This window comes from Micromonospora sp. CA-248212 (assembly GCF_050948405.1).
GTDB lineage: Bacteria > Actinomycetota > Actinomycetes > Mycobacteriales > Micromonosporaceae > Micromonospora.
Genome location: NZ_CP192023.1, coordinates 6524199 through 6580115 on the forward strand (window position 1 = coordinate 6524199; position 55917 = coordinate 6580115).

The 55917-nt window shown below is 72.7% G+C and carries 50 protein-coding genes, 1 tRNA gene and 3 pseudogenes (2 of these 54 running past the window's edge); 21 read left to right on the forward strand and 33 right to left on the reverse strand.

Translation table 11 applies throughout. The features are described 5' to 3' along the window. A protein-coding gene (locus ACQP03_RS30705) for a DUF2637 domain-containing protein (RefSeq protein WP_433459328.1) crosses the window boundary here: on the reverse strand, positions 1–267 show its 5' portion. It extends 243 nt beyond the left edge of the window; only the first 267 of its 510 coding nucleotides appear in the window; its start codon is at positions 265–267; its stop codon lies beyond the left edge, outside the window. A 284-nt stretch (positions 268–551) separates the two neighbouring features. On the opposite strand from ACQP03_RS30705, the gene ACQP03_RS30710 reads away from it, so the two are divergent. Beyond that, positions 552–1106, forward strand: coding sequence for a hypothetical protein (locus tag ACQP03_RS30710; protein WP_433459330.1), 555 nt, complete (start codon positions 552–554; stop codon positions 1104–1106). A gap of 636 nt (positions 1107–1742) precedes the next feature. On the opposite strand, the gene ACQP03_RS30715 is transcribed toward ACQP03_RS30710, so the two are convergent. Then, a tRNA-Tyr gene (locus ACQP03_RS30715) sits at positions 1743–1826 on the reverse strand. A 148-nt stretch (positions 1827–1974) separates the two neighbouring features. Here ACQP03_RS30715 and ACQP03_RS30720 point away from each other — a divergent pair. Next, entirely contained in the window at positions 1975–2469 is a 495-nt protein-coding gene (locus ACQP03_RS30720) for a YajQ family cyclic di-GMP-binding protein (protein WP_357134078.1), read from the forward strand. Positions 2470–2510: 41 nt separating this feature from the next. Continuing rightward, on the forward strand, positions 2511–2807 hold the full coding sequence (locus tag ACQP03_RS30725) for a hypothetical protein (protein ID WP_357134081.1): 297 nt from the start codon (positions 2511–2513) through the stop codon (positions 2805–2807). A 70-nt stretch (positions 2808–2877) separates the two neighbouring features. On the opposite strand, the gene ACQP03_RS30730 is transcribed toward ACQP03_RS30725, so the two are convergent. Together ACQP03_RS30730 and ACQP03_RS30735 are read right to left on the reverse strand one after the other, a co-directional pair. Then, positions 2878–3405 (reverse strand): dihydrofolate reductase family protein, encoded by a 528-nt coding sequence (locus ACQP03_RS30730; protein ID WP_357134084.1) that lies wholly within the window; start codon positions 3403–3405, stop codon positions 2878–2880. 67 nt (positions 3406–3472) lie between these two features. Further along, positions 3473–4732, reverse strand: a complete 1260-nt coding sequence (locus ACQP03_RS30735) for an MFS transporter (RefSeq protein ID WP_357134086.1) — start codon at positions 4730–4732, stop codon at positions 3473–3475. A 191-nt stretch (positions 4733–4923) separates the two neighbouring features. On the opposite strand from ACQP03_RS30735, the gene ACQP03_RS30740 reads away from it, so the two are divergent. Further along, the gene (locus ACQP03_RS30740) at positions 4924–5766 is read left to right on the forward strand and encodes a DUF6065 family protein (RefSeq protein WP_433459333.1); all 843 of its coding nucleotides are present in this window, start codon (positions 4924–4926) and stop codon (positions 5764–5766) included. Continuing rightward, entirely contained in the window at positions 5766–6959 is a 1194-nt protein-coding gene (locus tag ACQP03_RS30745; RefSeq protein WP_357174332.1) for an MFS transporter, read from the forward strand. Before ACQP03_RS30740 ends, ACQP03_RS30745 begins: the two co-directional genes overlap by 1 nt. Positions 6960–7020: 61 nt before the next feature. Here the strand turns inward: ACQP03_RS30745 and htpX are convergent, their stop codons facing one another. The 7 genes from htpX to ACQP03_RS30780 all read right to left on the reverse strand — a co-directional run bounded on the left by htpX (position 7021) and on the right by ACQP03_RS30780 (position 14537). Continuing rightward, a complete protein-coding gene (gene htpX / locus ACQP03_RS30750) occupies positions 7021–7896 on the reverse strand; it encodes a zinc metalloprotease HtpX (protein WP_357134095.1) in 876 nt (291 codons plus the stop codon). Between the two features lie 103 nt (positions 7897–7999). After that, entirely contained in the window at positions 8000–9481 is a 1482-nt protein-coding gene (locus ACQP03_RS30755) for an NADH-quinone oxidoreductase subunit N (protein WP_357174330.1), read from the reverse strand. A 34-nt stretch (positions 9482–9515) separates the two neighbouring features. Then, positions 9516–11024 carry a complex I subunit 4 family protein gene (locus ACQP03_RS30760; RefSeq protein ID WP_433459336.1) on the reverse strand — a complete coding sequence of 503 codons (1509 nt, stop codon included), beginning with the start codon at positions 11022–11024 and terminating at the stop codon, positions 9516–9518. A 55-nt stretch (positions 11025–11079) separates the two neighbouring features. Continuing rightward, positions 11080–13014 (reverse strand): NADH-quinone oxidoreductase subunit 5 family protein, encoded by a 1935-nt coding sequence (locus tag ACQP03_RS30765; RefSeq protein ID WP_433459338.1) that lies wholly within the window; start codon positions 13012–13014, stop codon positions 11080–11082. Continuing rightward, positions 13011–13355, reverse strand: a complete 345-nt coding sequence (nuoK, locus tag ACQP03_RS30770; protein WP_357134107.1) for an NADH-quinone oxidoreductase subunit NuoK — start codon at positions 13353–13355, stop codon at positions 13011–13013. The genes ACQP03_RS30765 and nuoK overlap by 4 nt, the downstream gene beginning before the upstream one ends. Further along, positions 13352–13903, reverse strand: coding sequence for an NADH-quinone oxidoreductase subunit J family protein (locus ACQP03_RS30775; RefSeq protein WP_433459341.1), 552 nt, complete (start codon positions 13901–13903; stop codon positions 13352–13354). The genes nuoK and ACQP03_RS30775 overlap by 4 nt, the downstream gene beginning before the upstream one ends. Positions 13904–13928: 25 nt before the next feature. After that, entirely contained in the window at positions 13929–14537 is a 609-nt protein-coding gene (locus tag ACQP03_RS30780; RefSeq protein WP_357134112.1) for a NuoI/complex I 23 kDa subunit family protein, read from the reverse strand. Positions 14538–14632: 95 nt separating this feature from the next. Here ACQP03_RS30780 and ACQP03_RS30785 point away from each other — a divergent pair, with 95 nt between their 5' ends. Beyond that, on the forward strand, positions 14633–15208 hold the full coding sequence (locus ACQP03_RS30785) for a Uma2 family endonuclease (protein ID WP_357174324.1): 576 nt from the start codon (positions 14633–14635) through the stop codon (positions 15206–15208). Here ACQP03_RS30785 and ACQP03_RS30790 read toward each other — a convergent pair. After that, a complete protein-coding gene (locus ACQP03_RS30790; RefSeq protein ID WP_357134114.1) occupies positions 15189–15620 on the reverse strand; it encodes an ester cyclase in 432 nt (143 codons plus the stop codon). The genes ACQP03_RS30785 and ACQP03_RS30790 overlap by 20 nt on opposite strands. Before the next feature lie 129 nt (positions 15621–15749). On the opposite strand from ACQP03_RS30790, the gene ACQP03_RS30795 reads away from it, so the two are divergent. Then, the gene (locus ACQP03_RS30795; protein WP_433459344.1) at positions 15750–16766 is read left to right on the forward strand and encodes a glutathione S-transferase family protein; all 1017 of its coding nucleotides are present in this window, start codon (positions 15750–15752) and stop codon (positions 16764–16766) included. A 339-nt stretch (positions 16767–17105) separates the two neighbouring features. Here the strand turns inward: ACQP03_RS30795 and ACQP03_RS30800 are convergent, their stop codons facing one another. Together ACQP03_RS30800 and ACQP03_RS30805 are read right to left on the reverse strand one after the other, a co-directional pair. Beyond that, positions 17106–18068, reverse strand: a complete 963-nt coding sequence (locus ACQP03_RS30800; protein ID WP_355053351.1) for a complex I subunit 1/NuoH family protein — start codon at positions 18066–18068, stop codon at positions 17106–17108. Positions 18069–18263: 195 nt separating this feature from the next. Continuing rightward, positions 18264–18860, reverse strand: a pseudogene (locus ACQP03_RS30805) (NADH-quinone oxidoreductase subunit C); the annotation flags it as partial. A 125-nt stretch (positions 18861–18985) separates the two neighbouring features. Here ACQP03_RS30805 and ACQP03_RS30810 point away from each other — a divergent pair. Further along, positions 18986–20032: a glucose 1-dehydrogenase gene (locus ACQP03_RS30810; protein WP_357174318.1), complete on the forward strand. Its 1047-nt coding sequence runs from the start codon at positions 18986–18988 to the stop codon at positions 20030–20032. Positions 20033–20037: 5 nt separating this feature from the next. On the opposite strand, the gene ACQP03_RS30815 is transcribed toward ACQP03_RS30810, so the two are convergent. Beyond that, a complete protein-coding gene (locus ACQP03_RS30815) occupies positions 20038–21354 on the reverse strand; it encodes a DUF2252 domain-containing protein (RefSeq protein WP_357134122.1) in 1317 nt (438 codons plus the stop codon). 188 nt (positions 21355–21542) lie between these two features. Between ACQP03_RS30815 and ACQP03_RS30820 the strand changes: the two genes are divergently transcribed. After that, positions 21543–22475, forward strand: coding sequence for a hypothetical protein (locus ACQP03_RS30820; RefSeq protein WP_357174315.1), 933 nt, complete (start codon positions 21543–21545; stop codon positions 22473–22475). A 56-nt stretch (positions 22476–22531) separates the two neighbouring features. Here the strand turns inward: ACQP03_RS30820 and ACQP03_RS30825 are convergent, their stop codons facing one another. Further along, positions 22532–23098 (reverse strand): NADH-quinone oxidoreductase subunit B, encoded by a 567-nt coding sequence (locus tag ACQP03_RS30825; RefSeq protein ID WP_355053355.1) that lies wholly within the window; start codon positions 23096–23098, stop codon positions 22532–22534. 178 nt (positions 23099–23276) lie between these two features. Here ACQP03_RS30825 and ACQP03_RS30830 point away from each other — a divergent pair, with 178 nt between their 5' ends. The 4 genes and pseudogenes from ACQP03_RS30830 to ACQP03_RS30845 all read left to right on the forward strand — a co-directional run bounded on the left by ACQP03_RS30830 (position 23277) and on the right by ACQP03_RS30845 (position 26987). Beyond that, a complete protein-coding gene (locus ACQP03_RS30830) occupies positions 23277–23813 on the forward strand; it encodes a SigE family RNA polymerase sigma factor (RefSeq protein WP_357134126.1) in 537 nt (178 codons plus the stop codon). Further along, entirely contained in the window at positions 23806–25023 is a 1218-nt protein-coding gene (locus ACQP03_RS30835) for a hypothetical protein (protein WP_433459348.1), read from the forward strand. The genes ACQP03_RS30830 and ACQP03_RS30835 overlap by 8 nt, the downstream gene beginning before the upstream one ends. Before the next feature lie 212 nt (positions 25024–25235). Beyond that, positions 25236–25786 (forward strand): annotated as a pseudogene (locus tag ACQP03_RS30840) (SigE family RNA polymerase sigma factor). Continuing rightward, positions 25779–26987: a hypothetical protein gene (locus tag ACQP03_RS30845; RefSeq protein WP_433459350.1), complete on the forward strand. Its 1209-nt coding sequence runs from the start codon at positions 25779–25781 to the stop codon at positions 26985–26987. The pseudogene ACQP03_RS30840 and the gene ACQP03_RS30845 overlap by 8 nt, the downstream one beginning before the upstream one ends. 48 nt (positions 26988–27035) lie before the next feature. On the opposite strand, the gene ACQP03_RS30850 is transcribed toward ACQP03_RS30845, so the two are convergent. The 3 genes from ACQP03_RS30850 to ACQP03_RS30860 are packed head-to-tail and all read right to left on the reverse strand — an operon-like array spanning position 27036 to position 30310. Further along, entirely contained in the window at positions 27036–28541 is a 1506-nt protein-coding gene (locus tag ACQP03_RS30850) for a pyridoxal phosphate-dependent decarboxylase family protein (protein ID WP_357134132.1), read from the reverse strand. Positions 28542–28568: 27 nt separating this feature from the next. After that, entirely contained in the window at positions 28569–29963 is a 1395-nt protein-coding gene (locus ACQP03_RS30855; RefSeq protein ID WP_357134134.1) for an MFS transporter, read from the reverse strand. Between the two features lie 32 nt (positions 29964–29995). Beyond that, positions 29996–30310 (reverse strand): MGMT family protein, encoded by a 315-nt coding sequence (locus tag ACQP03_RS30860; protein WP_357134136.1) that lies wholly within the window; start codon positions 30308–30310, stop codon positions 29996–29998. Between the two features lie 13 nt (positions 30311–30323). Here ACQP03_RS30860 and proB point away from each other — a divergent pair, with 13 nt between their 5' ends. Beyond that, complete coding sequence (proB, locus tag ACQP03_RS30865) at positions 30324–31481, forward strand: glutamate 5-kinase (RefSeq protein WP_357134138.1); 1158 nt, start codon at positions 30324–30326, stop codon at positions 31479–31481. A gap of 64 nt (positions 31482–31545) precedes the next feature. Next, positions 31546–32787, forward strand: coding sequence for a glutamate-5-semialdehyde dehydrogenase (locus tag ACQP03_RS30870; RefSeq protein ID WP_357134140.1), 1242 nt, complete (start codon positions 31546–31548; stop codon positions 32785–32787). Here ACQP03_RS30870 and ACQP03_RS30875 read toward each other — a convergent pair. The 7 genes and pseudogenes from ACQP03_RS30875 to ACQP03_RS30905 all read right to left on the reverse strand — a co-directional run bounded on the left by ACQP03_RS30875 (position 32775) and on the right by ACQP03_RS30905 (position 41260). Next, positions 32775–33665 (reverse strand): prenyltransferase/squalene oxidase repeat-containing protein, encoded by an 891-nt coding sequence (locus ACQP03_RS30875; RefSeq protein WP_357134165.1) that lies wholly within the window; start codon positions 33663–33665, stop codon positions 32775–32777. The two genes, ACQP03_RS30870 and ACQP03_RS30875, sit on opposite strands and share 13 nt — an antisense overlap. Before the next feature lie 106 nt (positions 33666–33771). After that, a complete protein-coding gene (gene moeZ, locus ACQP03_RS30880; RefSeq protein WP_396832410.1) occupies positions 33772–34953 on the reverse strand; it encodes an adenylyltransferase/sulfurtransferase MoeZ in 1182 nt (393 codons plus the stop codon). 108 nt (positions 34954–35061) lie between these two features. Beyond that, entirely contained in the window at positions 35062–35895 is an 834-nt protein-coding gene (locus ACQP03_RS30885; protein WP_433459354.1) for a DUF3152 domain-containing protein, read from the reverse strand. A gap of 65 nt (positions 35896–35960) precedes the next feature. Further along, entirely contained in the window at positions 35961–36800 is an 840-nt protein-coding gene (locus ACQP03_RS30890) for a DUF3152 domain-containing protein (RefSeq protein WP_357174301.1), read from the reverse strand. A 5-nt stretch (positions 36801–36805) separates the two neighbouring features. Further along, positions 36806–37780, reverse strand: coding sequence for an alpha/beta fold hydrolase (locus ACQP03_RS30895; RefSeq protein ID WP_433459356.1), 975 nt, complete (start codon positions 37778–37780; stop codon positions 36806–36808). A 23-nt stretch (positions 37781–37803) separates the two neighbouring features. Next, positions 37804–39471, reverse strand: a pseudogene (locus ACQP03_RS30900) (hypothetical protein); the annotation flags it as partial. A 1258-nt stretch (positions 39472–40729) separates the two neighbouring features. Continuing rightward, the gene (locus tag ACQP03_RS30905) at positions 40730–41260 is read right to left on the reverse strand and encodes a hypothetical protein (RefSeq protein ID WP_433459358.1); all 531 of its coding nucleotides are present in this window, start codon (positions 41258–41260) and stop codon (positions 40730–40732) included. Between the two features lie 147 nt (positions 41261–41407). Between ACQP03_RS30905 and ACQP03_RS30910 the strand changes: the two genes are divergently transcribed. Then, complete coding sequence (locus tag ACQP03_RS30910) at positions 41408–42046, forward strand: TetR/AcrR family transcriptional regulator (RefSeq protein WP_355053367.1); 639 nt, start codon at positions 41408–41410, stop codon at positions 42044–42046. A gap of 64 nt (positions 42047–42110) precedes the next feature. After that, a complete protein-coding gene (locus ACQP03_RS30915; RefSeq protein WP_179781071.1) occupies positions 42111–42338 on the forward strand; it encodes a DUF3107 domain-containing protein in 228 nt (75 codons plus the stop codon). 81 nt (positions 42339–42419) lie between these two features. On the opposite strand, the gene ACQP03_RS30920 is transcribed toward ACQP03_RS30915, so the two are convergent. Beyond that, positions 42420–43061 (reverse strand): ferritin-like fold-containing protein, encoded by a 642-nt coding sequence (locus tag ACQP03_RS30920; RefSeq protein ID WP_357174292.1) that lies wholly within the window; start codon positions 43059–43061, stop codon positions 42420–42422. 265 nt (positions 43062–43326) lie between these two features. Between ACQP03_RS30920 and ACQP03_RS30925 the strand changes: the two genes are divergently transcribed. Together ACQP03_RS30925 and ACQP03_RS30930 are read left to right on the forward strand one after the other, a co-directional pair. Beyond that, positions 43327–45012, forward strand: a complete 1686-nt coding sequence (locus tag ACQP03_RS30925) for a DEAD/DEAH box helicase (RefSeq protein WP_433459361.1) — start codon at positions 43327–43329, stop codon at positions 45010–45012. A 91-nt stretch (positions 45013–45103) separates the two neighbouring features. Beyond that, positions 45104–46258, forward strand: a complete 1155-nt coding sequence (locus ACQP03_RS30930) for a class I SAM-dependent methyltransferase (RefSeq protein WP_357174289.1) — start codon at positions 45104–45106, stop codon at positions 46256–46258. Between the two features lie 45 nt (positions 46259–46303). On the opposite strand, the gene ACQP03_RS30935 is transcribed toward ACQP03_RS30930, so the two are convergent. Next, positions 46304–46744 (reverse strand): hypothetical protein, encoded by a 441-nt coding sequence (locus tag ACQP03_RS30935; protein ID WP_357174286.1) that lies wholly within the window; start codon positions 46742–46744, stop codon positions 46304–46306. A gap of 238 nt (positions 46745–46982) precedes the next feature. On the opposite strand from ACQP03_RS30935, the gene ACQP03_RS30940 reads away from it, so the two are divergent. Beyond that, positions 46983–47399 carry a helix-turn-helix domain-containing protein gene (locus ACQP03_RS30940; protein ID WP_355053372.1) on the forward strand — a complete coding sequence of 139 codons (417 nt, stop codon included), beginning with the start codon at positions 46983–46985 and terminating at the stop codon, positions 47397–47399. A gap of 120 nt (positions 47400–47519) precedes the next feature. Here ACQP03_RS30940 and ACQP03_RS30945 read toward each other — a convergent pair whose 3' ends face one another. The 3 genes from ACQP03_RS30945 to ACQP03_RS30955 form a co-directional block, all read right to left on the reverse strand. After that, positions 47520–48629 (reverse strand): hypothetical protein, encoded by a 1110-nt coding sequence (locus ACQP03_RS30945; protein ID WP_357134156.1) that lies wholly within the window; start codon positions 48627–48629, stop codon positions 47520–47522. A gap of 123 nt (positions 48630–48752) precedes the next feature. Continuing rightward, on the reverse strand, positions 48753–50891 hold the full coding sequence (locus ACQP03_RS30950) for a RecQ family ATP-dependent DNA helicase (protein WP_396832413.1): 2139 nt from the start codon (positions 50889–50891) through the stop codon (positions 48753–48755). Positions 50892–50946: 55 nt separating this feature from the next. Then, complete coding sequence (locus ACQP03_RS30955; protein WP_357174277.1) at positions 50947–52779, reverse strand: BTAD domain-containing putative transcriptional regulator; 1833 nt, start codon at positions 52777–52779, stop codon at positions 50947–50949. 142 nt (positions 52780–52921) lie between these two features. On the opposite strand from ACQP03_RS30955, the gene ACQP03_RS30960 reads away from it, so the two are divergent. Beyond that, the gene (locus ACQP03_RS30960) at positions 52922–53740 is read left to right on the forward strand and encodes a hypothetical protein (RefSeq protein WP_357134162.1); all 819 of its coding nucleotides are present in this window, start codon (positions 52922–52924) and stop codon (positions 53738–53740) included. Positions 53741–53918: 178 nt separating this feature from the next. Here the strand turns inward: ACQP03_RS30960 and ACQP03_RS30965 are convergent, their stop codons facing one another. Both ACQP03_RS30965 and ACQP03_RS30970 read right to left on the reverse strand, forming a co-directional pair. After that, positions 53919–54665, reverse strand: coding sequence for an SDR family NAD(P)-dependent oxidoreductase (locus ACQP03_RS30965; RefSeq protein WP_357397267.1), 747 nt, complete (start codon positions 54663–54665; stop codon positions 53919–53921). 188 nt (positions 54666–54853) lie between these two features. Further along, positions 54854–55917, reverse strand: partial view of a branched-chain amino acid ABC transporter permease gene (locus ACQP03_RS30970; protein WP_357172280.1) — the 3' portion only. 34 nt of this gene lie beyond the right edge of the window; the window shows 1064 of its 1098 coding nt (coding positions 35–1098); its start codon lies beyond the right edge, outside the window — the gene reads right to left on this strand; the stop codon is at positions 54854–54856.

The following is a 55917-nucleotide window of genomic DNA, read 5'->3' on the forward strand; positions in this document are numbered from 1 at the left end:
GCCCCAGATGGGCGGTTCGGCTTCGGCGACCTGGGCGGCGAGGGAGAGCAGTGCGAACGCGATCAGGAGGACGCCGACCAGGCCGACGGGTCGGCCATCTTGGCGGCGGGCGCGGATCTCCAGGCCGAGGTAGATGGCCATCAGCTCGACGGCTACGGCGTTGGCCCAGCCGATCCAGTCAGGTTGGCCGTGAGCGACGGTCAGGCCATGGACATGGGTGAAGGCCGCAGCGCCGGCCATGGTGCCGATGGCGAGCAGGATCAGCACCCAACAGGTTCATGCGTCGGTCCGACTCGAACCCGGGTCCGCGAGGGGCGCCGGTAACGGCCGCGCGACGCTAAGTTGTGTGATCTGTCGTGTGTGGAGTGAGGTTGAACGTGAGCGATCGTGAGAAGCCGTCCCAGGACCGCCTTCGTCAGCATCTCGGCAGAGGGGAATGGGCCGGGATCGGAGCTGTCGTTGGGCTTCTTAGCGCTCTTGTCGCCCTGCTTGCATGGCTGTTCCCCGTAAAGGATGACCCGAGAGCCTCATCGCTTCCCAATCTATCCGCCATGCCAACCAACAGCCTGATCCCCTCCTCCACTCACAGCACGAATACGGGAACACCCACGCCTCCTGCGACTCTGGGCAGCGGTGATGCATCGCCCACTTCAACGGGGGAGCCGAAACGAGAGGTGGTGCATAGCAGCGGCAGCCCCCGCCTCCAGACCCTTAACGAGTACGGAGATGATGATTTCCAGAATGCCGACTACTGGGATATGGACGATAACGAGATTCGCTACAACGCAGCCGGCACCACGGATCTCGCGCTTAACGAAGGCTCCCTTGGTGGAGTCAACGGAACCATCTTCGCATCACCGCCGAGTGGGCAACCGACATTGCAAGAATGCGCTCAAATCGACAACAACGCATGGTCATCTCTAGCTACGGCATCGCAGCTACGAGCAGGCTCCTCATTCTGCGTACGCAGCAGCGAGGGCCGCCACGGCAAGCTAGTGGTAACGAAGTTGAGCATGTGCGAGAAATTCCTCGAGTCGGAGAAGGACCGCGAGCGCTTCGCGGGAGATATATGCGTTTTAGAGGTCAGTTTCTTGGTTTGGGAGTGATACTGGGCGAGCGTGGGGCGCTCTGGTCGGCACCTTGATCGGCCTGCTCTGGCCTGGCGCATCGATGCGCCGACCGGCTGACACTTGACTAAGCGAGATGTCTCGTCCCGCGTGTGATCCGCCCCCCAACGCTGCTGCCGATTCCTTCTGTATTGGATCAAGGCTCCGCACGGCGCGGGGGCGGTAACCCGGCCGGCGGCAAGCCGCCCCGGCCGCCTCCGGCGCCGGGGCGGCAAGCCACCGACTGCCGCCGGACCGCCGCCCCGAGTCTGTCGATCCGCCCGACGACACGATCACGGCCAGGCGGTACGGAAGCCGAGCGGGTCGGCCTCGTCGAAGATCAGGGCTTCCGACTGCCGCGCCAGCCCAACCCCGGGACTGGCTTGCCCCCGGTCCCTCTCCCGCCGCCGGCGACACCTCACCGCAGACCCCTCAGCCGATCGCCACATGCACGGACTCCGCCAGGCGAGGACCAGACGCCAGCCGCAGCGTTTAGAGCCCCAGGAGGACCCTCAGCAGGCAAGATCGACCTGCGCACCATCTGCCCACAACCAGTCGTCATCGGCTGGACTCGGCTAGATCAACGACAACGGCCCCTGATCAGCATCTCTGCTGGTCAGGGGCCGTGTCTGCACCTGGTGGCGGGTAGAGGATTCGAACCTCTGTAGCTTTCGCGACGGATTTACAGTCCGCTCCCATTGGCCGCTCGGGCAACCCGCCAGGGCACCCCACCGCGTCGCAACGCGGCGGCGGAAGCAAGGATAGCGGCTCACCCCGGGACCGGTGCAACCGGGTACGGTCAGGGGGTCGTGCCGCTGGTGGGCGGCCGACTGCACGTCCCAGACCGCCGGACAGCAGGAGCAGAAGCATGCCAGCGAACCCGTCTTTCGACATCGTGAGCAAGGTCGACCGCCAGGAGGTCGACAACGCCCTCCGGCAGGCGGAGAAGGAGCTCGCGACGCGGTTCGACTTCCGCGGTACGGGCGCGGAGATCTCCTGGTCGGGTGAGGAGGCGATCGGCCTTCAGGCGGAGACCGAGGAGCGGGTCCGCGCCGCTCTGGACGTCTTCAAGGAGAAGTTGGTCAAGCGGAACATCTCGTTGAAGTCGTTGGACGCGGGTGAGGCGCGCGCATCCGGCAAGGTGTTCAAGATCGACTGCAAGGTGATCCAGGGCATCGAGACGGACAAGGCCAAGGCGATCAGCAAGAAGATCCGCGACGAGGGCCCGAAGGGCGTTCAGGCGCAGATCCAGGGCGACCAGCTGCGCGTCACCGGCAAGAAGCGGGACGACCTCCAGGCGGTCATCTCGCTGCTCAAGGGTGAGGACTTCGGCGTCGCCCTTCAGTTCACGAACTACCGGTAAGACCCGATCACGTCTGCCGGTGCCATCGTGGATCACTTGTTGTGACCTCGGTGGACGTCGTCGCCAACGGTCGTCCTTGGTCGCTGCTGTTCAGCGCCCGACGGGCGGGCGGCGGCCTGGCCCGCATCCGCTACGGTCGCATCGTGGATCCTCGATCTCGGCGCGCGGACACCGGACGAATACTGGGCACGCTGTCGCTCGTCGTTGGCTTTCTGACCTCGCTACTCACCCTGTCAGCGGGCTACGACGGCCGGGCGCCGCACTTCGTCGCGTTCCTCCTCGTGCTGACCGGCATCGGCCTACGGATCGAGGCGGCGATCACCGACCGAAGGCCGTAGCCCTCGACGTCGGCCGTGACCGACCGAAGGTCGGTGGCGAGGCCGCAACGCCCGTACCCGCGCCGATCCGTCAGCGGTCGACGCGGTACCAGTGGGCGGTCTCACCGGGAATCGGCGTCAACCGGACCCGCGCGCCACCCGGGTCGTCGAACATGGGTACGCCGTCGCCGAGCAGCACCGGCGCGAAGAAGATCAGGATCTCGTCGAGCAGACCGGCCCGCAGGCACTGCTTGGCGACGTCCGCGCCGAGCACGTTGACGTACTTGTCGCCGGCGGCCTCCTTGGCCTGCGCGACGGCAACGTGTAGGTCGTCGGCGAAGGTGACGCCTTCGGACGGCTCGGTGGGTGGACGGTGGGTCAGGACGATCACCGGCCCGTGGTACCGGCCGCCGAAGGCGCCTTCGCTGTCGGTGCCACGGTTCGGGTCGTCGCCGCCGAAGGTGCGGTTGCCGGCGAGGATCGCGCCGATGTTGGCCAGCAGACGGTCGGCGGTCGGGTTTTCACCGCTGAGGTGTTCGGTGAGCCAGGACATGTCACCGCCGGGGCCGGCGATGTAGCCGTCGAGTGACGCGGTTGCCGAGTAGAGCAGCTTGGCCATGGTTCCCCTCTCGTCGACGCTCAGTCTGGCGCACCCCACCGACATCGCCGGAAAACGTCGGAGAAGGTCAGATCGGGACGGGCGCGTCGGCGCGTACCGCCTGGTTTTCCGCTCGGGCGATGGGCCCGGCGGGCAGCGCGGCGACCGCGGCCGCGACGGCCACCGCCGCGCCCGCGAAGACGAAGGCCCACGGCACGCCGCCGGCGTGGTCCACGATCAGGCCGGCCACCGCGCCGCCGGCGGCGCTCGCCGCCACGGCCACCGTGACCACCCAGGTGTACGCCTCGTTCAACATGCCCGCCGGGGCGATCCGGCCGACCAGGGTGTTCTCCAGGGTCAGCGCCGGAGCGATGACGGCCCCACCGACGACCAGCGCGACGCCCAACGCCAGCGGCGTGGGCATGAGCGCGAACACCACGAACGTGCCGGCCAGCGCGGCGAGCAGCAGGGCGAACTGGCGGGTCATGTTCGGCGGGGGGCGGCGGACGCCGAACCAGAAGCCGCCGATGGCGCTGCCGACCCCCCAGACCGCCAGCAGCAGCCCGGCGAGGCTCTCCGGGTCGTCGGTGGTGGCGTTGCCGGCGTACGCGGGGACGATGACACCGGCGGCGCCGAACGCGATGCCCAGTCCGGCGACGCAGAGCAGCAGTGCCGGGAAGCCGGCGACCCGTAGCGGACCGAGTCCCCGGGCGTGGTGTTCGCGCGGGTGGGGCCGCCAGTCGCGCATCACCCGGCCGAGGGCGACGGCGGTGGTGCCGACCAGGGTGACGACCGCCGCCCCGATCAGCGCGGCCGCCGCGTCGGCGACCAGCACGAACCCTGCCACGAGCAGCGGGCCCAGCACGAACACGATCTCGAACAGCGAGGTCTCCGCCGCGAGGGCGGTGTTGCGCAGGGCGTACCGGCCGGAGGCGGGGCTGGTCAGTTCGTTCCAGGCGCCGCGGATGGCGGCGGTCAGCGGCGGGTACGTCGCGCCGGCGACGCCGGCCGTCAGGTAGATGGCGGCGAGGGCGTCGTCGCCGGAGCGGCTGGCCAGCAGCAGCCCGGTGAGCGCCAACGGGTGGGCCACGGCGGTGACCAGCAGCACCGGGCTCGGACCGACCCGGTCGGCGATGCGTCCGGCCACCGGGCTGAGCGCGGCGCCGGCGACGGCGTAGATGCCGCCCGCGATGGCGGCCAGGGAGTAGCGCCCGGTCACCTGCTCGACCACGAGCAGCAGCGCCAGCGGCGTCATGCCGATGCCGAGCCGGCCGATGATGCCGGTGACCAGCAGGATCGGCGCACCGGGGATCCGCCAGACACCCAGGTACTGGCGCAGTGCGGCCACGAGGTGTACCTCCGCTGGGACAGGTAACGGGTAGAAGCCCTGTCGACCCTAACGTCCGAGGTCAGGCCATGGATGGTCGATCCGCTCACAGCAGCGCGGAGGCCGGGACTGACCGAGCGGTCACAAAGGGGGTAGGTTGCTGATCGAATTGGGTCCATACGCCGGCACCGCACGATGAGGCAGGAGGTCCGATGTCCGGGACTACCACCGCACCTCTGCGAGTCGAGATCTATTCGCTGTACGGCGACGCGAAGCCCAGTGAGGCCGCCTCGCCCAGCCTGCGCGGCTCCCTGCCCGCCCGGGCTGTCCAACAGTGCCCGCCGGTCGCCATCGCCTCGGGGTTCGGCTGGTACGTCTACCCGCCAACCGACTTCGCGCTGCGCTGGGACGGGCAGGACACCGAGTGGGCGCTGCTGGCGGAGAACGAGCCGGCCCAGTGGCGTTCGCTCGCCGGCGGTTACGACGGAAAGCTGCCGGACGCGGCCGGCCAGTTGCAGGCGGCGCCCGAGCAGTTCCACGGTGACCTGGACATCTTCGACAGGTACGGCGCGAGCATCCCGTTCCTCGACGCCGACCCGCGCGCCGCCAACACGGTCGAGCTGGTCGCCGGCGTGGTGGCGCGTACGTCCCCGGGCTGGTGCCTGATGGCCCGGGGCGTGCCGAACTGGCCCGCTCAGCGCGGCGTGCAGCTCTACGAGGGCGTGGTCGAGACCGACTGGTACACCTCGTTGCTGCCCACCATCCTGCGGCTCACCGAGGTGGGGCAGGTGGTGCGCTTCTACCGGAACATCCCTCTCATGTGCCTGCAACCGGTGCACCGGTCGACACTGGAGGCCTTCCGGCAGGCCGAACTGGTCACCGGGGAAGGGCTGCCGGCGTGGCCGGAGGACGTCTGGTCGGACTTCGTGGCGCTGCGCCGCCGCCGCCAGGATCCGGAGATCCGCAGCAGCTACCGCCGGGAACAGGCCCGCCGGGTCCGGGAGAACGCCGCCTACCAGCCGATCGGGGTAGCGGAAGCGGACCAGCCGACCTGATGCCCGACACCGACGCACAGCTCACGCCGTCGCCCGGTTACCGAGCGCTGTTCCGGCATCCGGTCGCTTCCCGTCTGGTCATCGCCCGGGGCATCTCGGAGCTGGGTGACTTCGTGGGCCTGGCCGCTCTGCTGCTGCTCGCGTACGACCAGACGAACTCCGTCCTCGGCCCGGCCGCGGTCTACGCCGCGCGTACCCTGCCGGCCCTGCTGGTCGCCACGGTGTTCAGCGGCTGGCTGGACGTGCCGGCCCGCCGCACCCTGCTGGTCTGGCTGTCGGTGGCCGGCGCCGCGCTGATCGCCGTCCCCGCGGCGGTCCCCGAGCCGCTGCCGGCGATCGTGGCGGCGGGCCTGCTGGGCGCGGTACGGGCCGCCTACGCGAGCGTCAACGTGGCCGTCGCCGCCGAGGCGGTGGACGCTCCGCTGCGGCTGCCGCTGTTCGGCCTCAGCGCCTTCGCCAACCAGGCGGGCCAGGTGGTCGGCCTGCTCGCGGGGGCCAGTCTGACGGTGGCTCTCGGCTCCCGGGTGGCGCTCCTGATCGACCTCGGGTCGTTCCTGATCGCCGCGGTCGTCCTGGCCGGACTGCCGAAGCGCCCCCACCAGGTACGCGGGCCGCGTCCACCGGCGACCGCAGGCGTGCGCATCATCGCCCGCCATCCGGTGCTGCGGGGCGTCGCCCTGCTCACCCTGGCCACGGTGCTGTCCGGCGCGCTCCCGGAGACCCTCGCCCCGGATCTGGCCGGCGGGGCCTGGCGTCCCGCCGTGCTGGCGGCGTCGGCGTTGGGAGGTGCCGTCTTCGTGCTGGTGGTGGGCCGGTCGCGGTGGTTGGGCCGGTTGGCCGGACAGGTGGCCGTCGCCGCGGCGCTGGCCGGCGCGCTGTTGCTGACCGGTGTCCTGGTCGCCGTCGACGCGCCGCTGGGGGCGCTGACGGTCGGCAACGCGTTGATCGGCGCGGGCGGCGGTTGGTTGATCGGGGCGCAGGCCACGTTCGCCCGGTTGGCCCCACCGGAACGGATGGGGCAGGTCGAGGCGACGATCGTCGCGGCGAACATCGTCACCTCGGGGATCGGCATCTTCCTGCTGGGTGGCGTGGCCGCCGTGCTCTCGCCCGGCGCGTCGTACCTGACGGCGGGCGTCGTCCTGCTCGCCGTCGTGCTGCTGACCCGTCTGGATCGGCCGCCCGCGCCGGAGTGACCTGGAAACGACTCCGCCCGCGTCCGTGAGCGGACGCGGGCGGAGTACGGGGTTCGGCGGGTCAGCGCTGGAACTGCACCGGCCCCGAGTTGGCGGCCATCCGCTCCAGGCGGGCGACCCGGTCCTCCATCTTCGGGTGGGTGGAGAAGAGGGCAGCCACCGCGCCACCGGCGAACGGGTTGGCGATCATCAGGTGGGCGCTGCTGGTGAGCGTGCCCTGAGCCGGCAGCGGACGTCGCCGGGCCACGGCATCGATCTTGCGCAGGGCGCTGGCCAGGGCCAGCGGGTCGCGGCTCAGCTCGGCGCCGGACTGGTCTGCCTGGAACTCGCGGCTGCGGCTGATCGCCAACTGGATCACGGTGGCCGCGATCGGCCCGAGGATCAGGGTCAGCAGCAGGACGGCCGGGTTCGGCGAGTCCTCGTCGTCCCCGCCACCCAGCGGGATGAACCAGGCGATGTTCGCCAGGAACGTGATGATGCCGGCCAGGCCGGCCGCGACGCTGGAGATCAGGATGTCCCGGTTGTAGACGTGGGACAGCTCGTGCCCGATCACACCGCGCAGCTCCCGGTAGTCCAGGATCTCGGTGATGCCCTGGGTCACGCAGACCGCCGCGTGCTGCGGGTTACGCCCGGTCGCGAACGCGTTCGGCTGGGCGGTCGGGCTGACGTACAGGCGCGGCATCGGCTGTTGGGCCTCGGTCGCCAGTTCGCGCACCATTCGGTACAGCTCGGGGAACTGTGCCTCGCTGACCGGTTGCGCCCGCATCGAGCGCAGCGCGATCTTGTCGGAGTAGAAGTAGGAAATGCCGTTCATGACCAGTGAGATGAGGACGGCGATGACCAGGCCGCCACTGCCACCGAACCCGTAGCCCACCGCGAGGATCAGCGCGGTGAGCAGGCCGAGCAGCGCGGCGGTCTTCAGACGGTTGTGGTGCACGATCTCTCCTTCGGTGCGCGGATCGCCTCGATCCGCTGACCGGTACAACAACCCGATACCCGTCAACCATCCGTCGGAACGCTGAGAGTTGACTGAGACCCGCTCAGCGGGCGGCGAGATCCAGCACGAGCTGCGGGGCGACGCCGAGCACCACGGCGGCCACCGTGGCCACCGCCAGCACCACCGCCACCACACCCACCAGGGGTACGGCCACCACGCCGTCTCCGCCCGGCGCGGGGCGCGGCGTCCACAGGCCGGCCGTCACCCGCAGGTAGTAGGCGAGCCCGAGTACCGCGTTCAGCGCCACCACCAGCGCCAACCAGGCCGCGCCGCCGTCCAGCAGCGACCGGACCACCGTCACCTTCGCGAACAACCCGGCCAGGCCCGGTGGCAGTCCCGCGAGACCCACCAGCGCGAGGCCGAGGGCAGCGCCGCGCCACGGGTGCCGGCGCGCGGCCCCGCGCAGGTCGTCAAGCGTGCCGCCGTCCGCCCCCGCCGGGCGCAGCGCGGTCACCCCGGCGAACGCCGCCAACTCCAGCACCACGAAGAACACGGCGTACGCCACGGCGGCGGCGTACGCGGCCGACCGCGCCTCGCCCGTGCGGCCGGCGGCCAGCGCAAGCGCGCCCAGCGGGGCGAGGATGTATCCGGCCTGCGCGACCGACGACCAGGCGAGCAGGCGGACGGTACGCCGCTGACGCAGCGCCACCAGATTGCCGACGGTCATCGTGAGCACCGCCAACAGGGCGAGCACCGGTCCGGTCCGGTCCGCCGGCAGCGCCCGCTGCACCACGGCCAGCACCGCCACCAGGCCGCCCAGTTTCGACGCCGTCGACAGGTACGCGGCCACCGGCAGCGGAGCTCCGTCGTAGGTGGCCGGCGCCCAGGCGTGGAACGGCACCGCCGCCACCTTGAAGGCCAGCCCGAGCAGCAGCAGCGTCACGGCGGCGGTGGTCAGCGGCAGGTCGCGCAACTCCGGCCGCTCGGCCAGCAGCGCGCCCACCCGATCGAGGTGCAGCCCGCCGGTCACCGCGTACAGCAACGCCGCGCCGAGCAGCGTCAGCGTGGTGGCGACCACGCTGACCACGAAGAACGTCACCGCCGCCTCGGCGCTGGCCAGGCTGCCCCGGCGCAGGCCCACCAGCACGTACAGCGGCAGGGTCAGCGTCTCCAACGCCACGATCAGGGTGATCAGGTCGCCGGCCGCGCCGAGCACCACGCCGCCGGTCATCGAACAGGCGAGCAGGAAGGCGTACTCCCCCACCGGTGACCGACCGTCCCGCAGCGCCGGCACGGACAGCCCGAGCACGCCCAGGGTGAGCAACGCCACCACCGCGCCGACCAGGGCCGCCCGGCCACCGAAGACCCACGAGCAGTCCGCGCCGACACAGAACGTCCGCCGCTCGCCGCCCGCGCCCACCAGCGCCGAGAAGACGGCCGTGCCGAGCGCCCCGAGCGCGGCCACCGCGACCGTGGCGCGGGGCCGCGCCAGCACGAGGTCGACCACCAACACGAGTACGGCGGTGCCGGCGGCCAGGTACGCCGGGAGCAACGCGATGCTGTCCACGCTCTGCACGACGCTCATCGGGCCGCCTCCGGTCGCGGCGCGCTTCTCGTGCTCACCTGTGGATCACCTCGATGAGGGCGTCGACGGGCGCCTCGGCGACGCCGAGGACCAGCGCCGGAACCAGACCGATCGCCAACGCGAGCAGCACCAGCGGCGCCCACGCGGTCAACTCCGCGCCGGCCAGACCCGCGCCGACGCCGCCCACCGCGGGGCTTGGCCGGCCGTGGGTGACCTGGCGCAGCAACCGCAGGAAGTACGCGGCCGTGAGCGCGCCACCGACCGCCGCGAGCACCCCGAGGGTCAGCCACAGCGGGCCGCCCACCTGAATCGCCGCGACCACCGCGAACGCCTCCCCCCAGAAGCCGGCCAGCCCGGGTAGGCCCAGCGACGCGACGGCCGCGAACGCCAGCAGACCGGCGAGGCGGGGCGCGGTCTCCCGAAGCCCGGACAGCTCGGCGAGCGCGCCCGTGCCGGTGCGGTCCTTCACGGCCCCGGCCAGGAAGAACAGCAGGCCGGTGATCACCCCGTGGGCCACGTTGCCGATCAGGGCCGCCTGGACGCCGGTGGCGGTCAACGTGGCGACGCCCAGCAGGACGAAGCCCATGTGCCCCACGCTCGAGTACGCGATGAGCCGCTTCACCTCGACCTGGGCCAGGCAGACCAGCGAGCCGACCAGGATCGCGGCGACCGCCAGCACCCCGAGCACCGGGGCGGCCCAGCGGGCGCCCTCCGGGGCCACCCCCACCGCGACCCGGATCAGCCCGTACGTGCCCATCTTGAGCAGCACCCCCGCCAGCACCACGCTGCCCACCGTCGGGGCCTGCGTGTGCGCGTCGGGTAGCCAGGAGTGCAGCGGCCAGAGTGGACTCTTCACCGCGAACGCGAGCGCGAACAGCGTGAACGCGGCCAACTGGGTGCTCCGGGACAGCCCGGCCCCGCCGGTCAGGGCCACGATGTCGGCGGTGCCCGCGGCGGCGACCACGACGTACACGCCGACCAGCAGCAGCACCGAGCCGACGAGGGTGTACAGCACGAACTTGCGGGCCGCCCGACGCCGGTCGACGCCGCCCCAGCCGGCGATGATCGCGTACATCGGCAGCAGGACGACCTCGAAGAACAGGAAGAACAGCACCAGATTCAGCGCGAGGAACGTGCCGAGGATGCCCACCTCCACGACCAGCAGCAGCGCCACCAACGCCCGGCCGCTGCCGCCCTCGGGCACCCGCCACAGCGAGTACGCGCAGCAGAGCAGCGTGAGCAGCGCCGTCAGCACCACCAGCGGCCAGGAGATGCCGTCGACGCCGAGGTGGAAACGCAGATCCAGGCCGGACGCCCAGGGCAGGTCCACGTCGTGCCAGGGGCGCACCGCCGGCGTGCCGGCCGACCAGGCGAACCAGCCCCGTCCACCGGACACCAACGCCACGGCGGCCAGCAGGGTCAGCGCCGCCGCGACCGTACCGACGATCCGCGCCACCCGGTCCCGGGGTGTCGCCGCCACCGCGACCGTGCCGAGCGCCGGCACCACCAGCACGGCGACGAGCAGCACCTGTCCGAACGTCATCGGACCGCCTCTCTTCGCGACTGCGGGGCTCGCAAAACCGGCTCACTCCTCGCGCTCACCGGACCGCCTCCAGGACGGCCGCCGCCAGGCCGATCAGCAGCGCGCCGGCCAGCACACCGGCGGCGGCCCGGGGCAGCGCCGCCCGGTGCAACGCGGCCAGCCCGACCCCCAGGCCCGTGGCGGCCCGGCCGCTGCCCTCCACGACCCCGTCCACCACCACCTCGTCGCCGGTACGCGCGAGGCGGGCCAGCGCCCGGACGGGGCGTACGACAAGGGTGTGCTGAACATCGTCGAGCCGGAACGCGCGGGCGAAGACCGGCCGCAGCGGACCCAGCGCGGTCGCCGGATCGGCGGCCGCGTCCCGACGCCAGCGCGCCCACACCAGCCCCGCCCCCACCAGCAGCAACGCCAGCGGCAGCAGCAGCCCCGGACCCACGTGGACCAGGCCGTCCTCCGCGCCCGCGACCGGCACGGTGGCGAACCGCAGCCGGTCGGCGAACGCGCCGACGAACCCGGCCAGGCCCAGCAGCGCGGCCGGCACGGCCAGCAGCAGCACCGGCCAGCGCAACACCGCCGGCGGGTCGTGCGGGTGGACCAGCGGCAGCCGGGGCTCGCCGAAGAAGGCCCGCAGCAGCAGTCGCCCGGCGTACCAGGCGGTGATCGCCACACCGAGCAGCCCCGCCAGCCAGACCAGCCAGCCCACCCACGACGGCGCGGGGCCGGTACCCTCCAGCGCGGCCGACTCGGCGACCGTCAGCACGCCGTCCTTGCTCCAGAAGCCGGCCAGCGGAGGCACCCCGGCCAGCGCGCCGAGGCCGATCACCGTGCACCAGAACGTCACCGGCATGGCCCGGCGCAGCCCACCCATCTCCGACATCAGCGTGGTGCCCACCGCGTGGATCACCGCACCGGCGGCGAGGAACAACAGCGCCTTGAACGCGGCGTGGGTGAGCAGGTGGAACAGCGCCGCCGACGGCGAGCCGACGGCCAGCGCGCCGGTCATGTAACCCAGTTGGGAGACGGTCGACCAGGCCAGCACCCGCTTGATGTCGTCCTGCGCGGTGGCGGCGAGCGCCCCGAGCAGCAGGGTGATCGCGGCGAGCACCCCGAGCACCGTCAACGTCACCGGAGCGGCAGTGAACAGCGGGTAGAGCCGGGTCACCGCGTACACCCCGGCGGCGACCATCGTCGCGGCGTGGATCAGCGCGGAGATCGGCGTCGGGCCGGCCATGGCGTCCGGCAACCAGGTGTGCAGCGGGAACTGCGCGCTCTTACCGGCCACACCGGCGAGCAGCAGCAGACCGGCGGCGGTCAGGGTCGCGCCGGAATGATCGTGCGCGAGCACGTCGGCGATCCGGAAACTGCCCGTCGACACCCCGAGCAACGCGATGCCGAGCAGGAAGCCGACGTCACCGACCCGGGTCACCAGGAACGCCTTCATGGCGGCGGCCGGCGCGCCCGCGAGCCGGCGGTCATGGGCGATGAGCAGGTACGAGCAGAGGCCCATCACCTCCCACCCCACCAGCAGCATGATCAGGTCGCCGGCGACCACCACCAGCAGCATCGCCCCCGTGAAGAGACTGATCTGGGCGGCGTACGGCGGATAGCGGTGGTCGACGTCGACGTCGTCGTGCGGGCCGCGCCGCAGGTAGCCGACCGAGTAGACCTGCACGGCCAGGGCCACCGCGGCGACCGCCACCGCGACCAGCGCGGCGGCGCCGTCCAGGCGTACCCCCAGGGTCACCGCCAACCCGCCGAAGTCGACCCACGTCGTCGACGTCTCCGTCGGACCGTCGACAGTCACCAACAGGGCCACGGCCAGCGCCAGCGCGCCGGCGGCGCCGGCCACACCGATCGTCACGGCCGCCGTTCGGGCCCGGCCACCGCCGACCGCGCCCCCGGGATGCCGTGGGGCCGGCGGCAGCAGCAGACCGGCCAGACCGGCGAGCAGCGGTACGGCGGGCAGCGCCGCCCCGAGCAGCCCGGTCACCGGGTCGCCTCCGCGTCCCGCCCGACGGCCCCGGCCGGTTCGGTCAACGCCACGTCGTCCACCGCCACCGTGGACCGCAGGCGGTAGAGCTGGAGCACGATCGCCAACCCCACCCCGATCTCGGCGGCGGCGAGCACGATGACGAACAGCGCGAACACCTGCCCGGAGTGCGGCAGAACCGCGCGCACCGTGGCGTCCGCGGTGACCAGGATCAGGTTCACCGCGTTGAGCATCAACTCGACCGACATGAGCACCAGCACGGCGTTGCGTCGACGCAGCACGCCGTACACGCCGAGGCCGAACAGCAGCGCGGCGGTGACGTACGGGATGACCGGCCTCACCGACGCCCCCCGGAGGCCAGTTCCGCTGCCGGCGCGGGCTTGTCCTCGGTACGGCGGCCGATGTCGGGCCGGGACAGCACGACCGCGCCGACCAGGGCGGACAGCAACAGGACGGAGAGCACCTCGAATGGCAGCACCCAGGAGGAGAAGATCTGCTCCCCCAGCCGCTCCGCCGTACCCGCGCCGGGCAGCGCGACGGCGCTCCACCGGTACGCGTCGATCAACAGCACGCTCAGCCCCAGCCCGGCCCCGCCACCGATCAGCGCGGCGGGCCAGCCGGGCCGGTCCAGATCGTCGGACGCCCCGATCGGGGCCCGCGTCAACATCACCGCGAACAGCAGCAGCACCACCACCGCGCCCACGTAGATCAGCACCTGGACCCAGGCGACCAGCTCCGCGCCGAGCACCAGATAGTCACCGGCCAGCGCGCCCAGGCAGACCACCAGGTAGAGCCCCGCCCGGACCAGATGCTTGGTGGTCACCACCAGCACACCGGCGCCGACCGCCACCGCGCCCAGCGCGAGCAGCAGCAGGTCCGCGCCGGTCACCGGGCCGTCCCCACGGCTCGGGCGGTCACGACGTCGGGCCCTCGTCGCCGGGGCGTACCGCCGGTGCGATCGACCGCGCGGCCTTGCGCGCGGCGGCGGTCTCCTCCTTGGCCGGCTCGCCGTTGGGATCGTGCGCGGGCGGCGGCGGCACCGTCGCCATCCACTGGCCCAGGTGGTCCTTGTCGTGCAGCAGGTCCTTGATGTCGTACTCGGCGTACTCGAACTCCGGCGACCAGTAGAGCGCGTCGAACGGGCAGACCTCGATGCAGATGCCGCAGTACATGCAGAGCGAGAAGTCGATGTCGAACCGGTCGAGCACGTTGCGCTGACGGGGACGGGCGGCGCCCGGCACCGCCACCTCCTCCTTGTGCGAGTCGATGTAGATGCACCAGTCCGGGCACTCGCGGGCGCAGAGCATGCAGACCGTGCAGTTCTCCTCGGACAGCGCGATCACGCCACGCGAGCGCGGCGGCAGCTCGGGAGCGACGTCCGGGTACTGCTGCGTGGTCGAGCGGCTGGTCATCGTCTTGAGGGTGACCGCCAGCCCCTTCACCAGACCGGCGCCGGGCAGGCCGCGCTCGCTGGCGCCGCCGGCCGGATCGCCGCGCTCGCTGGAATCGGTCATGTGGACCATCCTGCCCTGTGGCCCCGGCGCGCGCGACCACCACCCACAGGTCCGCGGCGGTACCGTGGCCGCGGGGAGGACGACCGCACCTGGAAGGACCCGCCATGACCGCCGCGCTGCAGTTCGACTACCCGCCCGAGAGCGGATGGACGACTGACGATCTGGACGCGCTGCCCGAGGATGGCCGTCGCCGGGAACTGCTCGATGGAATGCTACTGATGTCCCCTCACCCCACCCGCACCCACCAGAGCATCGCCGGCCGGCTCATGGCCGCGCTCGACGAGGACTGCCCCGACGGCTACGACGTGACCCAGGCGGTCGAGGTACGGATCAACCGCACCCGCTCCTTCATCCCCGACGTGCTGATCACCACGGCTGCCGCGGCAGCTCGCGAGCCGTCGAGGTACGAGCCGCACGAGGTGGTCGTCGCCATCGAGATCGTCTCGCCGAGCACCCGCTCGATCGACCGGGTGTTGAAGCCGGCGCTGTACGCCCAGGCCGGCATCCCCTACTACTGGCGGATCGAGACCCTGGACGGCGACCTGGAGGTCGTGACGTACCGGATCGACGCGGTGAACGAGGTCTACGCCGAGACCGGGCGGTGGACGAAGTTCGTCGACACCGGCGAGCCGTTCCCGATCAACCTGCCGATCAGCCGGATCACGCCGCGGAGCCGCTGAGGCCGCCGGCCGGCGGCACCATCTCGACGCCGAGCTGCTGAAGGAGCTGGAGCAGCTCGTTGCAGCTCCACACGTCGATGATCCGGCCAGCGGTGTCGAAGCGCAGGAACGTCGCCCCCGAGTAGCTGACCACCTGCCCGGTCGGCGGCACCGGCCCGAACTGCCCGGCGTGGGTGCCCGCCGCCCGCCAGTGCACGGCCACCCGCCCACCCGCGGCGACCACGTCGACGATCTTGTAGCGGAGGTCCGGGAAGGCCTCCCGGCGCTCGCGGTGCCAGGCCAGCGTCGCATCCGGCCCCGTCCCGCCCAGCCCCGGACACTCCCCGGCGATCAGCTCGTACGCCGACTCCTCCCGACGCGCGTTCCACACGTCGGCGATGAGCCGCCGGGCCGCCGTCTCCACATCCGTCATGACGGCAGGGTAGCCAGAAAAGATGCGGCCCAGCGCCGGGAGCAGCCGAGGTTGGCCCGTACCGCGCCGAGGGCCCGGATTTCGGCGAGGATGGGCAGTGAGGGCAACCGGAGCCGGAGGGCGGACGACGTGGCGCAGACAGGCGGGAAGTACGTCGAGCCGGGTGGCGAGTTCACCCGGGATCAGCGGTACATCGCCACGCGGATCACCGCGGACGGGCGGGACGGTTACCCGGTGGAGCCCGGCCGGTACCGGCTGGCGGTCAGCCGAGCCTGCCCGTGGGCCAACCGCCTCGTCATCGTGCGACGGCTGCTCGGCCTGGAGGACGCCATCTCGATGGCGATCGCCGGCCCGACGCACGACGCCCGGAGCTGGACCTTCGACCTCGACCCGGGTGGGCGCGACCCGGTGCTCGGCATCGAGCGCCTCCAGGAGGCGTTCTTCGCGCGCTTCCCCGACTACGAACGGGGCATCACCGTACCGGCAATGGTGGACGTGCCCACCGGGCAGGTGGTGACCAACGACTACGCGCAGATGAGCCTGGACCTGTCCACCGAGTGGAAGCCGTACCACCGCGAGGGCGCCCCGCAGCTCTACCCCGAACACCTACGCCAGCAGATCGACGAGGTCAACGACGTGGTGTTCCGCGACGTCAACAACGGCGTGTACCGGTGCGGGTTCGCCGGCAGCCAGGAGGCGTACGACAAGGCGTACCACCGGCTGTTCGACCGGCTGGACTGGTTGACCGAGCGGCTGACCAATCAGCGGTACCTGGTCGGCGACACCATCACCGAGGCCGACGTGCGGCTGTTCACCACGCTGGCCCGTTTCGACCCCGTCTACCACGGACACTTCAAGTGCAACCGGCAGAAGCTGAGCGAGATGCCGGTGCTGTGGGCGTACGCCCGGGATCTGTTCCAGACCCCCGGGTTCGGCGACACCATCGACTTCGACCACATCAAGCGGCACTACTACCAGGTGCACCGCGACATCAACCCGACGGGGATCGTTCCGCTCGGCCCCGACCTGTCGAACTGGCTCACCCCGCACGGCCGGGACGCCCTGGGCGGCCGCCCCTTCGGCGACGGCACCCCACCCCCACCCCCGGCCGAACCAGTAGACCCCACCCACACCCCCCTCCGCTAACCCCCCGCCCGCCCGCGCCCGCGCCCCGCGCCCGCGCCCCGCGCCCCGCGCCCCGCGCCCCGCCGATCTTGCACTTTCTGTCGTCGATGTGAGTGGGATGCCCCTTATGCCGCCGCAGTAAGTGCAAGATCGCGGGTGACCATCGCCCGGCCTCATCGATCATGGAGTTGTGGTGCCGGTTTTGGGGGTTGCCGGGCGCTTTGTCACCCACCACAACTCCATGATCGACGGGCGAGGGCGGGGCGAGGGCGAGGGCGGGGCCGGGGCGAGGGCAAGGCGGGGCGAGGCGGGGCGAGGGCGGGCGGGGCGGGGCGGGGGCAGGGCTGGGCAGAGGCGGGGTTAGAGGGCTACTCGGACTGCTGCGGTCAGGACCAGTTGGGCCAGGGAGGCGGGGACCAGGACCAGCCAGCAGAGGCGTTGGAGTTGGTCCTCGCGCAGGCGGGGGTAGGAGACCCGAAGCCAGATGATCACGAAGGCCACGGCGGCGATCTTGAGCAGGGTCCAGAGCCAGCCGAGCTGGTCGTCGGCGAACGGTCCCTGCCAGCCGCCCAGGAACAGCACCGTGGTCAGCGCGGCGATCACCACGATGCCGACGTACTCGGCCAGCAGGAAGAACGCGAACCGCAGACCCGTGTACTCGGTCATGTAGCCGAACACCAGCTCCGAGTCGGCCACCGGCATGTCGAACGGCGGGCGGCGGATCTCGGCCAGCCCAGCGACGAAAAAGATGATCATCGCGGGCGCCTGCCAGAGCAGCCACCAGGGCTGCCACGCCTCGACGATGCCGGACAGGCTGAGCGTGCCCGCCGCCATCGCCACCGACGCGGCGGCCAACACCAGCGGCAGCTCGTAGCCGAGGAGCTGGGCGGCCCCGCGCAGCCCGCCGAGCAGGCTGTACTTGTTGGCCGACGCCCACGCCGACATGAGCACCGCCACCACACCGATGCCGACGACGGCCAGCACGAAGAACAGGCCGATGTCCAACGGCTGCCCGACCAGGTCGTTCGGGCCGAGCGGAATGACCAGCAGCACCAGCAGGTAGGGCACCAGCGCCACAGCGGGGGCCAGCCGGAACACCGCCCGGTCCGCCTCGCGCGGGGTGATGTCCTCCTTCTGCACGAACTTCACACCGTCCGCCACGAGCTGCGCCCAACCGTGGAAGCCGCCCGCGTACATCGGGCCGAGCCGGCCCTGCATGTGCGCCATCACCTTGTGCTCGGCCTGACCGACCAGCAGCGGCAGGGTGAGGAACGCGACCACCACGCCGCCGATCCGGAGCACCAGCTCCACCCAGAGCGGCATCAGCGCGTACCCCCGTCGTCGTCGCCGTCGTCGCGCGCCGCCGGGTCCGCGACCGGCTCGGGCCGCGCGGACCCCGCCGGGCCGTCGGCGGCGTCGGCAACCCGGGGAGTACGCGCCGGACGGGCCCCGGCGCGGGCCGCGCCGGACGGTCACCGGCCGGTCGGGCCGGGGTGCCGCCGCGCGGCCCCTCCCCACACCACCCGCGCCGGCCGGGGTGGGCGTCGTCCCCCACTCGCCCGGAGCGGGCACGCCCGGCGGGCGGATCGGCCGGCGGCCACCGCCGGCCTCCGACTCACCCGGTTCCTTCGCGCCCGGCCAGGGCTTCGCCACCCTCGATGCGAGCACGAACTCCTTGCGCAGCGGGTTGCCCTCGAACTCCGGGGGCAGCAGCAGCGGTCGCAGCTCACCGTGCCCGGCGAAGTCGATGCCGAACATCTCGTGGGTCTCCCGCTCGTGCCAGGCGGCACCGGGGTAGAGGTCCACCACCGAGGCCACCGAGGGCGCGTCGCGGGGCACCCGGGTACGCAGCAGCACGCCGTGCCGCAGTCGCGTCGACCAGAGGTGCGCGACCACGTCGAAGCCCCCGGCCAACTCGTCGACCGCCGACAGCCAGTCGAAGAAGTCGCAGGCCAGCTCGGTGTCGTCGCGGGCGGCGCGGACGGCGGTCGACCAGCTCGCCGGCGGTACGTCGACGGTGGCCCGGGCGAACCGCTGCCCGCCGGAGACCGACGCGGTCGCCTCGACCGGCGCGAGCAACTCGACCAGCCGAGCGCCGACCTCTTCTGACGTCATGCCGCTGATCCTAGGGTCTGTTTCAGGAGGGCGGTCGAGCCGAGGCGAGGTCCGGGCGGCGACCGGCCTCCGGTGATCTGGTGGCTTTACCGGCGGTTGTCCCGCCCACGGGGAAAGATGAGGGCGTGCGCGCTGTGACGGTGAAACCCGGGCAAGCCAACTCGCTGAGCCTCGTCGAGGATCAGCCGGAGCCGGCGTCCGAGGAGGGCGCTGTCCTGGTCGAGGCCCTGGCCGTGGGCATCTGCGGCACCGACCACGAGATCATCGCGGGCGACTACGGCGAGGCGCCGCCGGGCGCCGATCGGCTCGTGATCGGGCACGAGTCGCTGGGCCGGGTGCTCGACGACCCGACCGGCACCCTGCAAGCCGGCGACCTGGTGGCCGGCATCGTCCGGCATCCCGACCCGGTGCCCTGCCCCAACTGCGCGGTCGGCGAGTGGGACATGTGCCGCAACGGTCAGTACACCGAGCACGGCATCAAGGCGCTGCCCGGTTTCGCCCGGGACCGTTGGCGGATCGAACCGGAGTTCGCGGTCAAGCTCGACCCCGCGCTGGCCCAGGTCGGCGTGCTGTTGGAGCCGACCAGCGTGGTGGCCAAGGCATGGGACCACATCGAACGGATCGGGCACCGGGCCGAGTGGCAGCCGCAGACCGTGCTGGTGACCGGGGCCGGGCCTATCGGGCTGCTGGCGGCGCTGCTCGGCGCCCAGCGCGGGCTCACCGTCCACGTGCTGGACCGGGCCACCGACGGGCCGAAGCCGGAGTTGGTCGCCGGGCTGGGCGCCACCTACCACGCGGTGCCGGTCAACGACCTGCCCTTCGAGCCGGACGTGGTGATCGAGTGCACCGGCGCGCCCACGGTGGTCCTGGACGTCATGTGCAAGGCCGCGCCGAACGGGATCGTCTGCCTGGCCGGGGTGTCCAGCGGCGGCCGGAGCATCGACTTCGACGCCGGGGCGCTCAACCGGGCGCTGGTGCTGGAGAACAACGTGGTGTTCGGCTCGGTGAACGCCAACCGGCGGCACTGGAACTCGGCAGCGCAGGCTCTTTCGCGCGCCGACCAGGTCTGGCTCTCCTCCCTGATCACCCGGCGGGTGCCGGTGAACAGGTACGCCGACGCGTACACCGCCGGGCCGGACGACATCAAGGTCGTGCTCGAGTTCGCCTCGTGAACCGGTCAGATCCCCGGTAGCCGGCCGTTGCGGAACAGGTCCACGAAGAGTTGGTGGTCCTGCCGGGCGCGCACCCCGTACGCGTGCGCGAAGTCCACCAGATGGGTGACGAACCCCGACTCGTCGGCGTCCACGGCAGCGACGATCGCCTCCTCGGTGGAGTAGTCCACGAGGTCGTGGCTGGACTCGTCGTCGGCGACCGAGTGCATCCGGGCCACCGCCCGGCCGAGGTCGGCCAGCACCCCGGTCAGCTCGTCCGGCTCGTTCACGTCGGCCCAGTCCAGATCGCCGGCGTACGGGGAGACCTCGGCGACCAGTTGACCCGCCCCGTCCAGCTCGGTGTAGCCCAGCCACGGGTCGGCGTGCGCCTGCAACGCTCGCTGCGACTCGGCGGTCCGGTGGCCCTGGTGCCGGAAGTAGCCGGCCACCGACTCGTCGGTGCTGTAGCGGGCCACCGCCGGGACCTGCGCCTGCTTCATGTAGATCAGCACGTCGTTCTCCAGCGCCTGCGTGTGCCCCTCCAGCAGCAGGTTGTACGACGGCAGCCCGGCCGAGCCGATGCCCACGCCCTTGCGCAGCACCACGTCCTTGATCCGGGCGGCCCCTGGACGCAGCCGGGCGGTGGCCGCGGGCAGGGTCTCCAGGTAGTCCTCGAAGGCGGCGAGCACCCGGTCCCGGGTCGTGGCGTCGACCTCGAAGACGCCGTCGGTGACGGAGAACCGCCGCTCGTAGTTGTCGACGGTGGTCTGCGCGGCGAGCAGGTCGACCCTCGTGTTGAGGCGGGCCTGTTGGAGCACCCGACGCAGCACCCCGTCGGCGTTGTCCAGGGTGATCGACCCGATGGCGTCGTCCCCGCCGGCGGCGATGGCCCGCAACTCGGTCAGGTAGGCGCGGGCGAAGCCGGTCACCAGCTCGTCGATCACCGTGTCGGAGAGGGCCTTGCTGTAGCCGAGCAGCGCCACGCTGGCCACGAACCGCCGCAGGTCCCAGGTGAACGGGCCGACGTACGCCTCGTCGAAGTCGTTGACGTTGAACACCAGTTGCCCGGACGCGTTCATGTACGTGCCGAAGTTCTCCGCGTGCAGGTCGCCGTGGATCCACACCCGGCCGGTCCGCTCGTCGAGGAAACGGTCGTCGGCGAAGTCACCGCGCTGGTCGGCGTAGAACAGCGCGGCGCTGCCCCGGTAGAAGGCGAACGGCGACGCGGCCATCTTGCGGAACTTGCGCCGGAAGGCCGCCGGATCGATCGCCATCGACGCGCCGAACTCCGCGCTGAGCACCTCGGTGATGTGGTCCGAGCGCCGGTCCCCTGAGCTGGTCATGGTCCGCAGGCTAGCCGGCCGGGTCCACCACGGGCTGGCAGAACGGGGTGGCGGAACAGGAACCCATCGATCATGCTGTCTGCGTCACGCGCGGGGGCCCGGACACCACGGTCACGTCGGCCGATCGCTGCTGCCATGGGCGGCAGCAGGTCCCTCGCCGGGCGTCGACCACGGAGGACCGGACACACATGTTCCGCAAAACGGGGACCCTGCTCACCGCCGCACTGCTCGGCCTGACCGCCACGATCGGTGGGGCCGGACCGGCCGCCGCGGCACCGGCGGACGCCGCCGGCGGCACCGTGTCGGTGGGCAGACTGATCCTGGAGCCGACCGAGCGGGGCTACCTGGACAGCCTCCCGGTGACCGTCACCAACACCGGCAGCGAGACCGACTACTTCTACCTGACGCTGCGCGAGCCGGTCCCGGGCGCGTTCCAGGACACGGACAGCCGCTGCGACTGGTTCGGCGCGATGGAGGAGAACCGGCGGCTGTTCGACTGCTCCCTCTCGAACAACTGGGCCTACCTCGCCCCGGGCGAGAGCCGCACGGTCACGCTGGACTTCCACGTGCTGACCACCCCGCGGGCGTACCCGATGAGCATGACCGGAGGCCGGATCGCGGTCTCCTCGATCAACGGTGGCCTGATCGCGGAGAGGTCGCTCACCGCGCTGTTCCGGTCCACGACCGGGTCGCTGATCCGCCCCCGGCCGTACGTCCAGGACGCCCAGCCGGACGCCGCCATCGACTCGGTGGGCCCGGTGACCCTCGACCCGGAGGGCACCGGCCGCCTCTACCTGCCGGTGACCGTGCGGTACAAGGGGGACGCGCCGCACGTCGGCCTCGACATCAAGGCCAGTCCGCTGCCCGCCGGGTCGCGCATCGAATACACCATCCCGTCGGAAGGGCCGGTCCTGACGGACCATTCCTGGGTACCGGGGCAACGGATGATGCCCGGCGAGGTGCGTAGCTTCGGATTGGTGATCACCCCGCCGACCGACCCGGCCGACGCTCAGGACGTCATCACCCTGGCGTTGACGACCAACTGGTTCCCGTCGGGCCCGGACGCCGACCCCAGCGACAACACCGCCCAGACCACGCTGGCCATCGCGGCCACCAGCTGATCACCACACGGCAGGGCCGTCGCTCGGACTCGTCCGGGCGGCGGCCCCGGCGTTCGTCAGCCCGCGTCGGGTGGGCGTACGGGTGGGGCGGTGAGGGAGTCGACCGAGCGTGGGGCGCTGGCCTCGGCGGGCGCGGCGAGCAGGTCCCGCTGCGGCACTCCGCCGATCCCGGACTGCTCGGCGGCGATCTTCTCCTGAAGGCGCAGGATGCCGTGCAGCAGCGCCTCCGGGCGGGGCGGGCAGCCGGGCACGTAGACGTCGACCGGGATGAGCTGGTCGACGCCCTTGGTCACCGAGTACGAGTCCCAGTAGGGGCCACCGCAGTTCGAGCACGCGCCGAACGAGATGACGTACTTCGGCTCGGGCATCTGGTCGTAGAGCCGCTTGATGGCCGGGGCCATCTTGTCGGTCACCGTGCCGGAGACCACCATGAGGTCGGCCTGTCGGGGGCCGTGGGCGAACGGGATCACGCCGAGCCGGATGAAGTCGTGCCGGCCCATGCTGGTGGCGATGAACTCGATCGCACAGCAGGCCAGGCCGAAGTTGAACACCCAGAGCGAGTAGCGGCGCCCCCAGTTCAGCACGAACCGGATCGGCTCACCGAGCACTGCCGGTAGCTGCACGGACGTCCCCTCTCCTCACCCCACAGTGAATCACAGCCGGCTGTCACGGACCGGACAGGCAACCCCACCGGGTCCGACCGCAACCGGCGGGCGCAGCAGAGTGTGTGACCGGTGCTGGCGAACACGCCGCCTGCGGCCACCACGGGGAGGACGAGTGCTTGTGACAGGAGAAGTACGGGTGGGCGGACCGCCCCCCGACCCGCCGGGAAGTCCTCTCCCCGCGACCGCCGAACTGGTCTTCGACGACTTCTACCACGCTCACTTCCGCTCGCTGGTGGTGCAGCTCACCGCGTACACGGGTGACCGTGGGCAGGCGCAGGACCTGGTTCAGGAGGCGTTCTGCCGGGCGTACGCCCACTGGGGTCGGCTCGCCCGGTACGACGATCCGCTGGCCTGGGTACGCCGGGTCGCCTGGAACCTCGGCCACAACCGCTGGCGGCGGCTGCGGACCGCGCAGGCCTGGCTGCTGCGGCAACGGGAGACACACGTCGCCGAGCCGAGCCCGGACCGGGTCGCCCTCGACACCGCCTTGGCCAAGTTGCCGCCGAAGCAGCGCCGGGCTGTCGTACTGCACTACCTCGCCGACCTGACGGTCGCCGAGATCGCCGCCCAGGAACGGGTCGCCGAGGGAACCGTCAAGTCCTGGCTGCACCGGGGACGGGCGGCCCTCGCGACGCACCTGCGCGACACCACCGAGGAGGTGCGAGATGTCTGATCAGGAGATCCTCGACCTCGCCGAAGAGTTCGCCCACTACCGCCGTACCGTGCTGGAGGAGGTCGAGGTGCCCGGGCCGGCCGCCGTGCGGCGGACGGCGCGAGGCCGCGGCCGTCGCCGGTTCGCCACCACCACCGCGACGGTGCTCGCGCTGTTCGGCGGGGCCGCCGTCGGGTACGCGACGATGAACGGCCCCGATCGCGAGCCGGGGCCCGTGGATCCCACGTCCGCGCCGTCCGCCAGCCCGTCGGCGACCGCGACCGCCAGTGCGACGGCGAGCCCGTCTGCCACGGCGTCGAACGGCGGCGCCAGCCCGACCGTCGCCGCCCCGAACGGCCGCATCGGCCGGGCCCAGTTGCTCGCCGCGACGGTGTCGCTGCCCGCCTGGACCACCCCGGCGGAATGCCCCACTGGGCGGGTGCGGCTGGGTGCCGAACCGGCCCGCGAAGGCGTCAACGAGCTGGTCGCGCTCGACTACGGCGACCTGGACGGCGACGGGGCGACGGAGACGGTCGCCCTCGTGCGCTGCCTGTTCGGCACCCGCGGGCCGTTCCAGGTGGTCGCCTTCGATCGGGACGCGTCCGGCCGGGTCGTCACCCTCGGCCGCGTGGCCGGCACCGCTTCGCCCACGCCGGGTTGGGTGACCGCCCTGGACGTACGCGACGACGGCGAGGTTCGGGTCGAGGTGCTCGACGTCGCGCCCGGCGGCGGCTGGCCGATGAAGAACTCCCAACGGCAGTGGCGCGGCTACCGCTGGACCGGTGACGCGTTCGACCAGGTGTCCGGGCCGAGCACCTTCGGCCCCAACCCGCGATCGGCCGACCTGTCGATCACCGCCACCGACCTGGTGTTGACCCCTGCGGCGGACGACTCCCGATCGGGCACGGTCACCGTGCGGATCCGCAACGACGCGGATCGGACGCCGCCCGGGGTGCTCTTCACCATCGAGCTGCCGAAGGCGCTGCGGCCCGTCGGGGACGGCTGGTCGGGCTGCGACATCGGGACGGGGAGCACCGTGCTGGTGTCCTGCCAGATAAGCGCCGTGCCTGCGCACGGCGAGATGCGGCGGACCCTGGAACTGCGGGTCGCCGCCGGTACCAGCCTGGCCCCGGGAAAAGCGACACTCTGGACCTGGTCCCGGGACCCGGACATGGACCCGTGGCTGGACAACAACAGCGATGACAACGAGTCGACCTTCGGCTATCGCTGACCCTTCCCGGACACGGACACGGATCGACTGGACGAGGCGGCCGCGCTCACCCGAGCGCGGCCGTCGTCGGCCTGCCCGTCCGCCGCGGCCCGCTCGTCGACTGTCGGATTCGCGGCTGGGCGGACCGCAACCAGGTGCCTCGCGGCGGAGTGTTACCGGCGCCCAGGGGCACCGGCCCAGCGGGCAAACGGGGAGGGGCAGTGACAGCAACGATGGGGGCCCGCGCCAACGAACCGCCGGCGGTGCTGACGTCCGGAGGGTCGAACGCGGCGGCGATCGCCTTCGACGACTTCTACCACGCGCACTTCCGGAGCGTCACGGCCCAACTGTGTGCGTACACCGGGGATCTGGGCCACGCGCAGGACCTCGCCCAGGAGGCGTTCTGCCGGGCGCTGGCACGCTGGGACCGCCTGGTCCGCTACGACGATCCGGTGGCCTGGGTCCGCCGGGTCGCCTGGAACCTGGCCCGCAGCCGCTGGCGTCGGCTCCGCACGGCACGCAACCACCTCCTGCGGCAGCGACGCGTCGAAGCCGAGGTGGACGGCCCCACGCCGGATCGGGTGGCCATCGACGCGGCGCTCACGCAACTGCCGCCCAACCATCGACGGCCGTCATCCTGCACTACCTGGCCGACCTGTCGGTCAGTCAGATCGCCCTGCAGGAAGGAGTGGCCGAGGGCACCGTGAAGTCCTGGCTGCACCGGGGCCGGACCGCCCTGGCCGGACTGCTGGACGAGAACACCGAGGGGGTGTCCGATGTCTGATCTCGACCCGCGGCTGCGCGAACGGTTGACCGCGTACCGTGCGGACGTCACCGCCCGGGCCGTCGGCCCCGGTCCCGACCAGGCCCGACGTACCCTGCGCCGTCGCCGGCGGACGAGGGTCGTGGCGGTCGCGGCGGCTGCGGTCGTGCTGGTGTTGGCGCCGGTCGTCGCCAACGCCGCGCTGAAGGGCGACCGGACGCCACCGGTACCGGCGGAGTCCGTCGACCCGACACCCCCGCCGACGACGACCCCGCCACCACCCACACCGTCGGTCAGCCAATCACCAGATTCCACACCCACTGCCGACCCGGGCGCCCCGGACGGCCGGATCAGCCGGGCCCAGTTGCTCGCCGCCCGTGTCGACCTGCCGACGTGGCCGCAGACCGCGCCGTCCACCTGCATCACGACGAACGTGCGGCTGGCGACCACCTCGAACAAGAGCTTCGTCCCGTTGCTCACCGACCTGTCCGTGGACCACGCCGACCTGGACGGTGACGGCGCTCAGGAGACGGTTGCCGTCGTCGCCTGCCGGTACGGGGAGGCGTTGGCGAAGCAGGTCGTCGCCTTCGACCGGGATGACGACGGGCGCATCGTGACGCTCGGCCGGGTCGTCCGGACCACCGACGGTGTCGAGGACATCCTCGGGGTGACCCTCACCGCGGCCGGCACGGTCGACGTGCGGGTGGCCGACCTGCAGCCGTGCTGCGACACCCCGACGTACTGGAAGCAGGAACAGACGCGTACCTACCGGTTCAAGGGTGGCCGGTTCGTGCAGACAGGCGTCCCCACGAAGTTCGGGAAGGATCCCCGGCTCACCGACCTGCGCCTGTCCATGACGCACACACTGGTAAACGTCACCGGTGGTCGCGAGCTGACCATCGTCCTCACCGTCACCAACGCGGGATCGGTCGACGCGGCCCAGGTCCAGTTCAGGGGCCTCGACGTGGGTGCGCCGACGACAGGTGACTGGTCCAGGTGTGACCCGGCGGCCGCGGCGGCCGACGACCACCGGACGTGTCTGGTGCCGGGGGTGCCGGCCGGCGAGTCGCGACGCTACACGTTCGTCCAGCGGGTGCCGAGCCGCTCGGGCACCGATGCGACCACCCGGTTCTTCTTCGTGACCCACTACGACGCGCAGGACCGGCAGTGGCGCGACCGCAACGAGAAGGACAACAAGGTGCAACTCCCCGGCGTGTTCTGACGAGGAGGATGTCCGGTGCCCCATCCCGTCGGGGTGGGGCACCGGGGTTCACTCGCCCGAACTCCAGTCGGGGCGTTGCAGGAGGCCCACGAACTCGACCAGCAACCTCTCGCGCAGCGCCGACGGGGCGGCGTCGAGCAGCGTGTTCACGACCGCCATCCGATCCGGCAGCGGACCGGAACTGTCGCCGCCGCCCAGGCCCAGCCCGGCCGCCAGGCCGGCCACCACCTCCGGCGTCAGCGCCTCGGGGGTGAGGACGCCGACCAGGGAAGCCACCTCGGCGGGCAGCCGCACCGGGCCGCTCGCCTGGGTCGCCGCCACCGCGGCGGCCAGATCCGGGCCGAACTCGGCCACCCGGGGCGCGACCGAGGCGGTCACCGTGAGGTGCACACTGGCCGGCAGATCGACGTACGACAGCTGGGGCTGGGTGTGCCAGCCACGGGCGGTCAACTCGTCGACCAGGACGAACAGGTCGGGGCCGCCCTCGGTGGCGGTGAAGCAGACCACCGTGGACTCCGGCTCGGCCATCAGCCGTAGCCCGTCGACGGCGCGGACCGCGTCGGCCAGGGCAGCGACCGCGTCCCGGGTGGTGGCGGCCAACCGCAGGTAGCCGGCGTCGCCGAGGTGTCGCAGGGTGGCGTACGCGGCGGCGATCGGCCCGCCCGAGCGGGTCGAGGCGATCACCGGGTTGATCATCGTGTAGCCGGGCCAGTCGGCGTACGCGAAGTACTGCGGCGCGCGTCCGGTGGCGTCCCGGTGCAGCAGCACCGACACGCCCTTCGGCGCGTACGCGTACTTGTGCAGGTCGACCGAGATGGACGTGACGCCGGGAACCGTGAAGTCGAACGCCGGCACCGGCTCGCCGAGGCGACGCAGGTACGGCAGGGACCAGCCACCGAAGCAGGCGTCGACGTGGCAGCGCACTCCGGCCTCGGCGGCGACGGCGGCGATCTCGGCGACCGGGTCCACCACCCCGTGCGCGTACGAGGGCGCGGAGCAGGCGACAAGTACCGTGTCCGGCCCGATCGCGGCGGCCATCGCGGCGGGTTCGGGACGCAGCGTGTCCGGCGAGACCGGCACCACGTCCAGCGCCACCCGCAGATAGTGCGCCGCCTTCGCGAACGCGGCATGCGCGGTCGACGGCACCACGATCCGGGGCGCGGCGATCTCCGGGTGCGCGTCCCGGGCCGCCTTGACGGCGAGGATCAGCGACTCGGTGCCGCCGCTGGTGACGCTGCCGACCACGTCCGGCGCGGTCGTCCCCGGGCCGCCGCCGAGCACCCGGCCGGCCGCGCCGACGAGCGCGTTCTCCATGGCCAGCAGGGACGGGAACGCGGTCGGGTCGAGACCGTTGACGTGGGCGCTCTCGGAGTGCGCGGCGGCGGTGAGGTCGTCGAGTCCCGGCACCGCCGGGTCGTAGACGTAGGCGAACAGCCGTCCACCGTGGGTGGGCCGGTCACCGGCGCGCAGCCGCCGAACCTCGTCCAGCGCCTGTTCCGCGCTGACCCCGTCGCGGGACAACGCGCCCGCCCCGAGCGTGTTCTCGTCGATCATGGAGTCATGGTGCCCTTCTAGTAACGGCTAACGGCTTTTGTCTCCCACCACAACTTCATGATCGACCCCGAGGGTGGGGGCAGGGGTGGGGAGGGTGTAGTGGCGGAGCAGGAGGATGGGGGGAGCTATCAGCAGGGCTGGGATCAGGGTGAAGCCGAGCAGGACGCCGAGCCTCGCCGTGTCGGACTGGGCGGCGGCGGTTCCGGTGTCGGAGGAGACGTAGCCGGAGACCTGCAGCACCAGGCCGTAGATGCCGGGGCCGAGCGCCAGGCCGAAGGTCTCCCCGGCGGTCCACAGGCCGGTGAAGACGCCCGCCTGCCGTCGACCGGTGCGTGCCGTCTCGTACGCGATGCAGTCGGGGAGCATGGCCAGCGCGAACACCTGTTGCCCGGCGTACCCGACGCCGAGCACCGCGACCACCAGGTAGACGGCGACCGACGGCAGCACCGGGGCGGCGACCAGGGCGAACGCCCCGGCGGCCAGGATCAGCCCGGCGACGACCAGGGCGGCCCGCTTGCCCAGCCGGGCGCCGACCCGGGCCCAGAGCGGCATCACCAGCAGCGCCGGCCCGACGAAACAGGCGAAGAGCAGCGTCGGCCCGTTCCGGTCGTCGCGCAGGATCTGCCCCGCGAAGTAGTTGACCCCGGCGAGGATGGTCGCCACCCCCACGGACTGCACCACGAAGCAGATCAGCAGCGCCCGGAACGGCCGGTTGGCCCCGGCCACGGCGAGCTGCGCACGCAGCGTCGGTTCGCTGACGTCGACCACACCAGCGGGTGCGGACCGGGTGCCGAGAAACGCGCCGAGCGCGCCGACGCCGATGAGCGCCGCCACGAACAGGCCCATCCAGCGGTGTCCGGGCACGCCGTCGCCGCCGGCCGTCACCACCAACGGGGCGACCGCGCCGGAGATCAGGATGGCCAGCGCCAGCACAGCGATCCGCCAGGTCATCAGCCGGGTGCGTTCGGTGTGGTCGTCGGTCATCTCGGCGGGCATCGCCATGTACGGCACCTGGAAGAAAGCGAACGCGGTGGCCGTGGCCAGGAAGGCGAGCGCCACGTACGTCGCGGCGGCCGGCCCCTTGTCGAACGGCGCCGCGAAGATGGCCGCGAAGAGCGCGGCGAGCGCGAAACCGGCGACGAGCAGGTACGGGCGGCGTGCGCCCCAGCGTGACCGGGTGCGATCGGAGATCCGGCCGGCGACCGGGTTCACCAGCACGTCCCACGCCTTCGGCAGCAGCACCAGCAGGGCGGCTACCCCGGCGGCGACGCCGAGCGTGTCGGTCAGGTAGGGCAGCAACAGCAGGCCGGGCACGGTGCCGAACGCGCCGGTGGCCAGCGAGCCGAGCGCGTATCCGACGTGCACCGGTCGGGGCAGCCGTCCGGTGGCGGGCAGGCCGGCAGCACCCGGCGGCTGGTTCATGGGGCCGAATGTTACTCACGTTATGGCGGGGGTCACATCCCCTCCCCGGGCGACCAACCCGCCGCCGCGATGTCCACCCCCGCGCCGCGCAACGGCGTCCCTTCGGCCCGCAGCCGGGCCCGCGCCTCGCGCTCGTGCCCCGGTGGCAACCGGCCGCCCGCGGTCACCACTCGATGCCAGGGCACCGAGCCACCGTGCCGGGCCATGATGGCGCCCACCAGGCGCGCGGAGGAGCGACCCGAGCGTTCGGCCAGCGCGTCGGCGACCGCGCCGTACGACATCACCCGGCCCTCGGGAATCCGCTCCACGAGGTCCAGCACGGCCTCGACGTACTCGTCAGGAGTCACAATCCGCCACCATATGGGAACGCCACCGGGCCACGCGGGCGTGACCACGCAGAATGGGCGGGTGCGCGACGCAGTCACGGCCGCTCGGCGGATCGTCGTCAAGATCGGGTCCTCCTCGTTGACCACCGCCACCGGCGGTCTCGCCGACGAGCGGGTCGACGCGCTCGTCGACACCCTGGGTCGGCTCGGCGCCGAGGGACGCGAGGTCGTGCTGGTCTCCTCCGGCGCGATCGCCGCCGGCCTCGCCCCGCTCGGTCTGACCCGACGTCCGCGCGACCTGGCCACCCAGCAGGCCGCCGCCAGCGTCGGCCAGGGCCTGCTGATCGGCAGGTACGCGGCCAGCTTCGCCCGGCACGACCGCACCGTCGGGCAGGTGCTGCTCACCGTCGACGACGTGACCCGGCGGGCGCACTACCGCAACGCGTACCGCACCCTGCGCAAACTCCTCGACCTGCGGGCCGTGCCGATCGTCAACGAGAACGACACGGTCGCCACCGAGGAGATCCGGTTCGGCGACAACGACCGGTTGGCCGCCCTGGTGGCCGCCCTGGTGCACGCCGACCTGCTGGTGCTCCTCTCCGACGTGGACGCGCTCTGGACCGGCGACCCGACCCGTCCACAGTCGGTGCGGATCGCCGAGGTCCGTAACGAGGAGGACCTCGCCGGAATCTCCATCGGCGGCGCCGGCCGGTCCGGAGTCGGCACCGGCGGCATGGTGACAAAGGTCGAGGCGGCCCGGATCGCCACCGGCTTCGGCATCCCCGTGGTGCTCACCTCCGCCGACCTGGCCGCCCCGGCGCTGGCCGGCGAGCCGGTCGGCACGCTGTTCCACCCGCAGCGGCAACGGCCGACGGCCCGGCTGTTCTGGCTGGCCCACGCCACCTCGCCCCGGGGACGCCTGCACCTGGACCCGGGCGCGGTGGCCGCCGTCGTGGAGCGGCGCAAGTCGCTCCTGCCGGCCGGCATCACCGCCGTGGACGGCACCTTCACCGCTGGCGACCCCGTGGACCTGGTCGACGACGCCGGTGCGCCGGTAGCCCGTGGCCTGGTCAACTACGACGCGGTGGAGCTGCCCGGCCTACTCGGCCGTTCCACCTCCGAACTCGCCGCGGCGCTCGGCCCGGCGTACGAACGGGAGGTCGTCCACCGCGACGACCTCGTACTGCTGTAAGCAAGGGCACCTTGTTAACGCCTAGCGTTGTACAAGGGGCCCTTCCTAACGCGAGGAGTGACCGATGAGCGTCGTCGAGCAGGCGAAGCGGGCGCGGGACGCCGCTGCCGAACTGGCCGTGGCCACCCGTACCGTCAAGGATGCCGCGCTGGTCGCGATGGCCGACGCGCTGGTGACGCGTACCCCGGAGATCCTCGCCGCCAACGAGGCGGACCTGGCGGCCGGGCGCGAAGCCGGGCTGAGCGCGGCCGTGCTGGACCGGCTCGCCCTCGACGAGGGCCGGGTGGCCGGCATCGCCGGAGCGCTGCGTGAGATGGCCGCGCTGCCCGACCCGGTCGGCGAGGTGGTCCGCGGATCGACCCTGCCCAACGGGCTGGAACTGCGCCAGATCCGGGTGCCGTTCGGGGTGGTCGGCATCATCTACGAGGCGCGGCCCAACGTAACGGTGGACGCCGCCGGGATCTGCCTCAAGTCCGGTAACGCGGCGCTGCTGCGCGGGTCGTCGTCGGCCGCGCACTCGAACGCCGCGCTGGTAGCGGTGCTGCGCGACGCGGTCGCCGGGGCCGGTCTGCCGGCGGACGCGGTGCAGTTGCTCGACGCCAGTTCGCGCGACTCGGTCAAGGAGCTGATGCGGGCTCGCGGGCTGGTCGACGTGCTCATCCCGCGCGGTGGCGCGTCGCTGATCCGCACCGTGGTCGAGGAGTCGACAGTGCCGGTGATCGAGACCGGGGTGGGCAACTGCCACGTCTACGTCGACGCCGCCGCCGACCTGGGCAAGGCCGTCGCGGTGACGTTGAACGCCAAGACGCAGCGCCTGTCCACCTGCAACACCGCCGAGTCGCTGCTGGTGCACGTGGACGTCGCCGACGCGTTCCTACCGCCGATGCTGGCCGCGTTCGCTGAGGCCGGCGTGACCGTGCACGGCTCCCCCGAGGTGGTCGCCCACTCGGCGGCCGTCGTCCCGGCCACCGAGGAGGACCACGCCACGGAGTACCTGTCGGCCGACATCTCGGTGGCGGTGGTCGACTCGCTGGACGCGGCGGTCGCGCACATCCGCCGCTTCGGCACCGGACACACCGAGGCGATCATCACCGACTCGACGACCGCCGCCCGCGAGTTCGTCGCCCGGGTGGACGCGGCGGCGGTGATGGTGAACGCGTCGACCCGGTTCACCGACGGGGGCGAGTTCGGCTTCGGCGCGGAGATCGGCATCTCCACGCAGAAGCTGCACGCCCGGGGGCCGATGGGCCTGCCCGAGTTGACCAGCACCAAGTACGTCGTCACCGGCGACGGTCACGTGCGCTGATCGCCCGGCCGGCAGGCCCGGATCGCGGACAGCGTGGAGTGCACGTCGAACTGGTGACCGTCGTCGCTCTCCCACCCACCGTCGCTGCGCTGGGTCTCGCCGAGCCGCCGCAGGGCGCGCACCATGACCCAGTCGTGGGAGTCGATGCCGACGCGGCGCAGCGTGGCCGCCAGCCATGCCACGTCGCCCGCTGACATCGTGGCCATCCGTTCGGCGAGCACCACCTGGATCCGCGCCGACTCCTGGAACATGTCCTGGCGGTGCAGTACTGCCGCGCTCAGCCAGCCGGCGGCGAGGAACGACGGCCAGGTCCCGTCCGGGCGCAGCCGCGCGACGATCGACTGCGCCGCGGCCTGCACCACACCGGCGTACGCCCCACCGACCCGGTGATCGAGCGGACCTGAGGCGCGGGCGTCCAGGCCGGCGACGGTGAGCCAGAAGCCGGCGTTGGCGGTGAGGAAGAGTTTGGCCTCGGGGTCACCGGGTCGGGCCCACTCGGGCGCCGAGCCGGCCAGGGAGAGGTCCTCGTCCCAACCGCCGTCGGGCTGCTGCCGGGACGCCAACCAGTCGAGCGCCCGGCGGGCGGCGGGACGACCCAGCGCACCGAGGTCGTCCAGCTCGCCGAGCCGGAAACAGGTGGCGTCGACCGAGGCCACCTCACCGCCCCAGGTCGCCGGCCAGCCGCCGTCGGGTGACTGGCCGACCTCGGCCGCGTCCAGCAGCTCCGGCGGGGCGGGCGTGCCGTTGCGCAGCCAGGAGAGGCGGGCGCGTTCCACCGCGTCCCCGTGCGCCACGACGAACCCGATCGCGGCTTCCAAGTCGACCACGGCGGAGACGCTACCTGCGCAGACACGATCCCGCCTCGGGGAATCGGCCAGCCGGAAATGGCTGCGTCGCTCGGTGCGCGGGTCTGGTCGGAGCTATCTGCGTCGATTGACGCGACGGGTCGGAGCCGGGACGACAGGGCCGTCCCGGCTCCACCGGTCAGTACGCGGGCAGTGACGGGTCGATCTGCTTGATCCAGGAGAGCACGCCGCCCTGCACGTGGACGGCGTCCTTGAAGCCGGCGGCCTTGAGCGCGGCCAGCGCCTCGGCGGAGCGCACACCGGACTTGCAGTGCAGCACGATCTGCTTGTCCTGCGGCAGCTTCGCGAGGGCCTCACCGGAGATGATGTCGCCCTTGGGGATCAGGGTGGCGCCGGGAATCCGCACGATCTCGTACTCGGCCGGCTCCCGCACGTCGACGAGGAAGATGTCCTTGCCGGCGTCCTGCCACTCCTTGAGCTCCAGGGCGGTGATGGTCGAGTCGAGCGTCGCCTCCTGGGCCTCGACCGAGACCGCGCCGCAGAAGTCCTCGTAGTCTTCCAGCAGGTCGGTGACGGTCGGGTTCTCGCCGCAGAGCACGCAGTTCGGGTCCTTCCGAACCTTGATTTTGCGGTACTCCATCTCCAGGGCGTCGTAGACCATGAGCCGGCCCACCAGCGGCTCGCCGATGCCGGTGAGCAGCTTGATCGCCTCGTTCACCTGGATCGACCCGATCGACGCGCAGAGCACGCCGAGCACGCCACCCTCGGCGCAGGAGGGGACCATGCCGGGCGGCGGCGGCTCCGGGTAGAGGCAGCGGTAGCAGGGGCCGTGCTCGGCCCAGAACACCGACGCCTGCCCGTCGAACCGGTAGATCGAACCCCAGACGTACGGCTTGCCGAGCAGCACCGCGGCGTCGTTGACCATGTAACGGGTGGCGAAGTTGTCGGTGCCGTCGACGATCAGGTCGTACTGGGCGAAGATCTCGCGGACGTTCTCCCGGTCCAACGCGGTGTTGTGGATCTCCACGTTGACCAGCGGGTTGATCTCGCGGATCGACGCGGCGGCGGACTCGGCCTTCGAGCGGCCGACATCGGACACGCCGTGGATGACCTGGCGCTGGAGGTTGGACTCGTCGACGGTGTCGAAGTCGATGATGCCGAGCGTGCCGACCCCGGCAGCGGCCAGGTACAACAGGGCCGGCGAGCCGAGGCCACCGGCGCCGACACAGAGCACCCGGGCGTTCTTCAGCCGCTTCTGACCGGCCACCCCGACGTCCGGGATGATCAGGTGGCGTGAGTAGCGGCGGATCTCGTCAACGGTCAGCTCGCCGGCGGGCTCGACGAGCGGGGGCAACGACACGGTGGACTCCCCGGGATCGGCGGTGTGAACCGCGCCATTGTTGCTCGCCGGGGCCCCGCTCGGCCATGAGGGAGGACACGTGGTCCGCGATGCGGGAGCGGGAATAACTCAGGGGATGGCGTCGCCGGCGTAGCGACGGCCGTCGAGGTAGGGCCAGGCGTTGGCCACGCAGCCCTCCAGCCCGTACGTCTGCTGCTGCATCACCGGGGCGGGCTCGCCCGGACCGGGGCACGCCTCGTGCTCGGCACCGAGCTCGTGGCCGACCTCGTGGTTGATCACGTAGGTGCGGTACGTCTCCAGCGGTGCGCCGTAGTCGGGCACCGCCTCCTGCCAGCGGGCCAGGTTGATGATCACCCGGCCGGGTAGCCGGCAGGACGTGTAGCGCTCGGTGGACAGGCCGCCCTCGGCGCACATCCGCTCTGACGTGACCGGGGTGGCGAGGTAGATGGTGAAGTCGGCGGCCCGGGCGTCGGCGACCCGCTGCACGCGCAGCTCGCCGGAGGCGATCCAGCTGCGCGGGTCGGCCAGCACCTCGTCGACCCGCGCCGCGAACGTGCCGGCGTCCTGGCCGCTGTCGCGCTCGACCACGACGCGGTACCGGCGCAGCGGTCCGTCCTCGCCGTGCACCGCGGTTTCGGAGTCGGCGGCGGTGAACCGTCCCGCGCCGACCGACGGGTAGTCGCTGGGCGCCGGATGGGCCTCCCCGCCGCCCACGCCCATGCCGCCCGGTGTCGGGATGGGCGGCGCGTCGGCCGGCGGCTCACCGCCACCCGCCACGGTCACGCCGATGGCGCCGGCGGTGGCGAGGACGAGCACACCGAGCAGCAGAGTGCGCCGTCGGCGACGGCGCATTCGCACGAGACTGGGACGCGCGCCCTCGTACGCCGACCCTGCCAGCGGGTCGGGCGGCTCGGGCGGGCCGTAAGGGGACGACGGCGTCATGACGCCAAGCCTGCCAGATTATTCGGGCAATTCTCCGCTTTTGGCTGCTATTGCCGCAATACGTCTCAGAGTGCCGGCCCGGCGTAGCGCCGACCGTCGACGTACGGCCACGGATTGGCCCGGCACCCGTTGAGGAAGAGGGTCTGCTGCATCATCACCGGCGCCGGACGCCCCGAGCCCGGGCAGCGCTCGTGATGGTGCCCGAGCTGGTGACCGACCTCGTGGTTGACCACGTACGTCCGGTACACCGACAGCGGCACGCGCGCCGAGACGTAGTGCGGCACCGACAACCGCCACCGGTCCAGGTTGACGATCACCTGACCGGGCGCGCGGCAGGAGGTGTACGGCCGCCCGTCGATCCGGATGTCCACCCCACCCGCGGCGCACATCCGGCCCGCCGTACGGGCCGTCGCCAGGTAGACGGTGAAGTCCCGGGGAGCGTCCCCCGGCACCTGCTGCAACCGCAGCCGACCGCTGTCGACCCAGCTGCCCGGTCCGGTGAGCGCCACCTGGACGGCCTGCGCGAACGCGGCCACGTCCTCGTCGCTGCCCGACTCGACCGCCACCCGGTAACGACGCAGCTCACCCGCGCGGCCCAGGACCGGGCCGGAGCGGTCGTCGTGTTCGAAGCGGCCCGTCCCGGCGCTCGGGACCGCTCCGGGCATCCGCAGCACCGGCGACGCGCTCGGCGACGCCGCCACCGTGGCGCTCGGCGACGGGCTCACCGACCCCGGCAGCGGCCTCGCCACCAGCGGCGGGGCGGCGGCCTCCTCGGCGGTCAGCCGGTCGGACGGCTCGCCCCGCTCCTCGGCGACCACGGTCACTGCCGCGCCGATCGCCAGCACCACCGCCACCAACTGGGCGATCAGCGCGAAGCGTCGATGACGGTGAGCGGACCTGAACATTCCGGTCAGCCTGCCAGATCGGACGGCCGGACGGCGTCCCCCTTTTCGGTGAGCAGACCCACCACCGCGCGGGCGACCAGCCGGGGCACCTCGAGCTGCGCCACGTGGCCGACCCCGTCGAGCATCAACAGGCGGCTGTCCGGGATGGCCCGTGCGGTCTGCGGCGCGACCCGGACGTCGACCAGCCGGTCCTGCCGACCCGCCACCACGAGCGTCGGCGCGCGGACCGCCCCGGCGAGCCGCCACAGCGACCCGGACCCCGGCAGGTACGCCCGCAGGAAGCTGGAGACCAGACCCCGGAACGTCCGGACGTACGCGGCCGCGTAGTGCGCCGCCTCGTACCGCACCCGGATCTCCTCCAACGCCTCCTCCCGGCGCTGCACACAGATGCGGCTCAGATCGGCGACACACGCCTCAAGCACCTGCTCGGCCATGATCTCCGGGGCGAGCTGGGTCAACCGCCGGGCGACCAGCCGCTCACCCCCCGGAATGGCCAGCACCGGCAGCATCCTGCCCTGCAACGACCGTCGGAAATCCAGGAACGGCAGCGCCGGAGAGATCAGGGTGAGGGTGCGGACCAGGTCCGGCCGCAGCCCCGCCACCTGGACCGAGACCGCGCCGCCCAGCGAGTTGCCGAACAGGTGCACCGGTCCCCGACCGGAGTGCTCGATCCACCTGATGACCAGGTCGGCGAAGGCCGGAATCGTGTAGCGCCGTCCCGGCTCGCTGCGACCGAACCCGGGCAGGTCGATGGCCTGGCCGTCCAACCGGTCGGTGAGCAGCCCGGCCAGGTCGGTCCAGTTCTGCGACGAGCCGCCGAGCCCGTGCACGAACAGCGCCGGCTCCGCGTCCGCGCTCGTCGCGGGGGTGTCCCGCACGTACATGACCTGGCCGTCGAGGCGCACCTCCCGGCCCGGCCACGGTGGCGGCACACCGGCGTCGGCAAGGAGATGGTCCGGCCAGAGGGTGGCACGCTTCATCCCTCCAGTCTGCCTCGCACCATTCAGGAGAGTAGTGCCTCCAGCCGGCGGTTGACCGCCGCCAGCGTGGCTCGGACCACCGCCTGCCGCGGATCGCCGGCCACCAGAGCCGAGCCGGCGAGCTGCTCGACCCAGCCGTCGCAGACCAGCAGCACCACCACGGTGGCCACCTCGCAGTTGCCGAACGGCACCACCGCCGCGTGCTCGACGAAGCAGCGGCCACGCTCGGCGTTCTCGGTGCCGCGCAGCAGCTCGTCGACGGCCGCGGCGGCGGCCACCGCGCAGAGCCGCAGCACGTAGCCGTCCACCGCCGGCCCGGTCGCGTACCCGGCCGCGGTGCCGTCGCCGGCGAGCAGCCGTACCTCCACATTGGCGTCCAGGCCGAAGGTGCTGACCTGCACGTGGTCGATGACCACGCGCGGCCCCGGCGCGCCGCCGGTGTCCAGCGGGCGGGAGGGCGCCGACTCCGTCGTGGTCACCTGACCACCGGAGTACGACGTACCGAGCGTCGCCGGGCTGCCGGTGGCTCCGCCGGCGGGCACACCCGAGACCGAGCCGGGCTCCTCGACCGTGGCGCGGCCCCGGTGCGGGGCGCCCGTCCGCCGCCGGAGCGCGGCGTCCGGGCCGGTCCGCTGCTCGGGGCTCGTCGGCGCGGCCGCCGCCGGGCCGCCGCCCTCGGCGATACGCGCTTCCGCGCCGTTGTTGCGTGGCTCGGCGGGACGGGCCTCGGCGGATCGCGTGTTGGCGGGTTTCGCGCCACCCGAGCGGGGCTCGGCAGGTCGTGTCTCGGCGGCGCGGCGGCGTACCGGTGGGGGCGGCGTGGTGGGCAGGCCGGGCACGTTCTGCGGTGCGGCGGCGAGGCCCATCCGTTCCTGGAGCAGCCGGGCGACCTGTCGGCTCACCTCGGCCGGATCCGCGCCGTCGGCCAGGTCCAGCCGGAGGCTGTGCGCACCCGCCGGGGTACGACGCAGCGCCGCGTCCCGGACACCGGCTACCTCCCGGACGGCGTCCAGGATGGCGTTGACGTCGAATCCCTCGGGACGTTCCCGCAACGGAGCGGGCTCGTCGTCACGGCGCAGGTGGGTGGCGATGCGCGCGAGTTCGGGGGTTTCGGCGGGTGGTTCCACGGCTGGCGGCTCCGGCACGACGGGCACGTCCGGTTGCGCGGGGACGCGCTGCGGCAGTACCGCCGGCGTGTCGGGCCGTCGACCGCTGGCGGCGGCGTCGGCCGGCGACGCCGGTTCCGGGGCGGATCGGCGGGCCGCGTAGGAAGCGGCGGACGCGGATGGCCGGTCGTGTCGCCCCGACCCGGCGGTCGCCGCGGCCGGACCGGTTGCCGTCGGGGCGGTGGGGGCCGGCCCGACGGTCGATGGGTCGGGTGGCTCGGGGCTCGCCGGCCGAAGCCGGAACGGCCCGGTTGGTCGGACCGGCTGGGCCGCCTCGCCCGCGTCGCTGCCACGAGCGGGGCTCGCCGGCCGGCTGGCCGGCCAGGACGGACGATCGCCCGGCGAGGCCGCCGGGATGCGCCCCTCGGACCAGTCCGGTCGTTCGGCGGCCGCGTTCGCCACGGGTGTCGGCGAGTTTCCTGCCCAGGACGGACGCTCGGCCGCCGGACGGACGGGCGTCGTCGGTGACGGCGTGCTCTGCGACGGCGCATCCACCACCGTCGCCGGTGGGCCGGCGGGCGCCGGTGGCGGGTCGACCGGCGCTGGCGGGTCCACCGGCGCGGGGCCGGCCCAGGTTGGGCGCGCGGGCGTGCCGTCGGAGGCCTGAGCACCGGCCCAGGACGGGCGGGACGCCCCGAAGCTGGTCGGAGCCGGGTCCGACTCGCCGGCCCACGAGGGACGCGGCGGCGGGAGGGCCGATGCCGGACCGGCCCAGGACGGACGGTCAGCAGCCGGCGGACCGCTGGCCGGCTCCACCTGAGCGGCGCTGGTCGGCACGGAACCCCCGGCCCAGGACGGACGCTCGGCAGCCGGCGGACCGCTGGTCGGCACGGAACCGCCACCCCACGACGGACGCTCGGCAGCCGGCGGACCGCTGGTCGGCACGGGACCCCCGCCCCACGACGGACGCTCGGCAGCCGGCGGACCGCTGGTCGGCACGGAACCGCCACCCCACGACGGACGCTCGGCAGCCGCCGACGCGGCGGGCGCGGGCGCACCGGGCCCGCTGGTCGGGGTGGGGTCCGAGGCATTCGCGCGGGGTGGCGGGTCGGTCGACACGCTGCTCGATATCGGCGCGGCCCAGGACGGACGAGGCACGGCGGGCGTACCGGCCGGCTCGGACGTGGGCCCGCCGGCCCAGGCCGGGCGCTCGGTCGGCTCGGAGCGGGGGCCTCCGGCGGCACGCTGGCCGGGGTCGTGGCCGGACGTTCGCCGGCCCAGGACGGGCGCGACGGCCGGCCGCGATCGGAGGCCGCCTCCGCCTCGGTGGCGACGTCGTACGCGCGGGGCGGCTCGGCGGCCAGTGGCTCATACGGACGCGTCGGCTCGGCCCGCACCGGCTCGTACGGCACGCTGGGCTCGGCGACCCAACCCGGCGCGGACTCGTCTCGCGTCGGCTGGTCGGAGGGTTCGCCGTCCGGCCGGGACCAGGGTGGCGCCCACCCGCTGCCCCAGCTCGGGCGGTTCCAGCTGGGCCCGGACCAGTCCGGCTCGACGGAGGAGGGCTCGCCCACGCGCCGGGTGTCGGCGGCGGGGCGTTCCGGCTCGGACTCGTCGCCGCGTCCCGACCCGGCCGACGACTCCGGCGCGAGCGCTTCCCGGCGGGCGCGCGACCCGGCCTCCCGGTCGTCGGCGGTCGAGCGGTCGCCGGTCGGCGCGTGGAGTCCGGGTGGTACCTCGAAGCCCGAGGCGGCCGTACCGACGGGCGGCACCTGGATGGGCGCGGTGCCGGGCACACCGGGTTCGGCCCAGCGGGCGGCACGCGGCGCGGTGGGGTCGGCGGTCAGGTGCCGGGCACTACCGCTGTCGGCCTCGCCCGACCCCTGGTCGGCGGGGGCGCGGGGCGCTGGGCGGGCACCGCCAGGCGGCCGGCACCCAGGTCGGGCCGGTCTTCGGCGGTCCGTCCGGGTGGCGCGCTGACCGGTGTCTGCCGACCGGACGACGCACCCACGCCGTTGATCTCGGCGTCCCCGTGGTTGGTGCCGTCGGCCACGCCGTCACCCTCGGCCTCGGCCTGGTGGACGCCGTTCAGGTGGTGGCCGTTGACCCGGGCCGGCCGTTCGGCGGCGCCGGGCAGCCCGGGCAGAGGCGCGGGCAGGTCACCGTGCCTCGTCGAGGTGCTGCGCCAGCCGGACGCGGGGTCGGGCTGCCATCGTGGCGCCTGCTCCCCGGCCGCTTCGCTCTCGCCGGACGGTGACCACCCGCCCGTCGAGGGCGCCCACCCGTTGCCGGAACGACCCGGGTCGTCGTGCTGACCCGCTCCGTCACCGTGCTCTCCCGGGGTGGCGGCTCCGGGTTGCCCTGTTTCACTCACCGCGCGCTCCTTGGTCGCCCTCGCTGAGGCTACCGTGTGGGGAGAGTGGCGATAAGTTACAGCGGCGGGCCAATTCCACGACGCGGTCGGGGGCCGCCCCGGTCTGGGGGGAAAATGGCGGCTCGTACGAAGAACTCGGAGGATCCCATGACGGCTGTGGGGAACGGCGCACAGACCGCTGGTAGGCCCACGCGCCTGCCCCGCTCCGCGCGTCGTAAGCAGCTGCTCGCGGCGGCCCAGGAGGTGTTCGTCGCGCAGGGCTACCACGCTGCGGCGATGGACGACATCGCCGAGCGGGCCGGGGTCTCCAAGCCGGTGCTCTACCAACACTTCCCCGGGAAGATGGACCTCTACCTGGCGCTGTTGGACACCCACTGTGACGCCATCGTCGCTCAGGTGCAGGAGGCGATGCGGGGGACCAGCGACAACAAGGAACGGGTCAGCGCGTCGGTCCGGGCGTACTTCGACTTCGTCGATCACGAGAGCGAGGCGTTCCGCCTCGTCTTCGAGTCGGACCTGCGTAACGACCCGGCGGTGCGGCAGCGGGTGGAGCGGGTCGAGCAGGGCTGCATCGCGGCGATCACCGACACCATCATCTCCGACACGGGCGTGAGCCGGTCGCATGCCGAGTTGCTCGCCTCCGGGCTGGTCGGCGCGGCGGAGACGGCCGCGCAGTTCTGGCTGGCCGGCGGCCGACAGGTGCCGAAGGCCGAAGCTGAGGCGTTGGTGGCCGCGCTGTCGTGGCGGGGCATCGCGAGCTTCCCGCTGCAAGGTGAGTCAGCCTGACCGCCGGGCCCGTGATCGGATAGCCTTCGCAGGGCGGTTCTCTCGCCCCAGTTGAGGAGGCACAGTGGAGGTCAAGATCGGCGTGCAGTACGCGCCACGCGAGCTGGTAGTGGACAGCGCGCAGTCGCCGGCCGAGATCGAGCAGATCGTGACCGACGCCTTCGCCGGCAACGGCGGCACGCTCTCCCTGACCGACGAGAAGGGCCGGCGGGTCATCGTTCCGGTCGAGAAGGTCGCCTACGTCGAGATCGCCGAGGCGTCGCCCCGGGCGGTCGGTTTCACCGTCCGCTGACCGGTCCGGCCGTCGCGGCAGGTCGGCGTCGCGCCACCTGCCGCGGGCCGGTACCGCGTGAACGCGCCCGACCAGTGGCGCTCAGTTGTTCAGTCCGACGGCGGCCATTCGCGCGGTGTGCGCGGCGGTGAGCCGCGCGAAGAGTTCCGGCACGTCGATCCGCTCGGCCCGCATGATGAGTACGGTGAGCGTGGCGCGTTCGGCGGCGACGCGGCCGGCTTGGGACAGGGCCTCGCCGACCAGTCGCCGGGCCCACATGGAGAGCCGGCCGGCCACCCGTGGGTCGTCGGCGACGGCCAGCCGGATCTCGGCGGCGGCGAATTCCGCGTACCGGGAGTCGTGCAGCACGTCGAGCACCAGCGCCCGGTCGGGTCCGTCCAGCGCGTGGCCGATCTCCCTGATGAAGTCGTCGGTGATGGTGTCGCCCACGTACGCCTTGGTGACGGCCTCGGCCCAGTCCCGCGGCTCGGTGGAGTCGTGGTACGCCTGCAACGGCCGCACGTAGGGCGCCATCGCCTCCTCCGGTTGCACACCGAGTGCGGCGAGCCGGTCGGCGAGCCGGCGGTAGTTGTCGATCTCGGCCGCGGCCATCTGGTCCAGCTCGACGCGCCGGCGCAGGTCCGGCGCGAGTCGCGCGTCGGCGGCCATGCGTTCGAAGGCGAGCAGTTCACCGAAGGCGACCAGGCCGAGCAGGTCGGGGACGGCGGAACCGGCGGTGGACACGAGCGCAGGCTACCGCGTGTGATGCAGTTCACATTCAATCCCCCCGCGTGGCGGCTGGCCGACCGGGAATCGGGACGTGAGCTTGCCTGTTCGGGTAGCATAGAGCAGTTGCCGTGGGCGCCGATCTGATCGAAGTCCAGCCTGCGGTGCGCGTGCGGCCCGGTCTGGCTCGGCAGTCTGCCCCCGACCGTGTGGCCCGCGTCATACCGACCGCGCCCTGAGGACATGACGGGGCGCACCCACGAGAGGGCACCCCCACATCCACATGAGCGAGCTGACTCAAGATGTGATGGACGGCCAGGAACTGGCCCCCACCGCCCCGGTCCGACCGGAGGCACCCACCTTCGCCGCCCTCGGCGCCCGCGACGAGACCGTCGAGGCGCTGGCCGCGGCCGGCATCACCCGCGCGTTCGCCATTCAGGAGTACGCGATCCCGATCGCGCTGCGCGGCGTCGACCTCATCGGCCAGGCGCCCACCGGTACCGGCAAGACCCTCGGCTTCGGCGTGCCGTTGCTGGAGCGGGTCTTCGCGCCGAGCGAGGGTGGCGACGGCGTCCCCCAGGCGCTTGTCGTCGTCCCGACCCGTGAGCTGGGCATCCAGGTCGCCAAGGACCTGGCCGCCGCCGGCCGGACGCGCGGCGTCCGGGTGCTGCCGATCTACGGCGGCGTGGCGTACGAACCGCAGATCGACGCGCTGCGCAAGGGCGTCGAGATCCTCGTCGGCACGCCGGGTCGACTGATGGACCTGCAGAAGCAGAAGCACCTCCGCCTCGACCGGGTACGCGCGCTCGTCCTGGACGAGGCCGACCGCATGCTCGACCTGGGCTTCCTCGACGACGTCGAGAAGATCCTGGCGATGCTTCCGGAAGACCGGCAGACGATGCTCTTCTCGGCGACCATGCCGGACCCGATCGTCACCCTGTCCCGGCGCTTCCTGCGCCAGCCGATGACGATCCACGCCGGGCACACCGCCGAGACCGGGCCGTCGCCGCAGACCCAGCAACTGGTCTACCGCACCCACTCGATGAACAAGGTCGAGGTGGTGGCCCGCATCCTCCAGGCCGAGGGTCGTGGGCTGACCATGATCTTCACGCGTACCAAGCGGGCCGCCGACCGGGTCGCCGAGGATCTCGACTTCCGTGGGTTCGCGGTCGCCGCGGTGCACGGTGACCTCGGCCAGGGCGCCCGGGAGCGGGCCCTGCGGGCCTTCCGCGCCGGCAAGATCGACATCCTGGTCGCCACCGACGTCGCGGCCCGGGGCCTGGACGTCACCGGTGTCACCCACGTCATCAACTACGACTGCCCGGAAGATCAGGACACCTACACCCACCGCATCGGTCGTACCGGTCGGGCCGGGGCGACCGGCGTCGCGGTGACCTTCGTCGACTGGGACGACATGCCGCGCTGGCGGATCATCGACAAGACCCTCGGTCTGGAGATGCCCGAGCCGCCGGAGACGTACCACACCTCCCCGCACCTCTACACCGACCTGCACATCTCGACCGAGGTCAGCGGCACGCTGCCCACGGCCGAGCGGACGCGCGCCGGGCTGTCCGCCGAGATCGAGGAAGACCTCGGCGGCACCACCCGCTCGCGCCGGGGCGACAGCGCTGGCCGGGGCGGCCGACGCGGTGAGAGTCGTGGCGAGGCCCGGGGCGAGCGCCGTGGTCGGGGTGACGGTCGCCGCGACCGCGCCGACGCCGGCCCGCCGGCCGCCGAAGCACCTGCGGACGCCGCTGGCGACGAGGCCACCCGCACCCCGCGCCGCCGGCGTCGCCGCCGGGCCGGCGAGACGGTGACCGGTGAGCCGACCGCGGTGATCGCGGCCGACGCGGCGCCGGCCGAGTCCGTCGACGCCGCCGAGGGCGAGGCCGCCAAGCCCCGCCGCCGCCGACGCCGTCGTGGTGGCGGTTCCGGCGAGGGTACGCCGGCCGAGGCGACCGCGGACTGACGCAGCGAGATCCATCCGACATCCCCCGGACCGCCTCACGCGGTGCGGGGGATGTTCCCTTCTTCCCACCCCACCTGCTGAAGATGGAACGATGCCGCAACCACTGGACGCTGCCCTGACCGAGGTTCGGGCGCTGCTGCTCGACCCCGCGCTGACCCGGGCGGTCGCCGCCGGACGCCGTCGCGGCCGTCGCCCCACGGTCGAGCGGGCCGAACTGCGGCCGGTGACGCTCAAGGCCGGGCCCCGACTTCAGGTCACCACCTCCGACGGCGTACGCCCGTACACCCGCAATGTCGCTCCCGGTCCCGAGGCCGACGCGGCGGTCGATGAGCTCCTGGCCGAGCCCTTCGGCAACTGGCACGTGGAGACCGCCGACGCGACCCTCCAGCTCCGGGTGACCAAGTCCGGCGAGGCGCAGGTACACCGTGCGGCGACGGCCCGACCGGCGACGACACCGGCTGGGAACGACCGGGCGAAGGAGTACCTGCTCGATCCCGGCGACCCGATCTTCGCCGAGATCGGCGGCTCGGCGGCGAAACGACGCCAGGTCGACGCGTTCCTGCGGGCCCTGGCCGCGACCCTGCCCGACGACCTGACCGGTCCGCTGCGGGTGGTCGACCTCGGCTGCGGCAACGCCTACCTGACGTTCGCCGCCTACCGCTACCTGACGGGTCGGGGGCTCGATGTCGAGCTGGTCGGCGTGGACGTCCGGGAGGACCAGCGCCGGCGCAACACCGAGCTGGCGCAGCGACTGGGCTGGGCCGACAAGGTCAGCTTCGTCGCCGGCACGATCGCCGAGGCCGTCGTCGAACCCGCCCCGGACCTGGTGCTGGCGCTGCACGCCTGCGACACCGCCACCGACGAGGCGCTGGCCCGCGCGGTGCGCTGGCAGGCCCGCTGGGTACTCGCCGCGCCCTGCTGTCACCACGACCTCGCCAAGCAGCTGCGCGCGCAGCCCACCCCGGCGCCGTACGAGTTGCTGACCCGGCAGGGCATCCTGCGCGAGCGCTTCGCCGACGTGCTCACCGACGCGCTGCGCGCCGGGTTGCTGCGGACGCACGGTTACCGGGCCGAGGTGGTGGAGTTCGTCGACTCCCAGCACACCCCCCGCAACCTGCTGATCCGCGCCCGCCACACCGGTGTCGCGGACCCACGGCACACGGAGTACCGCGAGCTGGTCGACCAGTGGCAGGTCACGCCCCGGCTGGAGGTCCTGCTGGCCGGCGACACGGGGTCCGCCAGCTAGGTTCGCCGGCTGGACCTGCCGCAGGCCCGGGACTTCGCAGCGGCGTCAGCGTCGGCGGTCGGCGTTGCCGCCCCGGTCCCGGCTGCCGGATCGGTCGAAGACCGCCACCCGGTCTCCGCCGTTGCGCGTCGAGCGGTCGTCGTCGACCGGGCTGCTCGGGAAGGGCACCACCTTCCCCGAGCTCTCGGCGTTGCCGGCGGCCGTGAACGCGTTCCAGGAGATGTCGACGAGCAGCTTCTTCGTCTCGGCGTGCCGGACGGCCGCGTTCTGCTGTAGCGCCATCCGGGCGCCCAGCACCACGGCGACCAGCGTGGTGGTGATCGCGCCGGTGGCGGCCAGCACGTGGGCACCGGTCGCCGCGTCGGTGCGGAGCACCAGGACCAGCAGCCAGATCCAGCACCCGGCGGCGAAGACGCCGGCCTTGACGACGAAGAAGAGGCTCACCGCACCAGGCTGGTACGGCTGCGGACGGCGCGATTCGGCCATGGTGCTCCTCGGCGGTGGTCCGGGCGAACGCGGCAGGCGCGCGTGCGCCATGCCGGGACGGGCACCGAGCTTAGTAGAAGAACGATGATGATCGCTCGGTACCGGTCCGAATACTGCACGAGGTGGAGTCTCATCCGTGGGACAGTTTGTGCGGTCAGTCAGTGGTTTCCGATCCTCGGCGTACTACGCTCGGAGGCGCATCTTCCCAGTGCTCGGCCGGGAGGGAAAGACATACCGGATGGGTTCCGCAGACGTAACACCGCAGATGGCGTTCGCCCGCTTCGTCCGGCGGGCCATCGACGACGCCCGCGAAGAGCGCGGGTGGACCGTGACCGATCTCGCCGCGCACACGGGCGTGGGCCGCTCCACCGTGTTCCGTTGGCTCGCCGGTGACTGGCAGGACTATCCGGAACTGGCGAAGGTACGCGGCTTCTGTGCCGCTCTGGATCTACCGGTGGCGGCCGCGTTCCGGGCCCTCGGACTGCCTGACGCGGGCCCGACGCCCCGACGCCGCAGCGACGACGGCCCGGTCGACGCCGACGTCCGCGCCATCCTGGACCGGCTGGCCGACCCCACCGTCCCGGCCGAGGAGAAGCACCACATCCGCGACCTCCTCCGCTACCTGGCCCGCCGCCCCACCCGCCGAGCCGGCTAACCCCCCGATCCCCGCGTTGATCATGAAGTTATTGCCACGACACGCCGATGCGAGTGGCAATAACTTCATGATCGACGCAGCGAGGGCCGGGGACGGGAGGGGGCCAGGAGGGCCGGGGGGTTAGGGGATGGTCAGGGTTAGTTCGGCGGTGTGGACCTTGGTGGCTACCTGGAAGTCCAGGTAGAGGCGGTAACGGCCGGGGTTCGGGATGGTCAGCCAGAACTTGACCTGGCCGTCGGCCAACTCCGGTTCGGGATGCACGTGCAGGTAGCCGAGGTCGCCTTCGCGCAGCGCCACCAGGTGCCCGTACGCGCCGAGGTAGCGCTCCAGGGCCGCGCCACCGCTCGGACCGTCGATCCGGAAGGTCAGCGGCACCGTCACCCCGGCCTGCGGACTGCCCTGGTAGCCGACCGTGAACCCGTCAACCGTCGTCGAGGTGGCCGGCGCGGGCAGCGGACGCGGCTGGTACGCGCCCGGCGCCACCAGGTCCACGCCGAGGGTCACGGCGCTCTGGCCGCCGTTGTCGGCGACCACGGTGAAGTCCGCGTACGCCCGCCAGACGCCGGGCTGCGGGAGGGTCACCGGCACCGACCAGATGCCGTCCGGCGTCATGGTCGGGTGCAGGTGCTGGTAGCCGGTCAGGTCCCGGCGTACCACGATGACGTGCATCGGCTTGTCGTGTACGACGGCGAAGCGGGTGACCGGTCGACGTTGCGCGTCGCGTACCTCGAAGCGCAGTTGCCCGGTGCGGCCGACGCGAAATTCGGTGCCCAGTGGCACGAGCGTGTATCCGCCCGAGCTGACCGACAGACCGCCCGGCTCGGTGGCAGCGCCCTGGCCGGCGCCCGTGACGGATCCGTGGTCGTGGGCCGCGGTGCCCGCCGGGTGGGTGTGGTCGGGGGTCAGCGCCGTACCGCCGGTGGTGCCGCCGCCGAGGCCGGTGCCGCCGTTGACGTTGGTGCCGCCGTTCAGGCGACCGAGGCCGAAGCCGAGCAGGACGGCGAGCACCAGACCACCCACCACCAGCGCCAACCGGACCGTGCTCCGGTCGGCCACACCGGCAACACCCGGAGCCGAGACGGCCGACCCGCCCGACAACGCCTCGCCCGCCCGGTCGGCGGCGACAGGGCTCCCGTCCGACGAGGGCGCGCCAGCCCGGTCGGCGGCGACGGCGCTCGCGTCCGACGGGGACGCGCCCGCCTGGTCAGGCACCGCCGGCGTCCAGCTCATCCCGACACCGTACCGCCGTGCCCGGTGGGTTCCGGCCGACGCCGGGGCAGCGTGGCGGCCGTCGCAATCCGCCCGGCCCGGGAACTTTCCGCCCGCCGCCGTTGACCGGCGCTCGCGGACGACTCAGCCGGCCACGGCGAGCGCGAGCGGGAGCACGTCGGGAGCGCCGGCCCGCCGGAGTTCCCGGGCGACCATCGCCATCGTCCAGCCCGAGTCGACCAGGTCGTCGACGAGCAGCACCGGCCCGTCCAGCGCGGCCAGCGCGTCGGCAAGTTCGGGCGGTACGGAGAAGGCGTCGTGCAGCGCGCGTACCCGCTGGGCGCTGTTGCCGCGCGGCCCGCCGGGGCCGTCCGGGCCGGTCGCCGTGACCGCGCCGAGCAGCGGCAGCCGGCCCACGGCGGCGATCCGCTCGGCCAGGGAGCCGACCAGCCGGGGCCGCCGGCGGGACGAGACGGCGACCACCGCCACCGGCCGGCGGGGCCACGGGTCGTCGCCGTGCGCCCAGGCCTTCAGCACGTCGACCACCGCGCCGGCCACGTCGTCGGGCACCGGCGCGTCGGGCGACTCCGGGCCGACCAGGTCCCGCAGCCGACCGCCCCACCCCAGGTCGGAGAGGCGGCCGACCGCGCGGCCGGGCAGCGCCTGGTCCGCCGGGACGATCCGGCCCTTGAGGGGTACGCCCACCGCGTCCAACCCGGTCGGCCAGAGTTTTTTGGGCGCGATCTGGACGCCGGGCCGGCCCAGGAACGTCTGCGCGGCGGCGAGCGCGGCCGTCGACACGTCCGCCGCGAACAGCGGGCCGGCACACCTGTCGCACCGGCCGCAGTCGGTCGCCCCGGTGTCGTCCAGGCGCTCCCGTAGGTATCGCATCCGGCAGTCGCCCGTCGACGCGTACTCCCGCATGGCCTGTTGTTCGACGGTGCGCGCCTGGGCGACGCGGCGCAACCGGGCCTCGTCGTAGACCCAGGGCTCGCCCGTGGCGAGCCAGCCACCGCGCACCCGGCGAACCGCGCCGTCCACGTCGAGCACCTTGAGCATCAGCTCCAGGCGGGCCCGGCGCAGGTCGACGAGGGGTTCGAGGGCCTGGGTGGAGAGCGGCCGGTCGGTGTGCAGGGCGGCCAGCACCGCACGGACCTGCTGTTCCGGCGGGAACGCCAGCGAGGCGAAGTAGCGCCAGATGGCGGCGTCCTCGACGCCGGGCAGCAGCAGCACCTCGGCGTGTTCGACGGCGCGGCCGGCACGGCCGACCTGCTGGTAGTACGCGATCGGCGACGGCGGTGCGCCGAGGTGGACGACGAAGCCCAGGTCGGGTTTGTCGAAGCCCATGCCGAGCGCGCTGGTGGCGACCAACGCCTTGATCTTGTTGTCGAGCAGGTCCTGTTCGGCGGCGCGCCGGTCGGCGTCCTCGGCCTGGCCGGTGTACGACGCCACCGGGTAGCCCCGCGAGCGCAGGAACTCGGTGGTCTCCCCCGCCGCCGCGACGGTCAGCGTGTAGACGATGCCGGAGCCGGGCAACTCGTCCAGGTGGTCGGCGAGCCACGCCAGTCGGTGCGCCGGGCTGGGCAGGTCGAGGACGCCGAGCCGCAGCGACTCGCGGTCCAGCGTCCCGCGCAGGACGAGCGCGTCACCCAACTGCTCGGCGACGTCCTGGGTGACCCGCGCGTTGGCGGTGGCCGTGGTGGCCAGCACCGGCGTGCGCTCGGGTAGTTCGGCCAGGAAGGTACGCAGCCGCCGGTAGTCCGGCCGGAAGTCGTGCCCCCAGTCGGAGACGCAGTGCGCCTCGTCGACCACCAGCAGACCGGTCGTCGCGGCCAGCTTCGGCAGCACGCCGTCGCGGAAGTCCGGGTTGTTGAGGCGTTCCGGACTGATCAACAGGACGTCCACCGATCCGGCCTGGATTTCGGCGGTGATCTCGTCCCACTCGTCGAGGTTCGCCGAGTTGATCGTGCGCGCCCGGATGCCGGCGCGGGCCGCCGCCTCCACCTGGTTGCGCATGAGAGCCAGCAGCGGCGACACGATGACGGTCGGACCGTGCTCGCCGCTCCCGCCACTCTGCTCGCGGGCGCGGAGCAGCGCGGTGGCCACGAAGTAGACCGCCGACTTGCCCCAACCGGTGCGCTGCACGCACAGCACCCGGCGTCGGTCGACGACCAGCGCCTCGATGGCCCGCCACTGGTCCTCGCGCAGCCGGGCGTGCTCACCGGCCAGCCGACGCAGCACCGCCTCGGCCCGCTCCCGTACCGCCGCCCGTTCGTCGCCCATCCGGCATTTCTACCAGCGTCGTACGTCAGAACCCCGCCCGCGCGGGAGGTGCCGGTCACGATCCGCGCGTTCGCGCCTCATCGGGCCGGGACGCCGGGGGCAGAAAGAGCAACAGGTCGCGCAGCGGCTCGGTCGCGCTGGGAGGCAGCAGGCAGCGCGACGCGAACTCTTCCATCGAGGCGTACGGGCCGCGCAGCCAGCGGTCCACCACGATCTGCCGGCCCTGCTCGGCCGTCAGACCGGGCAGGGCCGTGAGCACCTGCTCCGGGACCCCGTTGACGTCGACCAGACCGCCGTCGTCGAAGGTGCCGGGCAGGTCGGGTCGCCCGAGTCCCAACTCGGCACGGGCCGCCGGGTAGTGGTAGAGCAGGTAGCGGGCGTGCTCCCGGCGGATGCGCCGCTCCTCGTCGGCACGACCGCGGGCACTGTCCGGTCGTCCGGTGATCGCCGCCCAGAGTCCACGGCTGAGCAGCACCACGTGCACGGCCCCCGCGAGCCAGGTGATGAGGGCCAGGCCGAGGAAGGTCACCGCCTGCGGTCCGGGCACCTCGGCTTCCGGACTCTCGACGTCGAGCATGACCACCTCGACGACGAGCAGTGCCAGGTAACCGAGGCCCGCGAGCGCGAGCCGCCAACTCCGCCGCCACCCCGCGTAGGCCAGGATCACCAGCCAGGTCAGGCAGCCGAACGAGAGCAGGACGAGCACCGTCCCGAGGATCGTCACCGTCCTGCTCGCCCAACGCGGTGTCTCCCGCCGAGCGGGCTTCGTGGGGGCCGCCGGAGGTGGCAGGGGCATGAGCGCGGGGGGAGGCGGCACAGACAGGGCGGACGGCGATGCCGGGCCCGGCGGGGAGGGGAGGAGACCGACGGGGGCGACCACCGACGTTGCCGGTCCGGGCAGCGTGGCCGCCGGCCGCGAAGCCTCCGGTCCGGGCACCGGGGCTGCCGGCTGCGGTGTCTCCGGTGCGGGCGCCGTGTTCGCCGGCTGCGGTGTCTCCGGTGCGGCGATGCGCTGCGCCTGTGGTTGGACGGTGCGCTGCGGCCCCGGTGCGGCGGTGCGCTGCGCCTCTGGTTCGGCGGGGCGTTGCGCCTGGGGTTCGGCGGTGTGGGGGGTCGCCGCCAGGGTCGGGTCGGAGCGCAGGATGCGCCGGTGCAGTTCCTGCAACGCCTCGCCCGGCTCGATGCCGTACTCCTCGCGGAGCAGGTCGCCGAACTCCCGGTAGGCGGCGAGCGCCTCCGCCTGCCGCCCGCTGCGATAGAGCGCGAGCACGAGTTGGTGTCGCAGCCGCTCCCGGACAGGGAACTCGGCCACCAACTCCACCAGCTCACCGATCGTCTCGCGGTGCCGTCCGAGGTCCAGCGTCAACTCGGACCGGGTCTCCAACGCCACGGCGCGTAACTCCACCAGCCGCTGCCGGGCCGCCTCGAAGATCGGCCCGGCGAAGCCGGTGAACGGCTCCCCCTGCCACAGGTCCAGGGCGGCGGCCAGTTCGGCGAGCGCCTCGTCCGTACGCCCGCTCGTGTGTCGCTGGCGGGCGGCCTGTACGCCCCGTTCGAAGCGGACCGCGTCGACCGCCTCGGGGTCCACCCGCAGCGAATAGCCGGCGTCGGTCAGGCTGAGCACCTGTCCCGGCGTACGGGGAGACCGGTCCGGTTCCAGCACCCGGCGCAGCCCGGCCACGTACTTCTGCACGACGTTGGGACCGTTCGCGGGCGGGTCCTCCGGCCAGACCGCGTCGACGATCTGCCCGGTGGACACCGGGCGGCCGGCGGCGAGCAGCAGTACGGCGAGCACCGCCCGCTGCTTGGCCGGACCGAGGTCGATCTCCCGGTCGGCGTACCAGGCCCGCTGAGGCCCGAGAATCTCGAAACGCAGTTGGCCTGACATGCGCGTTCTCGCTCCTGACACCCCCGGGACCGCCGGACGGCAGTGCCCGGCAGCCGGACGGCAGCATATCGGCAGCCGAACCGCCGTGCCGGCCGGCAGCATCCTCGTCGGCAGAAGCCACGCAGCGAGAAAGAGACAAGCGATGACACAGGCAACGGGCACCGCCGGCACCATCCGACGGACGGTCGGTACGGTCGCCGCCGTGCTGGCCGCGACCACCCTGCTCGCAGGTTGCGGAGCGGAGAGCGAACCCACCGCGACGCCACCGAGCAGCCCGTCCGCCAGCCCGAGCGTCAGTCCGAAGGACGCGCTCCTCGCCGCCGTCCCGGACGGCACCGAGGGGGCGTTCCGGTTCAGCGGCAAGGACGCGTCGAGCACGATCGACGGTCGGATCGACCCGGCGTCCGAGGGATTCGAAATCAACATGGTCATGCCGCCGGACGACGGCGTCGTGGTGAAGATGTCGTTCCTGGTGATCAAGGACCAGAACTGGGTGAAGGCGAAGTTCAGTGGCCGTCCCGGCCTGCCGAAGTTCCCCGACAAGTGGATGAAGCTGGACCGCGCGAAGCTGACCGACGCCGCGAGCATCCCGACGTTCGACGGTGTGGACCAGGGCAACGCGGGTCCGCTGATCCAGGCGGCCACCGAGGTGCAGGAGAAGAGCCCCGGCCAGTACGTCGGTTTCATCGACGTGAGCGCCGGGGAGGCGGCGAAGGCGCTGGAGGACGGCGAGGCGGCGGCCCTCGGCGAGGCGGGCAAGAAGGTGCCGTTCACGGCCGTGGTCGGTGCGGACAAGCACCTGGCGTCGCTGACGCTCAAGATGCCGGCCGCCGGTAAGACCAAGGCGTACGACTACGTCGTCAAGTACGCCGACTACGGCAGCGCGCCGAAGATCACCGCGCCGACCGGCGCCGCCGCCGTGAAGGCACCGGCAATGGCGTACGACCTACTGAACGGCTGATCCACAACGGGCGGCGGCCACACGGGGGGCCGCCACCCCACCCTGTCCCCCTCCCCCACCCCCACCCCCAACCCTGTTGATCAAGAGGTTCGCGTCAGGATCCGGCCGGATTCTGACGCGAACCTCTTGATCAACGCGGTTGGTGGTGGGGGGTGGGGTGGGGGTTGGGGGGGTGGGGTTAGCGGCCTAGGACTGAGCCGCCGTTGACGCCGAGGACCTGGCCGGTTACGTAGCCGGCGGCGGGGCTGGCGAGGTAGCGGACCGCCTCGGCGATGTCGTCCGGCAGTCCGGGACGCTTGACGAGCGTCTCCGCGACCCGCTTCGCGTGCCCCTCGGGGGTCATTCGGTCGCCGAAGAACTCGGTCTCGGCCACGTAGCCCGGGCTCACCACGTTGACCGTGATCTGCTCCGGACCGAGCTGCGCCGCCAGGTCGTACGCCCAACCGTGCAGGGCCGCCTTGCCCGCTGAGTAGGGGCCACCGCCACCCCGCTGGGCGGAGATCGAGCTGACCAGGATCACCCGCCCACCGGGTCGACGCAGCGCCGGCCGCAACGCCTCGGTCAACAGCACCGCGGTGAGCACGTTGGCGTCCAGGTTGGCCCGCCAGTGTGCGGCGGTCCCGGCCAGCGTGTCGGTCTCCCCGCCCAGGTAGCCGCCCGCGTTGTTGACCACCGCGTCGACCGCCCGACCGTCGACCGCAGCCAGGACCCGGTCGAGCTGCTCCGGGTCGGTCAGGTCCGCGGTCACCGGGGTGACCGCGTCCGGCCGTCCACAGTCGACGCCGATGCGCTCGGCGGCCGCCGCCAACACGTCCGCCCGCCGCCCGGCGACAAGAACGTCGTACCCGTCCCGAGCGAGCGACCCCGCGATGGCCGCCCCGATCCCGGTCCCACCCCCGCTAACCACCGCAAGCCGCGATCCCATCTCGACCTACCTCCCCATCCCCGAACCCATCGGAGAACCCCGTCGCCGAACCCCGTCGATCATGAAGTTATCGCCATCCGGCACGGCGTGTCGTGACAATAACTTCATGATCACCGGGGACGGCGAGACCCGGGGGCGGTGAGACCCCGCGACGGTGAGACCCGGGGGACGGTGAGACCGGGGAGGGCTTAGCGGGGGCGGCGGAGGGATTTGGTCAGGGCGGTCAGGCGGGGGGCCAGGCTGGTCAGGCCGCCGGGGAAGAAGTACACCGCCAGGATGAAGACCGTGCCGAGGACGAACAGGGGCTGGCTCAGCGGGTGACTGAGGACGGCCGGCAGGTTGTCGACCGCGTCGCTCGTGCCGAACGCGGTGAGCCGGTGGTCCAGGTACATGTAGAGGACGCCGCCGAGCACCGGTCCCCACCGGGTGCCCGGTCCGCCGAGCACCACCATGACCAGCAGCGAGAGGGTCAGCTCGGAGGACGTGATGTGCGGCGACGCGCCGCCGACGATCAGGACGTAGACCACCCCGCCGGCCGACGCCAGCCCACCGGCCAGGGTGAACGCCACCAGCTTGTAGCGGTACGGGTCCAGCCCGAGCACGCCGATCCGCCGCTCGTCGTCCCGCAGCCCGGCGAGCACCCGACCGGTCGGTGACCCACTGACCCGGTGCACCACGAAGACCACGAGGGTCAGGTAGGCGAGCGCCAGCCAGTACAGGTTGACCGTGTTGGTCACCCCGACCAGTCCGGCCGGCAGCCCGGACACGTCCAGCGGTAGACCCTCCTCGCCGCCGGTGAGCCCGCCGAAGTCCCGGGCCACCAGGATCGCCCCGACCTGGGCGAACGCCAACGTGACCATGGCGAACGCGATGCCCACGGTCCGCAGGGCCACCGCGCCGAGCAGCGCCGCGAGGATCGTGCCACCGGTGATGGTCAGCAGCGCCGCCTGCCACAGCGGCAGACCGGCGCGGGTGACGAGGATGTCGGTGCCGTACACGCCGGCCGCGAAGTAGAGCGCGTGCCCGAACGAGAGCATCCCGGTCCGGCCGAAGAGCAGGTCGTAGCCGGCCGCCAGCCCGCCGAAGATCAGGCAGATGGCGAGGATCTGCAAGGTGCCCGGTGAGTTGACCGGTCCCTCGAAGATCCCCGGCAGCGAGATCGTCGAGTACGGCAGGATCGCCATCACCGCCAGCGCGACCAGCGGCAGGAACGGGCGGACCCGGTGCGCGCGGCCCGGTCGCGGCGAGGTGG

Excerpts from the sequence above, each read along its gene's own strand:
- ACQP03_RS30710 (WP_433459330.1), top strand. The coding sequence starts at position 552 with ATGCCAACCAACAGCCTGATCCCCTCCTCCACTCACAGCACGAATACG.
- ACQP03_RS30720 (WP_357134078.1), top strand. The coding sequence starts at position 1,975 with ATGCCAGCGAACCCGTCTTTCGACATCGTGAGCAAGGTCGACCGCCAG.
- ACQP03_RS30730 (WP_357134084.1), bottom strand. The coding sequence starts at position 3,405 with ATGGCCAAGCTGCTCTACTCGGCAACCGCGTCACTCGACGGCTACATC.
- ACQP03_RS30740 (WP_433459333.1), top strand. The coding sequence starts at position 4,924 with ATGTCCGGGACTACCACCGCACCTCTGCGAGTCGAGATCTATTCGCTG.
- ACQP03_RS30745 (WP_357174332.1), top strand. The coding sequence starts at position 5,766 with ATGCCCGACACCGACGCACAGCTCACGCCGTCGCCCGGTTACCGAGCG.
- ACQP03_RS30755 (WP_357174330.1), bottom strand. The coding sequence starts at position 9,481 with ATGAGCGTCGTGCAGAGCGTGGACAGCATCGCGTTGCTCCCGGCGTAC.
- ACQP03_RS30760 (WP_433459336.1), bottom strand. The coding sequence starts at position 11,024 with ATGACGTTCGGACAGGTGCTGCTCGTCGCCGTGCTGGTGGTGCCGGCG.
- ACQP03_RS30780 (WP_357134112.1), bottom strand. The coding sequence starts at position 14,537 with ATGGTCCACATGACCGATTCCAGCGAGCGCGGCGATCCGGCCGGCGGC.
- ACQP03_RS30785 (WP_357174324.1), top strand. The coding sequence starts at position 14,633 with ATGACCGCCGCGCTGCAGTTCGACTACCCGCCCGAGAGCGGATGGACG.
- ACQP03_RS30790 (WP_357134114.1), bottom strand. The coding sequence starts at position 15,620 with ATGACGGATGTGGAGACGGCGGCCCGGCGGCTCATCGCCGACGTGTGG.
- ACQP03_RS30800 (WP_355053351.1), bottom strand. The coding sequence starts at position 18,068 with ATGCCGCTCTGGGTGGAGCTGGTGCTCCGGATCGGCGGCGTGGTGGTC.
- ACQP03_RS30815 (WP_357134122.1), bottom strand. The coding sequence starts at position 21,354 with ATGACCAGCTCAGGGGACCGGCGCTCGGACCACATCACCGAGGTGCTC.
- ACQP03_RS30820 (WP_357174315.1), top strand. The coding sequence starts at position 21,543 with ATGTTCCGCAAAACGGGGACCCTGCTCACCGCCGCACTGCTCGGCCTG.
- ACQP03_RS30835 (WP_433459348.1), top strand. The coding sequence starts at position 23,806 with ATGTCTGATCAGGAGATCCTCGACCTCGCCGAAGAGTTCGCCCACTAC.
- ACQP03_RS30845 (WP_433459350.1), top strand. The coding sequence starts at position 25,779 with ATGTCTGATCTCGACCCGCGGCTGCGCGAACGGTTGACCGCGTACCGT.
- ACQP03_RS30850 (WP_357134132.1), bottom strand. The coding sequence starts at position 28,541 with ATGATCGACGAGAACACGCTCGGGGCGGGCGCGTTGTCCCGCGACGGG.
- ACQP03_RS30855 (WP_357134134.1), bottom strand. The coding sequence starts at position 29,963 with ATGAACCAGCCGCCGGGTGCTGCCGGCCTGCCCGCCACCGGACGGCTG.
- proB (WP_357134138.1), top strand. The coding sequence starts at position 30,324 with ATGGGAACGCCACCGGGCCACGCGGGCGTGACCACGCAGAATGGGCGG.
- ACQP03_RS30870 (WP_357134140.1), top strand. The coding sequence starts at position 31,546 with ATGAGCGTCGTCGAGCAGGCGAAGCGGGCGCGGGACGCCGCTGCCGAA.
- ACQP03_RS30885 (WP_433459354.1), bottom strand. The coding sequence starts at position 35,895 with ATGACGCCGTCGTCCCCTTACGGCCCGCCCGAGCCGCCCGACCCGCTG.
- ACQP03_RS30890 (WP_357174301.1), bottom strand. The coding sequence starts at position 36,800 with ATGTTCAGGTCCGCTCACCGTCATCGACGCTTCGCGCTGATCGCCCAG.
- ACQP03_RS30895 (WP_433459356.1), bottom strand. The coding sequence starts at position 37,780 with ATGAAGCGTGCCACCCTCTGGCCGGACCATCTCCTTGCCGACGCCGGT.
- ACQP03_RS30910 (WP_355053367.1), top strand. The coding sequence starts at position 41,408 with ATGACGGCTGTGGGGAACGGCGCACAGACCGCTGGTAGGCCCACGCGC.
- ACQP03_RS30925 (WP_433459361.1), top strand. The coding sequence starts at position 43,327 with ATGAGCGAGCTGACTCAAGATGTGATGGACGGCCAGGAACTGGCCCCC.
- ACQP03_RS30930 (WP_357174289.1), top strand. The coding sequence starts at position 45,104 with ATGCCGCAACCACTGGACGCTGCCCTGACCGAGGTTCGGGCGCTGCTG.
- ACQP03_RS30935 (WP_357174286.1), bottom strand. The coding sequence starts at position 46,744 with ATGGCCGAATCGCGCCGTCCGCAGCCGTACCAGCCTGGTGCGGTGAGC.
- ACQP03_RS30940 (WP_355053372.1), top strand. The coding sequence starts at position 46,983 with ATGGGTTCCGCAGACGTAACACCGCAGATGGCGTTCGCCCGCTTCGTC.
- ACQP03_RS30945 (WP_357134156.1), bottom strand. The coding sequence starts at position 48,629 with ATGAGCTGGACGCCGGCGGTGCCTGACCAGGCGGGCGCGTCCCCGTCG.
- ACQP03_RS30950 (WP_396832413.1), bottom strand. The coding sequence starts at position 50,891 with ATGGGCGACGAACGGGCGGCGGTACGGGAGCGGGCCGAGGCGGTGCTG.
- ACQP03_RS30955 (WP_357174277.1), bottom strand. The coding sequence starts at position 52,779 with ATGTCAGGCCAACTGCGTTTCGAGATTCTCGGGCCTCAGCGGGCCTGG.
- ACQP03_RS30960 (WP_357134162.1), top strand. The coding sequence starts at position 52,922 with ATGACACAGGCAACGGGCACCGCCGGCACCATCCGACGGACGGTCGGT.
- ACQP03_RS30965 (WP_357397267.1), bottom strand. The coding sequence starts at position 54,665 with ATGGGATCGCGGCTTGCGGTGGTTAGCGGGGGTGGGACCGGGATCGGG.